55 protein-coding genes (1 of these 55 cut by a window edge) are annotated in these 57,332 nt (G+C 55.1%); 24 read left to right on the top strand and 31 right to left on the bottom strand.

What is annotated here, in order from left to right; genetic code table 11:
• Positions 1–115 precede the first annotated feature (115 nt).
• The 3 genes from RBB62_RS06185 (at position 116) to RBB62_RS06175 (ending at position 3,875) form a co-directional block, all read left to right on the top strand.
• Entirely contained in the window at positions 116–1,087 is a 972-nt protein-coding gene (locus tag RBB62_RS06185; RefSeq protein ID WP_309397865.1) for an acetyl-CoA carboxylase carboxyltransferase subunit alpha, read from the top strand.
• A 181-nt stretch (positions 1,088–1,268) separates the two neighbouring features.
• On the top strand, positions 1,269–2,621 hold the full coding sequence (locus RBB62_RS06180) for an AAA family ATPase (protein ID WP_309397864.1): 1,353 nt from the start codon (positions 1,269–1,271) through the stop codon (positions 2,619–2,621).
• Positions 2,622–3,875 carry a tetratricopeptide repeat protein gene (locus RBB62_RS06175; RefSeq protein ID WP_309397863.1) on the top strand — a complete coding sequence of 418 codons (1,254 nt, stop codon included), beginning with the start codon at positions 2,622–2,624 and terminating at the stop codon, positions 3,873–3,875.
• A gap of 2 nt (positions 3,876–3,877) precedes the next feature.
• On the opposite strand, the gene RBB62_RS06170 is transcribed toward RBB62_RS06175, so the two are convergent.
• The 12 genes from RBB62_RS06170 to RBB62_RS06110 all read right to left on the bottom strand — a co-directional run bounded on the left by RBB62_RS06170 (position 3,878) and on the right by RBB62_RS06110 (position 14,832).
• A complete protein-coding gene (locus RBB62_RS06170) occupies positions 3,878–4,522 on the bottom strand; it encodes a hypothetical protein (RefSeq protein ID WP_309397862.1) in 645 nt (214 codons plus the stop codon).
• A 48-nt stretch (positions 4,523–4,570) separates the two neighbouring features.
• On the bottom strand, positions 4,571–5,725 hold the full coding sequence (locus RBB62_RS06165; RefSeq protein WP_309397861.1) for a class I SAM-dependent rRNA methyltransferase: 1,155 nt from the start codon (positions 5,723–5,725) through the stop codon (positions 4,571–4,573).
• 24 nt (positions 5,726–5,749) lie between these two features.
• On the bottom strand, positions 5,750–7,210 hold the full coding sequence (gatA, locus tag RBB62_RS06160; RefSeq protein ID WP_309397860.1) for an Asp-tRNA(Asn)/Glu-tRNA(Gln) amidotransferase subunit GatA: 1,461 nt from the start codon (positions 7,208–7,210) through the stop codon (positions 5,750–5,752).
• A gap of 117 nt (positions 7,211–7,327) precedes the next feature.
• The gene (gatC, locus tag RBB62_RS06155; protein ID WP_309397859.1) at positions 7,328–7,615 is read right to left on the bottom strand and encodes an Asp-tRNA(Asn)/Glu-tRNA(Gln) amidotransferase subunit GatC; all 288 of its coding nucleotides are present in this window, start codon (positions 7,613–7,615) and stop codon (positions 7,328–7,330) included.
• Between the two features lie 47 nt (positions 7,616–7,662).
• A complete protein-coding gene (locus RBB62_RS06150) occupies positions 7,663–8,229 on the bottom strand; it encodes a YcxB family protein (protein ID WP_309397858.1) in 567 nt (188 codons plus the stop codon).
• 21 nt (positions 8,230–8,250) lie between these two features.
• Entirely contained in the window at positions 8,251–10,662 is a 2,412-nt protein-coding gene (gene pheT / locus RBB62_RS06145) for a phenylalanine--tRNA ligase subunit beta (RefSeq protein ID WP_309397857.1), read from the bottom strand.
• Positions 10,663–10,730: 68 nt separating this feature from the next.
• Positions 10,731–11,132: a GxxExxY protein gene (locus tag RBB62_RS06140; RefSeq protein WP_309397856.1), complete on the bottom strand. Its 402-nt coding sequence runs from the start codon at positions 11,130–11,132 to the stop codon at positions 10,731–10,733.
• 35 nt (positions 11,133–11,167) lie between these two features.
• On the bottom strand, positions 11,168–11,767 hold the full coding sequence (locus RBB62_RS06135; RefSeq protein WP_309397855.1) for an SGNH/GDSL hydrolase family protein: 600 nt from the start codon (positions 11,765–11,767) through the stop codon (positions 11,168–11,170).
• A 160-nt stretch (positions 11,768–11,927) separates the two neighbouring features.
• Positions 11,928–12,968 carry a phenylalanine--tRNA ligase subunit alpha gene (gene pheS / locus RBB62_RS06130; protein ID WP_309397854.1) on the bottom strand — a complete coding sequence of 347 codons (1,041 nt, stop codon included), beginning with the start codon at positions 12,966–12,968 and terminating at the stop codon, positions 11,928–11,930.
• Between the two features lie 108 nt (positions 12,969–13,076).
• Positions 13,077–13,454 (bottom strand): 50S ribosomal protein L20, encoded by a 378-nt coding sequence (gene rplT, locus RBB62_RS06125; protein WP_309397853.1) that lies wholly within the window; start codon positions 13,452–13,454, stop codon positions 13,077–13,079.
• Positions 13,455–13,536: 82 nt separating this feature from the next.
• Positions 13,537–13,731 carry a 50S ribosomal protein L35 gene (gene rpmI / locus RBB62_RS20205; protein ID WP_343219073.1) on the bottom strand — a complete coding sequence of 65 codons (195 nt, stop codon included), beginning with the start codon at positions 13,729–13,731 and terminating at the stop codon, positions 13,537–13,539.
• A gap of 87 nt (positions 13,732–13,818) precedes the next feature.
• Positions 13,819–14,832 carry a methyltransferase gene (locus tag RBB62_RS06110; RefSeq protein ID WP_309397852.1) on the bottom strand — a complete coding sequence of 338 codons (1,014 nt, stop codon included), beginning with the start codon at positions 14,830–14,832 and terminating at the stop codon, positions 13,819–13,821.
• Positions 14,833–15,054: 222 nt separating this feature from the next.
• Here RBB62_RS06110 and RBB62_RS06105 point away from each other — a divergent pair, with 222 nt between their 5' ends.
• On the top strand, positions 15,055–15,276 hold the full coding sequence (locus tag RBB62_RS06105; protein ID WP_309397851.1) for a Nif11-like leader peptide family natural product precursor: 222 nt from the start codon (positions 15,055–15,057) through the stop codon (positions 15,274–15,276).
• Here RBB62_RS06105 and prmC read toward each other — a convergent pair.
• Entirely contained in the window at positions 15,268–16,113 is an 846-nt protein-coding gene (prmC, locus tag RBB62_RS06100) for a peptide chain release factor N(5)-glutamine methyltransferase (RefSeq protein WP_309397850.1), read from the bottom strand. The two genes, RBB62_RS06105 and prmC, sit on opposite strands and share 9 nt — an antisense overlap.
• A 15-nt stretch (positions 16,114–16,128) precedes the next feature.
• Here prmC and RBB62_RS06095 point away from each other — a divergent pair, with 15 nt between their 5' ends.
• The 9 genes from RBB62_RS06095 to RBB62_RS06055 all read left to right on the top strand — a co-directional run bounded on the left by RBB62_RS06095 (position 16,129) and on the right by RBB62_RS06055 (position 25,698).
• Positions 16,129–16,494, top strand: coding sequence for a DciA family protein (locus tag RBB62_RS06095; RefSeq protein ID WP_309397849.1), 366 nt, complete (start codon positions 16,129–16,131; stop codon positions 16,492–16,494).
• A 615-nt stretch (positions 16,495–17,109) separates the two neighbouring features.
• Entirely contained in the window at positions 17,110–17,811 is a 702-nt protein-coding gene (locus tag RBB62_RS06090) for an HU family DNA-binding protein (RefSeq protein WP_309397848.1), read from the top strand.
• 584 nt (positions 17,812–18,395) lie between these two features.
• Complete coding sequence (locus RBB62_RS06085) at positions 18,396–19,868, top strand: hypothetical protein (RefSeq protein WP_309397847.1); 1,473 nt, start codon at positions 18,396–18,398, stop codon at positions 19,866–19,868.
• A 498-nt stretch (positions 19,869–20,366) separates the two neighbouring features.
• Positions 20,367–20,918 carry a Pycsar system effector family protein gene (locus RBB62_RS06080; protein ID WP_309397846.1) on the top strand — a complete coding sequence of 184 codons (552 nt, stop codon included), beginning with the start codon at positions 20,367–20,369 and terminating at the stop codon, positions 20,916–20,918.
• A 37-nt stretch (positions 20,919–20,955) separates the two neighbouring features.
• Entirely contained in the window at positions 20,956–21,444 is a 489-nt protein-coding gene (locus RBB62_RS06075; protein ID WP_309397845.1) for a YybH family protein, read from the top strand.
• A 280-nt stretch (positions 21,445–21,724) separates the two neighbouring features.
• Positions 21,725–21,904 carry a hypothetical protein gene (locus tag RBB62_RS06070; RefSeq protein WP_309397844.1) on the top strand — a complete coding sequence of 60 codons (180 nt, stop codon included), beginning with the start codon at positions 21,725–21,727 and terminating at the stop codon, positions 21,902–21,904.
• Between the two features lie 65 nt (positions 21,905–21,969).
• Positions 21,970–23,004, top strand: a complete 1,035-nt coding sequence (locus tag RBB62_RS06065; RefSeq protein ID WP_309397843.1) for a LacI family DNA-binding transcriptional regulator — start codon at positions 21,970–21,972, stop codon at positions 23,002–23,004.
• 105 nt (positions 23,005–23,109) lie between these two features.
• Positions 23,110–23,757 (top strand): prepilin-type N-terminal cleavage/methylation domain-containing protein, encoded by a 648-nt coding sequence (locus RBB62_RS06060; RefSeq protein ID WP_309397842.1) that lies wholly within the window; start codon positions 23,110–23,112, stop codon positions 23,755–23,757.
• Between the two features lie 30 nt (positions 23,758–23,787).
• Positions 23,788–25,698: a sodium:solute symporter family protein gene (locus RBB62_RS06055; RefSeq protein WP_309397841.1), complete on the top strand. Its 1,911-nt coding sequence runs from the start codon at positions 23,788–23,790 to the stop codon at positions 25,696–25,698.
• A gap of 179 nt (positions 25,699–25,877) precedes the next feature.
• On the opposite strand, the gene RBB62_RS06050 is transcribed toward RBB62_RS06055, so the two are convergent.
• From RBB62_RS06050 to RBB62_RS06035, 4 genes are all read right to left on the bottom strand, one after another.
• The gene (locus tag RBB62_RS06050) at positions 25,878–26,642 is read right to left on the bottom strand and encodes a hypothetical protein (protein WP_309397840.1); all 765 of its coding nucleotides are present in this window, start codon (positions 26,640–26,642) and stop codon (positions 25,878–25,880) included.
• A 171-nt stretch (positions 26,643–26,813) separates the two neighbouring features.
• Positions 26,814–28,553, bottom strand: coding sequence for an ABC transporter ATP-binding protein (locus RBB62_RS06045; protein WP_309397839.1), 1,740 nt, complete (start codon positions 28,551–28,553; stop codon positions 26,814–26,816).
• Between the two features lie 39 nt (positions 28,554–28,592).
• Entirely contained in the window at positions 28,593–29,249 is a 657-nt protein-coding gene (locus tag RBB62_RS06040; RefSeq protein WP_309397838.1) for an HAD family hydrolase, read from the bottom strand.
• The gene (locus RBB62_RS06035) at positions 29,246–30,205 is read right to left on the bottom strand and encodes a sugar phosphate isomerase/epimerase family protein (RefSeq protein ID WP_309397837.1); all 960 of its coding nucleotides are present in this window, start codon (positions 30,203–30,205) and stop codon (positions 29,246–29,248) included. The genes RBB62_RS06040 and RBB62_RS06035 overlap by 4 nt, the downstream gene beginning before the upstream one ends.
• Positions 30,206–30,282: 77 nt before the next feature.
• Between RBB62_RS06035 and RBB62_RS06030 the strand changes: the two genes are divergently transcribed.
• The gene (locus RBB62_RS06030) at positions 30,283–33,555 is read left to right on the top strand and encodes a DUF4838 domain-containing protein (protein ID WP_309397836.1); all 3,273 of its coding nucleotides are present in this window, start codon (positions 30,283–30,285) and stop codon (positions 33,553–33,555) included.
• A gap of 166 nt (positions 33,556–33,721) precedes the next feature.
• Here RBB62_RS06030 and RBB62_RS06025 read toward each other — a convergent pair whose 3' ends face one another.
• On the bottom strand, positions 33,722–34,003 hold the full coding sequence (locus tag RBB62_RS06025) for an HU family DNA-binding protein (RefSeq protein WP_309397835.1): 282 nt from the start codon (positions 34,001–34,003) through the stop codon (positions 33,722–33,724).
• Positions 34,004–34,360: 357 nt separating this feature from the next.
• Positions 34,361–35,242 carry a CAF17-like 4Fe-4S cluster assembly/insertion protein YgfZ gene (gene ygfZ, locus RBB62_RS06020; protein ID WP_309397834.1) on the bottom strand — a complete coding sequence of 294 codons (882 nt, stop codon included), beginning with the start codon at positions 35,240–35,242 and terminating at the stop codon, positions 34,361–34,363.
• 408 nt (positions 35,243–35,650) lie between these two features.
• Here ygfZ and RBB62_RS06015 point away from each other — a divergent pair, with 408 nt between their 5' ends.
• Positions 35,651–36,289: a hypothetical protein gene (locus tag RBB62_RS06015; RefSeq protein WP_309397833.1), complete on the top strand. Its 639-nt coding sequence runs from the start codon at positions 35,651–35,653 to the stop codon at positions 36,287–36,289.
• Between the two features lie 163 nt (positions 36,290–36,452).
• Here RBB62_RS06015 and RBB62_RS06010 read toward each other — a convergent pair whose 3' ends face one another.
• Positions 36,453–37,121 (bottom strand): 3'-5' exonuclease, encoded by a 669-nt coding sequence (locus tag RBB62_RS06010; RefSeq protein ID WP_309397832.1) that lies wholly within the window; start codon positions 37,119–37,121, stop codon positions 36,453–36,455.
• Positions 37,122–37,257: 136 nt separating this feature from the next.
• Here RBB62_RS06010 and hisN point away from each other — a divergent pair, with 136 nt between their 5' ends.
• From hisN to RBB62_RS05990, 4 genes are all read left to right on the top strand, one after another.
• Positions 37,258–38,034, top strand: coding sequence for a histidinol-phosphatase (gene hisN, locus RBB62_RS06005; RefSeq protein ID WP_309397831.1), 777 nt, complete (start codon positions 37,258–37,260; stop codon positions 38,032–38,034).
• 38 nt (positions 38,035–38,072) lie between these two features.
• The gene (locus RBB62_RS06000; RefSeq protein ID WP_309397830.1) at positions 38,073–38,663 is read left to right on the top strand and encodes a hypothetical protein; all 591 of its coding nucleotides are present in this window, start codon (positions 38,073–38,075) and stop codon (positions 38,661–38,663) included.
• 60 nt (positions 38,664–38,723) lie between these two features.
• The gene (locus tag RBB62_RS05995) at positions 38,724–39,518 is read left to right on the top strand and encodes an AsmA family protein (protein ID WP_309397829.1); all 795 of its coding nucleotides are present in this window, start codon (positions 38,724–38,726) and stop codon (positions 39,516–39,518) included.
• Positions 39,519–39,766: 248 nt separating this feature from the next.
• Positions 39,767–40,954: a hypothetical protein gene (locus RBB62_RS05990; RefSeq protein ID WP_309397828.1), complete on the top strand. Its 1,188-nt coding sequence runs from the start codon at positions 39,767–39,769 to the stop codon at positions 40,952–40,954.
• 15 nt (positions 40,955–40,969) lie between these two features.
• On the opposite strand, the gene RBB62_RS05985 is transcribed toward RBB62_RS05990, so the two are convergent.
• From RBB62_RS05985 to RBB62_RS05935, 11 genes are all read right to left on the bottom strand, one after another.
• Positions 40,970–41,434, bottom strand: coding sequence for a hypothetical protein (locus tag RBB62_RS05985; protein WP_309397827.1), 465 nt, complete (start codon positions 41,432–41,434; stop codon positions 40,970–40,972).
• A 137-nt stretch (positions 41,435–41,571) separates the two neighbouring features.
• Positions 41,572–42,804 carry a pyrophosphate--fructose-6-phosphate 1-phosphotransferase gene (locus RBB62_RS05980; protein ID WP_309397826.1) on the bottom strand — a complete coding sequence of 411 codons (1,233 nt, stop codon included), beginning with the start codon at positions 42,802–42,804 and terminating at the stop codon, positions 41,572–41,574.
• A gap of 288 nt (positions 42,805–43,092) precedes the next feature.
• Positions 43,093–43,935, bottom strand: coding sequence for a carotenoid biosynthesis protein (locus RBB62_RS05975; protein WP_309397825.1), 843 nt, complete (start codon positions 43,933–43,935; stop codon positions 43,093–43,095).
• Between the two features lie 68 nt (positions 43,936–44,003).
• Positions 44,004–45,104, bottom strand: a complete 1,101-nt coding sequence (gene modC / locus RBB62_RS05970) for a molybdenum ABC transporter ATP-binding protein (RefSeq protein WP_309397824.1) — start codon at positions 45,102–45,104, stop codon at positions 44,004–44,006.
• Positions 45,082–45,786, bottom strand: coding sequence for a molybdate ABC transporter permease subunit (modB, locus tag RBB62_RS05965; RefSeq protein ID WP_309397823.1), 705 nt, complete (start codon positions 45,784–45,786; stop codon positions 45,082–45,084). The genes modC and modB overlap by 23 nt, the downstream gene beginning before the upstream one ends.
• Before the next feature lies 1 nt (position 45,787).
• Positions 45,788–46,588: a molybdate ABC transporter substrate-binding protein gene (gene modA, locus RBB62_RS05960; protein ID WP_309397822.1), complete on the bottom strand. Its 801-nt coding sequence runs from the start codon at positions 46,586–46,588 to the stop codon at positions 45,788–45,790.
• A gap of 55 nt (positions 46,589–46,643) precedes the next feature.
• Entirely contained in the window at positions 46,644–47,264 is a 621-nt protein-coding gene (locus RBB62_RS05955) for a DUF4202 domain-containing protein (RefSeq protein ID WP_309397821.1), read from the bottom strand.
• A gap of 77 nt (positions 47,265–47,341) precedes the next feature.
• Positions 47,342–50,323, bottom strand: a complete 2,982-nt coding sequence (gene nirB / locus RBB62_RS05950) for a nitrite reductase large subunit NirB (RefSeq protein ID WP_309397820.1) — start codon at positions 50,321–50,323, stop codon at positions 47,342–47,344.
• A gap of 603 nt (positions 50,324–50,926) precedes the next feature.
• Positions 50,927–52,069, bottom strand: coding sequence for a polysaccharide deacetylase family protein (locus tag RBB62_RS05945; RefSeq protein WP_309397819.1), 1,143 nt, complete (start codon positions 52,067–52,069; stop codon positions 50,927–50,929).
• 82 nt (positions 52,070–52,151) lie between these two features.
• Positions 52,152–52,700: a pyridoxamine 5'-phosphate oxidase family protein gene (locus tag RBB62_RS05940; protein WP_309397818.1), complete on the bottom strand. Its 549-nt coding sequence runs from the start codon at positions 52,698–52,700 to the stop codon at positions 52,152–52,154.
• A 57-nt stretch (positions 52,701–52,757) separates the two neighbouring features.
• Positions 52,758–53,243 carry an LURP-one-related family protein gene (locus RBB62_RS05935; protein WP_309397817.1) on the bottom strand — a complete coding sequence of 162 codons (486 nt, stop codon included), beginning with the start codon at positions 53,241–53,243 and terminating at the stop codon, positions 52,758–52,760.
• 130 nt (positions 53,244–53,373) lie between these two features.
• Between RBB62_RS05935 and thrC the strand changes: the two genes are divergently transcribed.
• The 5 genes from thrC to RBB62_RS05910 form a co-directional block, all read left to right on the top strand.
• A complete protein-coding gene (thrC, locus tag RBB62_RS05930; RefSeq protein ID WP_309397816.1) occupies positions 53,374–54,741 on the top strand; it encodes a threonine synthase in 1,368 nt (455 codons plus the stop codon).
• 52 nt (positions 54,742–54,793) lie between these two features.
• Positions 54,794–55,507 (top strand): class I SAM-dependent methyltransferase, encoded by a 714-nt coding sequence (locus RBB62_RS05925; protein WP_309397815.1) that lies wholly within the window; start codon positions 54,794–54,796, stop codon positions 55,505–55,507.
• A gap of 133 nt (positions 55,508–55,640) precedes the next feature.
• Entirely contained in the window at positions 55,641–56,228 is a 588-nt protein-coding gene (locus RBB62_RS05920) for a hypothetical protein (RefSeq protein ID WP_309397814.1), read from the top strand.
• A gap of 31 nt (positions 56,229–56,259) precedes the next feature.
• Entirely contained in the window at positions 56,260–56,604 is a 345-nt protein-coding gene (locus RBB62_RS05915; RefSeq protein WP_343219075.1) for a histidine triad nucleotide-binding protein, read from the top strand.
• Between the two features lie 299 nt (positions 56,605–56,903).
• On the top strand, positions 56,904–57,332 hold the 5' portion of the coding sequence (locus tag RBB62_RS05910) for a bifunctional nuclease family protein (protein ID WP_309397812.1). The gene runs 18 nt beyond the window's last position; only the first 429 of its 447 coding nucleotides appear in the window; the start codon lies at positions 56,904–56,906; its stop codon lies beyond the right edge, outside the window.

Raw genomic sequence — 57,332 nt, 5'->3', positions numbered from 1 at the left:
CAACGCTTGTGAAAACATCATTCTCATAAGAAAAATCGTTTCCAAGACGTTTCAAACAGTTGCCTTTGGATTTGACCTGAAGCTCCTCCCTCGAAATAGTCCCCCGCTTAACGCTATGGAAAAACCGAAGCACACCCTCGATTTTGAAAAGCCCATCCACGAGCTCCAGCTACAGCTCGAGAACCTCCAGCGCATGTCCGAGGAGTCTCAGCTCGACGTGTCCGCAGAGATCAAAGCGATCAACGCAAAGATCGAGGAAACCCGCAAGCGCATCCACGCCAACCTCACGCCCTGGCAAAAGATCCAGCTGGCGCGCCACCCGCAGCGCCCCTACTCGCTCGACTACATCGACGCGATTTTTGACGACTTTCAGGAGCTCCACGGCGACCGCCGCTTCATGGACGACCAGGCCATCATTGGCGGCCCGGCCTTCCTCAATGGCGAGCCCGTGATGATCATCGCCCAGCAAAAAGGCCGCTCCACCAAGGAAAACCTGGCCCGCAACTTCGGCTGCCCCAACCCGGAAGGCTACCGCAAGGCCCTGCGCCTGATGGAAATGGCGGAAAAGTTCAAGATGCCGATCATCGCCCTGATCGACACCCCCGGGGCCTACCCCGGCATTGGCGCGGAAGAGCGCCACGTGGCCGAGGCCATCGCGGTCAACATCCGCGAAATGAGCGCCCTGACCGTGCCGATCATCGCCACCGTTATCGGTGAAGGAGGCTCCGGTGGCGCGCTCGGCATTGCCGTGGCGGATCGCATTTTGATCATGGACAACGCCTACTACTCGGTCATTTCGCCGGAAGGCTGCGCCGCGATCCTCTGGAAGGACCGCGTCCACGCCCCCCGCGCCGCCGAGGCGTTGAAGATCACCGCCGACAAGCTCATCGAGCTCGGCGTGGTCGATGAAGTCGTCGATGAACCCTTGGGCGGTGCGCACGTGGATCCCAAGCTCGCCGCAGCCAACCTCAAGCTCGCGCTCGAAGCCAACCTGGCCAAGCTCAAAAAAAAGAGCACCAAGGCACTCCTCGACGGCCGCTACGCGAAGTTCCGCGCCATGGGCCAGTTCACCGAAGCCGGCGCCTAACTCGCAACTTCAAAGATTTTTCAGAAACGAGTCGGTCCGCCGGCTCGTTTTTTTTTTCGCGGTCAAAAATGCGGGGCATTCAAACTGTTCAGGTCTATTGCTGGCTTAGGCGCGAGCAGTTTCACTAATAGAAACTACAGAATTGACCCTAAGTCATAATTTAGGAGGATAGAATTTTACTATGGCTACTGATGAACCTGAGGAAATTCAGGCGCTACGACAGGCGCTCTCATTCTCACCGGAGAACGTCGCGCTGCGGCAGCATTTAGGCTCACGCCTGATGAAACTCGGTCGATTCACTGCAGCGGAAGAAGAATTCCGCGAAGCCCTCAAGCTTGAGGCCAACAATAACGAGCTCAACGTGCAACTCGCCGAAGCCTACTTCCAACAGCGCAAGCAGTCCGAAGCGCTCGTCGTCCTCGAGTCCATGGAGCGCGCCAAGCGCCTGACGCCCGCGGGCCAACTCCTCTACGCCCGCGTGCTTTCCCAAACGACCGAGCTCATGAAAGCGGCCAAAATTTACCGCGGCCTCCTTGACGACTACCCGGATTACCAGGACGAGTCACTCGACGAAGAGCTCGCCCCCTTCCTCATGGAAGACACCGATGACGACAGCGACGGCCCAATGCGCCTGCCCGCTGGAGATATCCCCGGCGCCGGGTTCTTGGAGACCGAGGAGCCGGATATGACCTTCGACCACGTCGGCGGTATGGACTACGTCAAGGATCAGATTCGCATGAAGGTCATCCACCCGCTGGCCAATGCCGAACTGTTCAAGGCCTATGGCAAATCGGTAGGCGGCGGCATTCTGCTCTACGGCCCTCCCGGCTGCGGCAAAACCCTTCTGGCCCGCGCGACCGCTGGCGAGGTCAAGGCTAGTTTCATGGCTGTCGGCCTGCACGACGTGCTCGACATGTGGATCGGCCAGAGCGAAAAGAACCTCCACGAGATTTTCAACCAAGCCCGTAGCCACACGCCCAGCGTGCTCTTTTTCGACGAAGTGGACGCCCTCGGTGCCAGCCGTTCGGACCTCAAGCAAAGCGCCGGCCGCAACACCATTAACCAGTTTCTATCCGAGCTCGATGGGGTCGACTCCGACAACGAAGGCCTGCTGGTGCTCGCCGCTACCAATGCCCCGTGGCACCTGGACTCCGCGTTCCGCCGCCCCGGCCGCTTCGACCGCATCATCTTCGTGCCGCCGCCCGACATGCCGGCCCGCGCCGCAATTTTGGAAGTCATGCTGCTCAACAAGCCGGTGGACCGCATCGACTACCAAGCCGTGGCCAAGAAAACCGACGGCTTCTCCGGCGCAGACATCAAGGGCCTCGTCGATGAAGCCATCGAAGCCAAGCTGGAAGAGGCGATGAAAAAGGGCGACCTCGTTCCCCTCACCACCAAGGACTTGATCAAGGCCGCCAAACGCATCAAGCCCAGCACCCGCGAGTGGTTTGCCACGGCAAAAAATTATGCGCTCTACGCCAACCAGAGCGGGCTATACGACGACATTCTGGACCATCTAAAAGTGAAACGCTAGATGACGGAGACTCTCAACCGCGCGTGGGAACTGCTCAACATCCGGCGGTTCAAGGACGCTCGAGCCGCCGCGCAAGAAGCTTTGTCGACGGACCCGCATTCCGTCGGCGCACACATCATCATCGCTCAGGCTGCAATCCAGCAGGACCAGCCCATGGAAGCCCTGGAGTCCATCAACCGCGCCATCGGCATGGCCCCTGACGAGCCTGAGTGCTTCATCACCCGCGCCCGGATTTATATAGACCTCAAGCGCATCAAACAAGCGCGCTCCGACGGCGAACTCGCCCTCCGCATGAGCCCCGATAACGCCGCCGTTTACGGCGTGCTTGCGTGGACCTACGGTGCCGACGGCGACTGGCTGAAAGCCCTCCAATTTGCCAACGACGGCCTCAAGGTCGACCCCGAAGACAGCAACTGCATCAACGCGCGGGCCCGCGCCCTGCTCTTCCTCAACAAAAACAGCGAGGCCTTCGAGACCATCGAGCACGCCCTCGCCAACGACCCGGAAGACGTCTATACCCACACCAACGCCGGTTGGGCAAAACTACAGGCCGGCGACCGCGAATCCGCGCTGAACCACTTTACCGAAGCACTCCGCCGCGAGCCCAACTACTCGTATGCGCGCGATGGCCTGATCGCCGCTATGAAGGCGAAAAGCAGCATCTACGGCGCCCTGCTCGCGTATTCATTTTTCATGACCGGTCTCAGGCCGATTAGCCGGGTTGGCGTCCTCATCGGGGCCTACCTCGTCTATCAGGTTTCTTGGCGCACCCTCGTGGCGCGTGGCCACTTAATGGAGGCAGGCATAATCATCAGTCTGTGGATGTGCCTCGTGCTCCTGACTTGGGCTGGCGACGCGATTTTCAACCTGCTGCTCATGCTCTCGCGCCGGGGACGCCGCATCCTGACGACTTCCCAAAAATGGATCTCGGCCGCCGTCGCCTTCACCTGCTACCTGGGCTTCAGCATCACGCTGCTGTACTTTGCGCTGTATGAACCGAACCCACTCTTTCTCACCGGCATCGGCTTCCTACTGACAAGTTTACCACTTGCCTACGCGGGCCGTTTTAAAGGCAAAAAGCTGGGCATCTGCTTGACCATTTCTTTCGTTTGCATGGCGCTGCTGCTTATCTCGGCCTACATGCATTTTGCCGGTTACGAAATTCCACAAATCCACTTAGTACGCGACACAGCAATCTTCATCCTCGTCGCTTTCAGCTGGATTGGGCCCAGCATTCTTGCCCGGGATTTCTAGCGCTAAATATTGTCCGAAAAATCGAGGCAGAACTCCGCCATCGCTTCCAACTCTAAGCGCGCCTTGTCCTCGTAGGGCAGACCCGACTTCAGGTGAGTGAGGATGCTTTTATCCAGCGATAAAAAGGAGTCCTCGGCCGGCCATTCAGCCATCACTTTGCCGCGCCACTCTTCGTTAAAAATCGCCAGCGCCGCCTCTGGGTCATTGCTCTTGAGCGAGAACACCTCGTCGAACTTTACATCGCCCGTTTTGATCTCCTTGAGCCGGCCAACTTGCCCCAACTTGCCGGACAAGTTGCGCTTGGCCAAGGTCAGGTGAAGCTTGGCACTGGCCCGCGTGGTGATGCGCACCGCGACATCGGTTTGACGCGTATTATCCAGGCCGTAGCCATGCGGATAGATCGACATCTCATGCCCGCGGCAACGTCCGTAAAGCGTGGGGTTGCGGCGATAGAGCCCACCCATCGTCGCCTTGGGGATCTCCAGCTCGATGCCGAACTTTTCCCCCAGCAAACGAAACTGATGCACAATGCGCCCATGCAGCTTGAAGCTATACATGATCGAGACCACCGCGCCGCCCAGCAAAAGCAAAAGCATGATTGCCAGCGCGGTCCACATTTGCGGAGAGACGACGGGTTCAGTTTCCATCAGTGCAAGTTAGGGAGCGAGCGCCGCCCCTCCAAGCGCAAAAAAGCATTAACGAACTTCGAGCACCAGTCCCTTCAGGTAGTGGCTCTCGGGCATGTTCAGCAGCGCAGGGTGATCCGCCGGCTGGCCAGTGATCTCCACCAAACGCACATCGCGCTTGGCGTCGCTGGTAGCCTGTTGGGCAACCTCCATGAACTGCTCCAGTCCGACACTCGCCGAACAGGAATACGTCGCCAAAATGCCACCCGGCGCGAGCAGATTCAGCGCGCGTAAGTTCAGCTCCTTGTAGCCGCGCAACGCGCCGCCCACGGCCTTTTTATTGCGGGCAAAGCTCGGCGGATCGAGCACGATCAGGTCGTATTCGCCTTTGCGGTTCTTGGTGAACCAATCGAACACGTTCGCTTCTTCGGCCTCGACAGCCAGCTGATTTTGAGCCGCGTTCTTCTTGGTCGCCTTGATGCAATCTTCGGAGATATCGAGCGCCAAAACCGACGCCGCGCCCGCCTTCGCACACTGTAAGCCGAACGCGCCCTGGTTGCAGAAAGCGTCCAGCACGCGGCGGCCCTTGGCCATCGACGCGATGCGCAGATGCTCTTGGCGTTGGTCCAAGTAAAAGCCGGTTTTCTGCCCCGACAGGTGATCGAGGAAATACTGCACGCCATCGATCTCAAACCACTGCGCAGGCAGGCGGTTGCCCGTCATCGTGGACGACTCCAGCTTCATGCCTTCCTTCTGGCGGCTCGGCGCGTCGTTGCGGTAAACAATTTCCTTCGGCGAGAGCAGCTCAACGAGCACGGACTCGATGTCTGCGCAGTGGTCGTCCATGCCCAGGGTTTGCAGCTGCACCACGAGCACGTCGCTGAATTGATCCACGATCAGGCCCGGCAAGCCATCGGCCTCCGACCACACGATGCGGCGGTTGGGCTCATCGGCGCGGCGGCCCATCGCAGCGCCAATCGCAGACAGCAGATACGCGCGGTTAAACGGCACAGCCTCGCGCGAATAGCGGCGCCAGACGATCTGCGAATGACCGTTGTAAAGACCCGCGCCAAGGCTCTTGCCCCGCGAGTCTTTAAGCTCCACGGCCTTGCCGTTCATTTTGTCCGGCAGCATTTCGCGGACATCGCTGAGGTAAGCCCACGGGTGTCCTTGCAGCGCGCGAGGTCCCTTACCGGGTTTGAGTTGAAGTGCCGGTAAATTCATTTTCTCCGTTCTTTGAAAGTTAATTTAAAGCGCAGGCGTGCGCTTCGACCAGTCGTGCTGCTTTTCATAAGCATGCGCGATGGCCATCATTTCGGCTTCCTGGAAAGCCTTGCCAATGATCTGCAAGCCGATCGGCAAACCGCCGCTCGTAAAGCCGCAAGGCACACTGATGCCCGGCAGACCGGCGAGATTTACGTTGATCGTAAAGATGTCTGAAAGATACATCGACAGCGGGTCATCGGCCTTTTCGCCGGCCTTAAACGCGGCCGTCGGCGAGGTGGGCGTCAGCAACGCGTCGCATTGTTCAAAGGCGGCGTTGAAGTCGTTGCGGATGATCGTGCGGGCCTTCTGCGCCTTCAGGTAATAGGCGTCGTAGTAGCCACTGGAGAGCACATACGAGCCGAGGATAATGCGACGCTTCACCTCCGGACCAAAGCCTTCGGCGCGGCTCTTGTAGTAAACATCGATCGCGTCCTTGGCCTCGGCGCTACGGTGACCGTAGCGGATGCCGTCGTAGCGCGAGAGGTTCGACGACGCTTCGGCCGGCGCGAGGATGTAGTAAACCGGCACGGCGAGGTCAGTCGTCGGCAGGCTGACTTCCACAATCTCGTGGCCCATCGCCTCGTAGCTTTTGATCGCGGCGTCGATGGCGGCGCGAACTTCCGGGTCGAGGCCTTCGCCAAAGTATTCCTTCGGCACGCCGAGACGCCACTTCTTGTCGGTCGTCAGCGCGGCGCGGTAATCCGGGATCTCCATCTTGATCGAGGTCGAGTCGCGGCGGTCGTGACCCACGATGCCTTGCAGCAGAATCGCGGCGTCTTCGACCGACTTCGCAAACGGGCCGATCTGGTCCAGCGATGAAGCAAAAGCAATCAGGCCATAGCGGGAAACGAGGCCGTAGGTCGGCTTCATGCCCACGCAACCACAGAGCGAGGCAGGCTGGCGAATCGAGCCGCCGGTGTCGCTGCCCAGCGTGAGCGGCGCTTCCAAGGCAGAGATCGCGGCGGCGCTGCCACCGGAGCTACCGCCCGGAATGCGCTCCAGGTCCCACGGATTGCAGGTGCGCTGAAAACCGCTGTTTTCCGTCGAAGAGCCCATGGCGAACTCGTCCAGATTCAGGCGGCCAAACAGCACCGCACCCTGCTCTTTCAGAAGCTCGGTCACGTGCGCGTCGTAGGGCGAAACGAAATCCTTGAGGATCTTACTGGACGCCGTCAGCGGCTGATCCTTTACCGCGATCACATCCTTCAGCGCCACCGGAATGCCATCCAGCGGGCCCTTCACGGCGCCTTGGCTGCGGCGCGCGTCGGCGGCTTCCGCCTGCTTGAGCGCGTCTTCGCGATCGAAGGAATTGAAGGAGCGGACCTTGCTTTCCACGCTATCGATGCGCGACAGAAACGCAGACATGATTTCCTTCGAGCTGACCTCGCCGGCATCCAGCAGGGCGCTCAACTCAGCAGCGGTTTGTTCGTAAAGTTCAGGCATGATGAAAAACTGAATGGTAAGGAAATTGAACAGAAGGCAGCAAAGAAAGCTAAGCCAGCTATCGAATAAAAATCATCTCACTCCTTTGCTCTCTTTCCTTTCTTCTGTTCAAAATAATTATTCGACGACCTTCGGCACGACGACTTGGTTTTCGCGCTGGGCGGGCGCATTGCGCAGTGCCTCTTCCGGCGTGAAGCCCGGCTCGTCCACGTCTTCGTCGAGCACGTTGCTCAACGGGAAGGAGTGCGCGGTCGGCTCGACGTCGTCCAAGTCCAGCGCATTGAGCTTTTCCATGTGCTCAAGCACCTGCCCCAGCTGCGCGGAGTAGGTCTGCTTTTCTTCGTCGGTGAGGTCGAGTCGCGCAAGCTTGGCGACTTTGTCGATGTCAATTTCGGTGTGGGCCATGGGAATCAGGTGAAAACGAAAGGTTTAAAGCGGACCAGGCGCAAGATTTAAGCGCGCACCTGCGCTGCGAAGGTTTGAATGCGGTCCATATCTTCGAGGCTCTGAAACGAACCCGACGGAATGCACGCGATCAAGGCGCCATCCTCGCGGGTCAGGTGAAAGTAATGCGCGGACTTGCGCGCCTCGCCAACATCCGACCACGGCACGCTGAACGTGCTGTCCTGGCGGCTGACCTCGATTTTTTCCGCATCAAAACGAAGCGTAATCTCGCCAAAGAATTCCTCGGGCATCGCCTCGATTTGCTGGCGGATATTCTTGTCCATACGTGAAGACCATATCCGCCCGCCGACGTAGGTGATCAACACGGAGAACCCGAACAGCACCACGAGGCCAATGCTCTGGCCGATGATTCCGTAGCGCTCGCCCTGCGTATTATAAGAGAGGTGTCCCCAGTTATTCTGAAAGCCGGCAAAAATGAAAAAGCCGATGACGCAGCCGTATTTCAGCCACGCAGTCAGCCTGCGGTAGCGCGGATTGCTGCGCACCAGCTCCGAAAAAGCCGGAAACGCGCCCTCGGCATCCATGCGATAGCTCACTTGAACTTCGGGCGGCATTTCCTAGCGGATCGGGTTGGATTAACCGCGGACTTCGTAGCCTGCTTCCTTCATCGCATTTTGCACCGCAGCGAAGGCCGAATTGACCTCCTTGTCCTTGAGCGTGCGCTCGGGACTGCGGTATTTGATGCTGAAGGCGAGGCTCTTCTTGCCCTCGGGCAGCCCAGTGCCGGTGTAAACGTCGAACACCTCCACGGAGTCCACGCCAAACGCGCCGGCCGTGGATTTCTCCGCTGCCTTGGCGAGCTCCTTACGGACACTCTCGGCGGGCAGTTCGGCGTCAACCACGAGCGCGAGGTCCTTCTCACTGCCGGGGAAATCACTGAATGCCTGGAAGCGCGCGGCCTTGTCGTTCTTCGGCTGACGTGCAGCGAGGAACAAAATTTCGCCTGCCAACCAGAGGCCGTCGACTTCCATGTCCTTGAGCATCTTCATGTCCAAAAGACCGGCGCGGACCATCACCTGTGCCTTCACCCAGCAACCGGCGCCGCCGCTTTGGCCATCTTGCCATGCGGGGTGGTCGGTCGTGTCCCACTTCGGGCACTTGAAGCCGCCGAGGCTCAGCAGATTCTCCACGAGGGCCTTGGCCGAGTAGAAATCCGGAGCGCCGCGCTCACGCCACTTGCGGCCTTCCGCATCGGCGCGCCACACGAAGGCGATAGAAGCAATTTCGGAAATGTCCTTGCCGCCATTGCGGAACACGCGACCGGTTTCGAAGAAACGCGTCGGCGCATTGCCACGGCTTTGGTTGAGCGAAGCCGCCTTGACGAGGCCCGGGATCAGCGACGCGCGCAGGTGCCCCATCTCGGACGTGAGCGGGTTCGCCAGCTTGAGCGCCGGGTATTGATCTTCGAATTCGTAAGGCGCCAGCTGATCGCCATCGACCAGCGTGTAGTGCGAGCACTCGGCAAAACCGTTCGACGCCAGCAGGTTGGCGGCGAGGCGATTGTATTTTGCCAGAGGCGCGTCGTCGCGCGGCAGACCGGTCGCCTTGACTGCGCCTTCCGGGATCTTCGCCGTGCCGTAGAGGCGGATGAATTCTTCGACAAGGTCGATCGGGCGGTCAACTTCCGGGCGGAAGCTCGGCACCGTGACCTGCCAGCCTTCAGCGCTGCCTGCGACAATGAAGCCGAGGCGCTGGAAGGAGGATTCGATCTCGGCGTCCTTCACGTCGAAGCCGCAAACCTTGCGCACGTAGTCGCCGGAAATTTCGATGGTGCGGTCGCCACGCGGAGCCTCGCCCACGACGATCGGCGCTCCGACGACTTCGCCGCCTGCGACTTCGATGATCAGGTCAATCGCGCGCTTCGCAGCGTAGTCCACGCCCGCCGGATCGACGTCGCGCGTGAAGCGGTGCGAGCTGTCCGAGAAAAGGTTGAGGCGACGCGTTGCCCAGCGAACGGCGCCCGGCTGGAACCACGCGCTTTCGAGCACGATGTCCACCGAGTTGTCGTCGACTTCGGCATCGAGGCTGCCCATGACGCCGGCCACGACAAGCGGGCGCTCGGCGTCGGCAATGACCATCATTTTGTCAGAAAGCGTGCGCTCTTTTTCGTCGAGCGTGGTGATCGGCTCGCCTTCGGCAGCTTGGCGGACGACGAGTTTGCCGCCCTTGATCTTGCCCGCGTCAAACGCGTGGAGCGGCTGGCCGGTTTCCATCAGCACGTAGTTCGTCACGTCGACCACGTTGTTGATCGAGCGCTGACCAATGGCGGTCAAAGCCTTCTTGAGCCACTCGGGGCTCGGGCCGATCTTCACGCCCTTGATGCTCCACGCGGTGTAAAGCGGGCAAGCGTCGGTCGTGACTTCGACCGTGGAAAGCAGGCCTGTTCCCTGCCCTGCTGCCGCCTTGACCGCGGGCGTCTTCAGCTCTTTGCCAAAGTAAGCCGCGAGCTCGCGCGCCACGCCAATGTGGCTCAGGCAGTCGCCGCGGTTGGCGGTCAGCTCCAGCTCGATAACGGTGTCGCTGTCCTTGAAAATGTCGTTCATCGGCGTGCCGATTTCCGGGCGGTCCGTGAGGATCATCAGGCCGCTGTGGTCATCGCCCAGGCCAAGCTCTTTCGCAGAGCACATCATGCCGTTGGACTCAACGCCGCGCAGCTTGCTCTTCTTGATCTTGAAGTCGCCGGGGAGCTTCGCGCCGATGAGGGCCACCGGCACACGGTCGCCGACCTGGTAGTTGCTGGCGCCACAGACGATCTGCGTCGGCTCCTGATCGAGCGCAAACTTCACTTGGCAAACGCCGAGCTTGTCCGCATCCGGGTGCTGCTCGCGGCTCAGGACTTCGCCCACGACGAGGTTGTCGATCTGGGGCATGCCCGTGGTTTGAACGGACTCTACTTCGAGGCCGATCATCGGCAGGGCCTCGCAGATTTCATCCACTGAGGCGTCGAGATCGACGTAGTTTTTTAGCCAGTTTAAAGATACTTTCATGGGAAATTAATTAGGTGCGTGAGGCAGGCGTGTTATTGAACAGAAGGTAGCAAAGAGAGCAAAGGCCATCAATCTGCTGAGCCAGGCAGCAACATACGATGGATGTCATCGGTGAGCTTAACTGAGTTAAAATTCATGATCAGGCCCAAAGGAACATCCAATAACTTCATGTAGCTCATGAGTTGGGCTTTGTGAATAGGGAGAATTTTTTCGACGGCTTTTAATTCAATCAGGAGGCAGTTTTCGATTAAAACGTCGTAGCGCAAAGGCTCTTCAAAGGTGAGGTCTTTATAGGAAATTTGAACCTGCTGCTGAGAGTCCCAACGAATTCTCCGCAACGTAAGTTCATGGCCATAGCATTTTTCATAAATGGACTCGATCAAACCTGGCCCCTTGTCGCGATGCACTTCAATGCCCGCGCCAATGGCTTCCTTGCTTAATTGATTCGCCCTTTGATACTTCGGATGCATGGCCTTTGCTCTCTTTGCTGCCTTCTGCTCAAAAATTAGCGGGCTGGAACGTCGTGAAGCGCGTTCTTAATGTGGTGAATGACGGCGCGGCTGAGGTATTCGTAGCCCTCGCCCGTGTAGTGGACATCGGCCACCTTGCCGCCCTTGGCGCGGCGGTCGTCCTCGATGTGGGCGCACAGGTCATTGACGCGCACACCGCCGCCCATCATAACGGCTAGCGCGGCTTCGTTGTAGCGCACGTGGTCGCCGGGCACGCGGCCATTGACGCCAATCGGCACCGGTGTGGTCGTGGCGAAAATCAGCTGTGCGCCGGTCTTCTTCAAGCGCGTCACGAGCTTGAAGAGATTGTCGGCATAGCGTTCGACCTTAACCCACTGGCGACCATCGGACACGCCTACCATTTCGCGATCGGCGTTGATGTATTTCATGTCGTGGAGGCCCCAGTTAAAGTGGATGACGTCCCATTGGGTGTCCCCGAGCCATTGGTCCAGCTTCTCCAAGCCAACCTCCGTCGAACTGGCGTTGCCCTCGTTGCGCTCAATGATGGCGCGACCTTCGAAGGCTTGCTCAACGAAAGGCGTGTAGCCTATCGAAATGGAATCACCGATAATCAGAACTTTAGGCAAGTCAGACATTTTTCTTAAAGGCAAAAAGAGTTTGAACAGAAGGCAGCAAAGGAAGCAAAGAGGTCCAAAAGTTTGAAACCGACCAAGTCACTCCATCGAAAAGCTTTCATGAATGACGGATGCATGGCTTTGCTCTCTTTGCTACCTTCTGTTCAATAAAGCGTTTGGGTTACGCGAACTGACGCAGGAAGCGGAGGTCGTTGTTGTAGAAATGGCGGATGTCGTCGATGCCGTGGATGATCATCGCGATGCGCTCCACGCCCATGCCGAAGGCAAAGCCGGTCCACTTGTTCGGGTTGATGCCGACGTTTTCGAAAACCTTCGGGTCGACCATGCCACAGCCGCCAAGCTCGATCCACTGGTTCGAAAGCTTGCCGAGGTTCGGCGTCATCATATCGAGCTCAAAGCTCGGCTCGGTGAACGGGAAAAAGCTCGGACGCAGGCGGACCTTGGAGCCCTTGCCGAAGATCTCGGCAACGAAGTAATCGAGCACGGCCTTGAGGTCCTTGATCGTCACCTCGCGGTCGATGTAGAGGCCTTCGCACTGGTGAAAATTGGCGCTGTGAGTTGCGTCGGTGGTATCGCGGCGGAATACGCGGCCGGGCGAGATAATGCGCAGCGGCGGCTTCTCGGCGAGCATCGTGCGGATCTGCACCGTGGAAGTGTGCGATCGCAGGATGTAGCGCTCGTCGCCCTTCTTGGAGACGTTGCTGAGCTTGGCGTCTTCGGGCATGAAGAGTGTGTCCTGCTCGTCGCGGGCCGGGTGATCTTCGGGCGTATTGAGCGCATCGAAGCAGAACCACTCGGTCTCGACTTCCGGGCCTTCGGCGACGGTGAAGCCGATCTTGCGGAACACGTCGTCCATCAGGCGGCGGGTCTGCGTGAGCGGATGCAAGAGGCCGGCTTCCGGATCCGGGCTGGGCAGCGTGGGATCGATGGCTGGGCCGATGCGGGCGGCGAGCTCGAGCTCTTCCAGCTTTTCGAGGGCCTGCGTGTAGAGGGCCTCGATCTGCACCTTGTACTCGTTGATGACCTTGCCCATCGCGGGACGTTCTTCCTTGGGCACGTCTTTCATGCCTTTAAGAATGTCCGTCAGCTTGCCTTTGGGACCTGAAATAGTGGCCTTAAACGCCTCGAAATCCGGTCGTTTGACGATGCCCGGAATAGCGCTTTCGACTTCAGAGAGAATTGCCTGGAGTTGTTCCTTCATGAGGGGGTTTGCGGTTGTCGCAAGTTTCGCTGCAATAAAAAAGGCGGCCATCGTTGGCCGCCTCCGTAAATTCGTCAAGCAGGGACAGGCCTGCCTTGGTGTGTTTCTTTACTCAGCCTTGGAAGCCTTGTCCGCAAGAGCGGCCTTAGCCTTTTCGACGAGAGAAGCAAACGCGGCTTCGTCGTGGATCGCCATTTCGCTGATCGCCTTGCGGTCGAGACCGATCTCAGCAGCCTTGAGGCCTTCCATGAGGCGGCTGTAGGAGATGTCCATCGGACGGCAGGCAGCGTTGATGCGAACGATCCAGAGTTGACGGAACTCGGACTTCTTTTTGCGACGGTCGCGGTAAGCGAACTTACCGGAGCGCGATACAGCGTCCTTCGCGTAACGGTAGAGACGCGACTTATTGCCGAAGTATCCCTTGGCCTGCTTCAGCTTACGCTTACGGCGGGCGCGGGTGGCGGGTGCATTGGTTGCTCGTGGCATGTTGTGTAATTTCCTTAGTTTCGTGGGCGGCGAGGTCGCCTAGTGTTGTCACCTCGAACGCGCCCGGATTATTTATTTTGGGTTACGCGTGCGGGACACCATTGAGCATCTGGCGGGCTTGACCCTCACCGAGACCATGGTCCTGACGCATAGCGCGCTTTGTCTTTTGCGTCTTGTTACGCAGCAGGTGGCGGTGGTTTGCCTTCCAACGGCGAACCTTGCCTGTGCCGGTAACCTTGATGCGCTTGGCAATTGCTTTGCGTGTTTTCTGTGACATAAGAATTGTGGAAAAGCCGAAGAAAACACCGAGTTTTCCGCTGTTTGGCAAGGTTTTTTTCGTCCCGAATGTGAAGATGTGACGTCTTTAGAAAACCGCCTCAGCCTCGACCAGAGCAAACGGGCTTTCCGTGGGTATGGTCCGCGTGTGCTTCAGGCCGGCCTGAGCAAACAACTCCGCCAATTGGCCGCTCGTGCGCTCCTTGCCATCGAGCACGACCATCATCAGCAAATCCAGCCGCAGCACCGGGCCGGTCGCGCCCTCCTCCGGCACATTGAATTCCACGACGAGCAGCTTCGCGCCCGGCTTCATTGAGCGCCGAACAGTTTGAAGAATCTTCAGGCATTGCGCGTCGTTCCAGTCATGGAGGATGTGCTTGAGGATGTAGAGATCCCCCGCCGGAATCTCGTCCGTGAAGAAGCTTCCCGGCGCTTTCGTTACCCGCGGACTGACATCGCCCAGGATCTGATCCGCCCCTTCCAGCACGTGCGGTTGGTCAAACAAGACGCCGCTCGCCGCCGGATTTTGCCGGAGCACCGCTGCCAACATTGCCCCGTAGGCGCCGCCGACATCCACTATCGTGCGCTTGCCGGAAAAGTCGTAATTCGCCAACACGTGATCAATGGCCATCGCCGAAACATTCGCCATCGCCTTGCTAAAGCTGTCGGCGTCTTCGGGATGTTTTTGGTAGAATTCCCAGACCGACGAACCAAGCGCCGCCACGTCCTGCGGTTCGCCCGAGCGCACGCACTGGGTCATCCGGCCAACAGTTTTCCAATGCGCATCATCCGTTTGCAGAATCGCCATGTGGCGCATCGAGCCGGGGACATCGCTTTTGAGCAAGGCGCCAGTCGCGGTCAGCGTCCAGGCGTCACCCGGCTCTGCGGCCAGCAAACCATGCTCCGCCAACAAGCGCAGGATGCGCCGCAAATGCCCTTCGTTGGCGCCGACCGACTCCGCGATGAAGCCCGTGCTCAACGGCTGATTCGCATAAAGGTCCGCAATCCCCAAGCGCGCCATCGCGCCAATGGCCTGGCAAACCAGAGGCGCCAGCAGCATATCGAACATTTTATCGGGAGATGGCTGATCAGCGTTTAGCATAAGTCTAATCAGTCAGAGAAATAGCATGGAGCAAGCGCGAACCGCCCTCGCCGCCCAAATCTAAGCAAGATTTCAAACTGCGGCTAATGGCGCGCATTACGCCCTGCCATACTCGCAGCAAAAATCAGCCAATCACCTGCCCGGGCACCGCGTATGCTGCACACGGCACACGGAATTCGGCGGTTCGAATTCCTACCTATCAACGTCATAAATTAGATCATCATGTCCAAGGAGAACGTCGAAAAACTGCTGTTTGCAGGTGGCTCAGATAAAAACCTCCGCCACAAATACAACGTCATCGAAACGAAGGCTGAATTCGTGACCGAAGCCAACAAAGACGGCTACGATTTCACCGCTACCGAGCTCGATGATGTGCTCGCCGAAGAAGAGCTGGATTTTGCCTCTTCCGGCAACCCGCGCACGCGCCAGATCTGGCTACGCTAGTGTAGACCACACAAAGCGCGGACGCCCATCGAGGTCCTTAATTGATTCAACCCGGGCAAAACCTACCTGATTCGCCAAATCCGCCAAAATTTCATGCTGCGCAATACCTGTCTCAACCGCCAGCATGCCACCCGGGTTCAAAAACTTCGGGGCCTCCGCAAAGATCTTCCGCAAATCATCCAGCCCGTCAGCGCCTGAAACCAAGGCGCCCGTCGGCTCAAATTTGACGACCTCCGGCTCCGCCGTAGTCATCTCCTCTTCCGTCAGGTATGGCGGATTGCTAACGATTAGATCGAACCGTCCGTTCACGCCAGTAAACCAACTGCCCTGCACGAATTGCACGCGCGCCGAGAGCCCATTGGCCTCGGCGTTTTCTTGGGCCAACGCCAACGCATCGGCGCTCAAGTCCACCGCTATCACGGCTGCATCCGGCCAGGCTTGAGCCAGGGACAACGCCAGCGCTCCTGTCCCCGTGCCGAGATCAAGCACGCTCGCCGGCGGCGTTTTGCCAAAATTCTGCACAAGCAAATCCGCCAGTTCCTCCGTTTCTTGGCGGGGGATCAATGCGCGGGCGTCGCACTTGAGCTTCACGTCGAGAAATTCCGTTTCGCCCAAGATGTATTGCAGTGGTTCGCGACGGGCGCGGCGGCCCACCAGCGGGCGCAGCTTGTCGAGCACTTCGTCCGTCAGCGGGCGCTCAAACTGCAAATACAGGTCGAGGCGCGAGCACTCCAGAACGTGCGCCATGAGCCGCTCAGCCTGCAATCTGGCCTCCGGCACGTCTTTTTGTTCGAAAAAGGCGGTCGTTTTTTGCAGGATTTCCAGAACGCTTTGCATAGATAAGCCACGACGATGCACTTTAACCGAGAAGTCAATAACCTGATCGCCAATCTGCGGGGAGTTCCCGAAGATCGCGGTCGCTCGGTGTCCCGTCAAGCCAAGCCGATCGACAGCCTCGTCGAGGTCATCATCGAGCGCTACAAGATCGGCAAACCGACCGCGGAAGAAATCATCGTCAAGAATTGGAAAGACATCGTTGGCGAAAAAACCGCCCACCGCGCCCGCCCGATGAAGATCGTCAACGGCAAGCAGCTCGTGATCCTCGCCTCCAATTCCGTAATCAAGCAGGAGCTGCTTTTTACGGAGCGCCAGATCCTCAAGCGCATCCGCGCCCTCCCCGAGTGCGGCGCCATCCGCGACGTAAAAATCACCGGCTGACCCCTACCTCAACAAGTAGCGCTAACCAGAGCCGCCCAACTTCATGGGGAGCAAATAAGTCTGCAATAGTATTGGCATTGCCACCCCCCAACCTCCCCACACCTCGTCGGCTTGCCTTCTGTTTAAACCCCTCCCTACTCTCCGCGTCCTCCACGCTCTCTGCGCCTAAACCCCGCGTCTCACCGGCTTTCCGCTCTTCCCGATCTTCCTGTTAAAAACACGCCCAGCGGGCTTCCCTCTCTTTCCTACCTTCTGTTCAACTCCCTACGCCTCGCTGGCCTTCTCCCCGCTCTCTGCGTCCTCCGCGTTCTCTGCGGTTAAACCCCACGCCTCGCTGGCATCCGTGTTCAATCCGCGTTCATCCGCGGCTAATTCCCCTCGCCTCCTTCTTCGCCCCCTTCTACACTCTATATATTTACTATTACTGCTTATTTTTCGCAATTTGCGCTTGCCAAATACGCCATTTAAGTGAATTATTTAACACATATTCGCGGCAAAAACGCCCCGAATACCACCAAAAGATAAACAACAACCCATAATCAATGAACTAAAGAACAACCAATCCTCAGGCGACCAACACCACTCGGCCGCCTGAACCTTACCACTACGCCATCCATGAAATACGCACTATTCCCAAATCCCCTGACCAACGGGGGCAACCAATACCGGGCCATCACCCAGATCAGCGGCAGCAAGGACCTCGAAGCCGTCATTGACCGCATGATCCTGCTCGGCTCCACCATCACCGAGGCGGACATCCGTGCGGTCCTCACCGAAGCCATCCGCGCCGTCGAAAGTCTCCTCATCGACGGCAACCGGGTCAACATGGGCGGGCTCGTCCAGCTCTGGCCCGGCATCACCGGCAGCTTCGACGGCAAAAACGACGCCTTCGACTCCGCGCGCCACCGCGTCTCCCTCCACGCCTCCGCCGGTCGCCGGCTGCTCAAAACCATGCGGGAGAAGTCCGACCCCGCGCGCATCGACGGCATGCCGCCGGCCCCACTCGTCTTCGACTTCATCGACGACGGCAGCGGCACGCTCAACCAACAGATCACGCCGGGCGACATCGGCTCGATCGTCGGCAGCAAGCTGAAGTTCAACCCCGACTCCCCCGACGAGGGCCTGTTCTTCATCAATACCGCCGACAACTCCGAAACGCGCCTGGCCCAGATCAAGCGGAACCTGCCCAAAGAGCTGATCTTCCGCATCCCGCCCGACCTGCCCCTCGGCCAAACCTACCGCATCGAGGTCCGCGCCCGCATGCGCGGCTCTGACCAGCTCCGCACCGGCGAGCTGGAAGCCGTCCTCACCACGTAACCCAACCGCAGCAACCGCCTCCCATCCAGCCACCACCACCGCTACCAACGGTCACGAACTCCCGCAGTTCGTGGCCGTTTTTTTTTGTGCCCCGCCCCCACGACCGCGCCAGCGCAGCGCCGCTGCTAAGCCTTAGCACAGCCTGTGTCATTACTTAGCACAGGCGCTGTCATTACTTAGCACTGCCTGTGCTAAACCTTAGCAGCGGCGGTGATACTGGATAGCACCGATAGGCAGACAGATTACATAGACTGCTAAAGCTTGATTAAGCCCCGCACTCCCATGCGTCTAGGAGCCAGAACTAACGATAAAACAATATCAGATAAATTAACTCAATACCGGTGACACACTGTGCCAAATGATAGACAATTTGACACAGTCGCGAGACATCTTGGCCCTAAACCACAATACATCCTTTTATCAAGATATTTAGATATAAAACACTAGTAGAGTTTTAACCCACCCCAACCCTATATATAGCATCAATTTACGACTTTGACACTATATATAGCACCTCGTTTAAGAGAGTTGGCATATAAAATGAAAACAAGGCTAGAAAATTAACCCGTCGCGGCAGCCTCGATATGCGCTTAGCCAAGACCACAAACAAGGAGAAAAAAATGAAGGTATCAGTCCGCGACTTAATCAATCAAAAGCGCAATCTTAGAAAACAAGCCGAACAATTCTACACGCTCTCGGCGAAAGAATACGCAACATTTACTGACGAAACAGGCCATCATGTATACATTCAAATACGGCCAACCCTAAAACTCTATGCGCCCGATAACGGTGGCGACGCGGCAAAATACTACCAAGTGATATCTTCATTCACTAAAATAACTTCAGCAATTACTACTAGATTTGGTGGAGACCTTTTAGAGGCCCAAGGAAATCTGATTCATTGCTTCTTTAGTGGCGATTCAAACGATCAAGAATCACAAAACCGACTCATAGAGTTTGGACAAGTTTTGAGTACTGCAATAAACGCCCACGTACGCCCAATTTGTCAAGATGCATGGAACGGCTATGCAATGGCATCGGATCACGGACGCGCCATTCTAGTCGCAGGAGAAAATGATTCGTTAGTTTCGCTGGGACCATGCGCCAATAATCCTGCTAAACGTATCCATAGCAAGGACAGTAAGAATGGTGTTCCGTCAGGTGAATTCCATCTACGACAAAGCCACGGAGAATGGCGCAAAGTACGGCTTATCAGCATGTTCAAAGAAGTGAATGAACATGAGGGAATATACAAGCTTGCACATTTGATTGCAGAGCAAGTCAGCACACAAAGTCCAGATGTCATCCATCTGTCCCAAGAAAGTATCCCAGGCTACCTAGAAACTGGCTTTCAACAACCAGCTACGCTACAGGCACACATTGCGCGTGCCGACATGCACAACTTCACCCGGAGAGTAAAAGAAGCGTTTGAACAAGGGACTGAACAAGAAATAAGAAAACTTGCAATCGAGTTTAAGGGCTTGATGCAAAAAGCATCCGAAACTAATTCAAATTTCCAGTCCAAGGTTATTCAGTTTCCTTGGGCTGGTGACTGCATGAACGCCATTCTCTTAGCTTCTGACGAAGGCTATGAATACGATAGATCATCGATATCAGCGGACTATGGAGCCTATTGGCATGAAAACATGACAACCCGTAAATCACATCATGACGAAGTGTCATGGACAATCGGCTGTGCAGGAGGTGGTGCTATCAATGAAGCAAACGGCTACATTCTAATTGGGAATGTAGATGCTGACGGAAGAAGCTTTACTGTGGTCGCTGGCTGGGGCATAGCACACTCTCTCAAAGCCCAAGAAAATAATGATGCCAATGAGTACGACACTGTGATACCTGATTGCGATTACTCTACGCTAAACTCTTCACTGCAGAAATTGTTTACCCCATGCAAAAAAGACACATTTGACAAGCACCGCCATTACAAATCATCTGAACTAACCGCAGATAAAGTTAGTAAAGCATTAATATTGGGAGCCTCCGTACAAACTGTAACCCAAGACCGCCCTGCCATATCACCATATTGCAGCCACTATTGAGATGGTTGGGCAATCGAAAATCGATCTGACATTCCTATCATCGATAATAGATCGATTGGACGGAATAAGTGAGTCATGGGCTAGAGGCCAAGTGACCATTAATGGACAATTGCCAATCGACCACCGAGAATTAAAAGGCTCAGGGCTCATACGCCCAATTACCCTTTCGTTCAACATAACCCGGTGGAATGATTTACTTCCTCGGGTAGAGATTCCACAAAAATACATACACTTAGCGACAAACGACTGGCATTGTTTCGAAGATAAATCTTTATGCTACGCTCTACTGCATGAGTGGATTTACCACTACGAATCGTGGAGTGTAAGTCATCCACAATTAGTTGTTTCAGAACTGATGGCAAATTGGGCGATGGATTCAATTTCGAGATTAATCTACTATCATCACTTGGGGAAAATTCGCAATCTAGTAGCATGGCCAAGCGAGTGGCTTTGTTATAACCATGATCAAGAGGGTATTAAAGAATTCTACGAACGCAAATGGAAGATTACATAACACACTTAAAAGCTTCGCATAGCAACATCCAGGAAACGATTAGATTTATAGATCAAAAAGCTAGTATTATATTTGGTTTAGTTGTTTTCGTACTGGGTGCATCTCTCCTGATGTATAAAAACCAATACCTGCTCCCCGTATCACCAGGGTCCACCTCAATAAAGCTCTCCGTTACTCCATGGTCGGTCGTATCAGGGACATTTTTGATTATTGCATTCGGATTTACCACTCTATGCACGACCTCGCTTTACTCATGCTTAAAAGCAAGAGGGCCATCATCAAATAAGGAACTAATACTGTTCCCTATTAACATAAAAAGTGCAGTTTCAATAAAATCACTCTATAACGAAACAAAAGACCCCACTAAAACAGAAGATAAGGTGGTGGAAGAATATGAAGACCAAGTTTATGCCGTAGGTGTAATCATGAGTAAAAAGTTTCAGTATCTAAACCGCTTAATGACCTTCTTCGCATTTCAGGCTTCATTCACTGGTCTACTCTTTGTAGTAGTTTGCCTGCATAGCGTATATTGCTAGCACCTCAAGAGGGCTCGCACGCAAACTTCAAACATCCATGAAAGCCGCGCTCCCCTTGCTGATCTTCCTCCTGGCCCCTCATGCGTGGAGCGCGAGTGAGACCGATGACAGCGCGCGGGCATTCGTGTTGGATTGGGTTGCGGCCTACAACCGGAACGATCCGGCGTTGATGGCGGGGTTTTACGCGGAGGATCCGAGGGTCACGGTGATGGTGTCCGTTGGCCAAACCTTCCGCGGCTACCAGGCCATTGCCGAGCTGTATCGCAGCGACATGCAAGTCGTCGAATTTTATGATTCCTACGCGAAGGAGCTTCAGGTCTGGACTGAGGGCGACACCGCGCTCGTCTCGTTCGAGCATTTCTTTAAGTATTACGTGCGCCCGGATAAGTCCCGCTGGAATATCCACATCCGCACCACAATGACGCTCCGCCGCGACGGCGACGGCTGGAAAATCATCCAGGAGCACTCCTCGCCCATCCAAGGCATTCCGCGCGCAACCCGCATCCAGTCGTCCACCGGCAGCTAGCGACGCGTGATAAGGTTGATTTTGCGACTGGAGGGCGATCCCGCTGAGCGGGATCATCGCCGGTTTAATTCATCTCGAAAGGTAGGGACGGTTGCCCACAACCGTCCGCCACGCATGAGTCGCCCATCGGGTGAAACCGGACGGTTGAGGACAACCGTCCCTACCAATTAGTCGCCCCTGAAAAAGGTGACATCTATCTGATTATCAGTGACCTACCTCTCTGATGTGGGCATTATTATGACCAGTAAAACGAGTTAAACCCATAAAAACTGGTCATTTGATGAAGCCGAAAAAGCGCCTTAAAGAGGAGCCTCAATTATTTCAGCAGGATTTGGAGCATATGCTGGATCAGCGTCAGGCCCTTTATCAGGCCGCCAATCGGATCGACTGGGCTACGCTGGAAAGGGCTTCGAGCATCTGTATTCGGACATCGGCAGCCGGCCAGGCTGAATGCAGATGAAGTTCTGATTGACCGGAGTATGCCTTGGTGGCTACTACTCGTTGCTTTCTGAATCTTTCTCTGCAATGCGAATCACATTAAAAGCAATAGCCGAAAAAGTCGGCCTTTCCCCTGCTACGGTCAGTCACGTTCTCAACGGGAACGGAGCCAATTATAGCGAAGCCACACGCAAGCGCATCATCGAAACCGCTGAAGAATTGGGCTATACACCGAATACCTCTGCCCAAGCAATGCGAACAGGTCGATCTGGAGCGATCGCATTGATCATGTCAAATGACCCGCAAAAGAGCATGCTTCAACAAGCAATAGCTACCAGCATCTGTGAGCGCTTGGAGAAATCGCGATACCACTTAATTCTTAGCATGCTTCCAGATGAAAAACTGACTGATCCCAGTTTCTTCCCAAGCATCATGAGGAACTGGATGGTGGATGGCGTTCTGATTGCCTACTTCAACCAGATTCCCAAACAGTTGGAGGAGTTATTAACCAAACAGAATATCCCATCCGTCTGGCTCAATAAGGACTCAAGGTACAACTGCGTCAGCTCGGATGACGCCAATGCAGTGAAATTAGTCGTTGCTCATCTACACGATTTAGGCCATCAGCACATCGCAATTGTCGACTACACCGGATCGAGCTTACAAACGAACAACTTGATGAGAACGCGGTACGACGCTTTCGTGGAAAAATGTCGCGACCTGGGCATTCAACAATCGGTCTGGCGCCAGGAAGGCTATGTTTCAAGGGCTGAACGCATTAACCTGTGCCGCGCAGAGCTATCGAAGGAGAATCGAGCAACCGCCGTTATCGCGGTTTCCTACTCCAATGCGCTTCCGGTTCAAATCGCCGCCCAGACAACTGGCTTGGAACTTCCAAAAGACCTGTCATTAATTACATTTACCGATGATCGAACTAACCTCGGCGGCATTGACATAAGCTCTATTCTGGTCCCTCTGAAGAGTATGGGCGATAGGGCAGCTGATATGCTTTTGAGGCAGATAGCCACCCCGCAGAAGCAGTCCAGGTCTGAGAAGCTGGATTTCATTGTTAACTACGAAGGAACTGTAGGCCCTTGCCCGATTAACTGCCCCCAACGCTAACTGAGAATTGAACTTGGAGCACACTTTTGTTACGCCAAGGTCAATTTTCACAACGTTATGATAGCGTCATTGACTCCTTTCCCTGTTCATTTGATAAGGAGCTTCATGACAAGAAAAGTAGACTTCTACCATCGACCTGGTTTCACTCTCGTAGAATTAATAGTCGTCATTGGGATTATTGCCCTTTTGTCGGCTATATTCTACTCCGTTGCTGGAATCGCAAAACAGAAGGCAAATACAGCGCGGTCTACAAGCAACTTACGTCAGTTAGGCAATGCAACGAACCTTTACGCAATAGACCATCAATACGATCTACCGATGGTCAGCAATTCCGGTAATAACTACGCGGACCCACCCTGGTATATGGGACTGGCTGAATATATCGGAGCCATTCCGAAACCAGGCAGTAAAATCGCCTTTCAGGAAGGTGTGGAAAACATTTTATACAACCCAGCTTCTGAGGAGGAAAACAAGATTATCAACTTCGCGCCAAGCATTAGCTGCGCGCCCAACCCCTCGGCCCGTCCCGCCATCAATGTCCTCAAGACGACACAGGTTATCGATCCAGCAAAAAAGGCATGGCTGATTACTGCCACAAACAGCTACTACTACAACCCCTACAACGCTTTAGGCCTCGAATATCCACATAACGGACAAGCCAACGTTCTATACTTCGATGGCAGCGTTGGGCTGGTTTCCAAAGCGGAAGTCATTGAACGCGGCCGCAACCTTCTAGATCCGCGGGCTCAATGATATCAGGCCAACATTGTATAGCACAACGCCGTGGGAACTCTCGACTGGACGCTTTTTACCCTAATCGCTGCCTGCCTGATGGCGGTGGTCATCATTCTCAAATCTTACACCCGAAGCGTCGCCGACTTTCTAGCCGCAAACCGGTGCGCCGGGCGTTATTTACTAACGGTTGCTGATGGAGTTTCCGGTGTCGGTGCCATCACCGTCATTGCAACATTTGAGCTTCATTACTCATCAGGATTCGTGCCCGAGTACTGGCAACTGATGCTTCTGCCCATAGGCCTGATCATATCGCTATCGGGCTGGGTCATCTACCGTTTCCGTCAGACAAGAGCCCTAACGCTCGCGCAGTTTCTGGAGGTGCGCTACAGTCGGAAGTTTCGCATCTTCGCCGCCAGCATATGCTTCCTTTCCGGCATCATCAACTACGGGATTTTTCCTGCCGTCACCGCACGTTTTTTTATACACGTGTTGGAATTCCCCAGTGCATTTTCCCTTCTTGGAATTGCCCTTCCCACTTACCCTGTAGTCATGGCGACCATGCTGGGCATTGCCCTCTTCTTCACGCTCAGCGGTGGACAGATAACGATCATGATCACCGACTTTATCCAGGGGCAGCTCATCAATATCGTCATGCTCTTGCTGTTGGGATTTCTCCTCTACTACTTTGCTTGGGGCGATATCGTTGAGGCCCTTGAAACTGCGCCCGAGGAAGCGTCACTGCTCCATCCATTTCAAACTCAAAAGGTGACGGACTTCAATTTCTGGTATTACGCCATTTCTGTGTTTAGCGCTTTCTATGGCGTCATGGCGTGGCAAGGAAGCCAAGCCTATTACGCCTCGGCAAAGACTCCTCACGAAGCTCGTATGGCCAAGGTACTCGGCAACTGGCGAACAGCAGTAATTAACGTATTGCCAATGTTTCTGCCAATTTGTGCTTTCGTTGCACTTACCCACCCCAATTTTAAAGATTTAGCGAGCACCGTCACCAACCACCTCGACAGTATGCCCGATGGGCAAAGTCAGCAACAGTTGCTAACACCCACCGTCCTGATTTATTTGCTACCGCCTGGCCTGCTGGGGTTGTTTGTGGCGTCAATGTGGGCTGCCGCCATCTCCACCGACAACACCTATCTGCATTCCTGGGGCAGTATTCTTGTGCAGGACGTAATCATCCCCATGTACGGGAAACCGCTTTCGCCTAAAACACATTTGCTGGCGCTGCGGCTATCAATTGCCGGGGTCGCTGTATTTGGGTTCTGCTTCAGCCTGCTTTACCAACAAAATGATTTCATCTTCATGTTTATGTCGATGACGGCGGCAATCTTTATGGGAGGTGCTGGCTCGGTTATCATTGGAGGACTGTACTGGAAACGCGGAACGACTCAAGCCGCTTGGGCAGCAATGATTGTTGGCGCCCTCGTCCCAACAACTGGCATGATAAGCCGAATGCTTGACCCTGACTTCTTCCTCAACGGACAGCAAATCTGGTTTGCTGCAACTTCCTCCGCTGTTTGTTCCTATATAATCGTTTCCCTTTGTGGCAAAGAGCGCTTCAACCTTGATAAGATGTTGCATCGCGGCGACTACGCAGACGGCGAATCCAAACCTGCCGCGGTCGAAACCCGGATCGAACGCTTCAAGCAATTCGGCGTGGATTCAGAGTTCTCCAATGGGGATAAAATGATTTATCTGATAACAGCTGTGGTTGGCGTCAGCTTTTTTTCACTATTTATTTTCGCCTTGGTAGTTCACTTAACCGTCGGCACTGATGAGGGCTGGTGGGCGAGCTTCTGGAAGTGGTTCTTGCTGTTTGCCTCCGTTAAAGCGCTGATCGTAACCATTTGGTTTTTATTTGGCGGCGTGAGAGACATTCGGGCTTTATTGCTCGATCTGCGCAGGGCCAAACAAGATGCGCGTGACGACGGTTTTGTAGAATAGAGATAACATGAAGTTGCCGGGTCCAGCACTTGCTCAACCCGGCAACTTCATGTTATCTCTAGCCGTTTGCTCATCGCACCTCTATTTAAGTGACGTGTCTGAGAATACATCGCTGGATCGAATCGGTACAAAAAAAACTCCCTGAGCTCAGGGAGTTTTTCGAATCTAGCGCCGTGAATTTACTTACGGTTACGGCGACGGTAGTAAACGGTGGAAAGCAAGGCTAGGACTCCGACCATCCCGGCATAGGCGGAAGGCTCAGGAATGGCGCTCGTAGTAACAATCACATCATCGATGCTGAACTGGTTTGTATCGACATCCACATCGATTCGACGAATCACAGTATCGCCAGCATAACCAAAAAACGAATAGCCGGAGCCGGATATGTTTTCCGAAAAAGTCACCGAACTGCCAATCTGATTTGTGCCATCTGTATCACTATACAGCGTGATGGTGGCGTCGGTCTGTAAACGAGCCAGCGTAAAGCCGATACCATAAATTTCCTCGCTCTCCACCGAGCCAAAAACAAACTCCGGCAGGATAATGCTCATGCCAGAACCATTACCGAAGGTAAGGCCAAGCGAAGGGCTGCTGACAAAGGTTGATCCGTTGGTTAGAATCGCTCCAAAGCCACCGTTTTTCTGGAAATTCATGCGGAAATTGACTCCGGAGTTCGCACTGTTGTAGAGGACACCAGCAAGCGTGTTGCCGCTTGTGAAGCCCGTACCTGATCCCCCCAGAACAGTGTCAGGTGAATCAAAATTCGTCAGAATAGTATTCGAGTCACTATTGAACTGCGCTGCGGTGTAGTTACCGTTCTCCTCTACGAATGACTGCAAGACGACATCACCGGAAATGACGTCTGGCGATGGGTCGTCGATATTTTGTGCAAGTGCAAGGCTTGCGGTTGTAAACAAGGTGGCGATTGTTGGTAGTGCCTTCATATTTAGATGTTATGGTTAAAAGATTATCATAACGTTGTGAAAACTAACCAAACACGCAACGTATTTAAAGTAACGATCTCTTGACCAATTGTTTCAAGAAAGCCTTATTCGAGGCGATAGCTGACTCTTTCAAAGGCTAAAAACAAGGCGGCTTACACTTTAAAATGGATGTCAGCACTCGCTTCGCGAAGCCGCAAGCAGCTTTGAAAAACTTCCAGGGGCAGCCGCAAGGTCGTCATAACTTCCGGCTTCTACAATCTGCCCGCCTTCCATCACCAAGATCATATCAGCGTCGCGGATCGTGCTCAATCGGTGTGCGATGGTGATCGTGGTTCGATTGCGTGAAAGCTCCTTCACCGCTTCCTGGACAAGTGCTTCGCTCTCATTATCCAAAGCGCTGGTCGCTTCATCCAGTACGAGTAATATCGGGTCACGTAGTATCGCACGGCTGATAGCAATGCGCTGTCTTTGCCCTCCTGAAAGCGATGATCCGCGTTCCCCTACCTGATACTGGAGACCTTCGGGCAACTCTTTGATGAACTCCCAAGCATTCGCGGCTTTTGCAGCTAAAACAAGTTCTTCATCAGTCGCCTCAGGTTTGCCAAAACGCATATTCTCCGCAATCGATCCACTGATGAGTAAATTGTCCTGCATGACGACTGAACAACGTCTTCGGAAAGCTCGCAGATCTAAATCTTCGATGGAAACACCATCAATGGCAATCTCTCCCTCGGTAGTGGAATACAAACCGAGCACCAGGTTAACGAGCGTGCTTTTTCCTGATCCACTGGCACCAACCAGTGCAATATGCTGCCCGGGCTCAATCGCTAAACTCACATGATTAATTACGCATGGCGTAGTTTCCTCATAGCGGAAGGAGACATTCCGCAGTTCAATCTTCCCCTCGAAAATCAAAGGCTTTGTTTCCCCATTCCATTGCTCTGTGTAGTCAGAATCGACCAGCTCTTTGATCGAGCGAAAGCTTTCCTTGGCTTGCAGATACTGAACGCCAAATTGACTGAGTATATTCACCGGTGCCACAATGATAGGCAACGTCCCGACCAACGCAACCAGCGCACCAAGCGTTAATAAATCTTTAAGCACCAGTAGCGAGCCAAAGCCTATTGCGAGTACTTCGATGGCAACAAGGATGACGAACATCGTCCAACCAAAGGTCTGATCAAGATGGATTTGCGCGCACCGGGAATCACCATAAACCTGGCTGACAGTTTCCATATCCCGTACAACGCGGTGTTCCTGCCCATAGCTTCTTGTCAGCTTAATTGCACCGATAAATTCACTGGCGAATCCCGTCAATTGCTCACGGTCGCGTCGCACGCGCTCATTGATGCGCTGTAAGCGATTCCAAAAGAGTACGCGCACCAATACCACAAGTGGCAGAGCGATCACCACAAAGATTAACAACCATGGATTGAGAACCCCCAGGACCGTGATCAGCAAAGTCGTGCGCACGAGTTCTGGGGCTACCATGCTCATCAGCGGCATCACTGCCATTTCAATATTTTGTGAGTCAATCGCATATTTGGAAAGCAATCGCCCCGCCTGCATTTTATCAATGTAGCCAAAGTGCATCATCTGCAGCTTGGTAAAAATTTCTCGGCGCATGCTTACCACCATCACCTGCGTAGCGTTGGCCATTTCCTTAGCACATTTGATCATGGTCAGCGCGTGCACCGCCAGAAGCAACAACGACACGGCTGTCAATTGAACACAGAGAAATGCGTCCTTGTATTTCAAACCGTGCTCGATAATCGCGTTGGTGATTGCCGGATACGGCGCTACGCAAAGTACGCTGCATATGCGCCAATTCAGGTAATTCCTAAACGACCGACGACAGGCCCATAGAAATGAACGAAACGATGGCGCCTCTGATAGCGAACCAGTCTTCATGACTACTCTATACAACTGAGACCAGGCAAGTCCAGCGGTCTAAACGGGCTGCCCGACTTCGGTCAGACATCCATCTGCCTTGACCAGAAAGCACTGCCCTACACCAACAGACATGGGCACTTCTGCATCCTCCAATGGATTGTCGCCTACCATCGCAAGTCGATGCGGAGCGCAAGGAATATCATCCAAAACCCGGGTCCAGAAAGATCGTTGCATTTTCTGCCCAAGGCCAAAGTTTGAACCAAATACTCCCTCTACAATTCCTTTTCCTGTCTCGCCAGCCAAGCCCGCGCGCTCCATTTTAAGAAGGCACCCCAAGTGAGGATTATTGCTGATCACATAAATGCCGTAGCCTGCCTGATGCAACTCATACGCCAAATCAACATTGCGCTGCATGACGATTAAATTCTTCTTATGCCAAAGCCGTAGCCAGAGCAGCGCCAGCTTTTCGTCTAACTTAAAGTGCTTGATAATGTCGCTGTAATCCCAATAGATATTGATATCAAGATACTCCAACAGCAGTTCTTCCGCGCGCTCATAACCATTCGCTTGAATCATGTTGGATAACAGATTCAGAATGAAGTTACCGGCCAGATACCGTCTGTCGATTTGCGCGTTTGGATAGCACTCCTCAACAAGCGTGCCATCCAAATCAAAGCATACCGCCTTAATTTCAGAATTCAGATTGATAATCATTGGGCGCTGATGAGGTGTTTCCAGTAGCGTTGATTACTTTCGTGATTACTTTGCTCGAATGTGATTTCACCCGAGTAACCGATGTCGATCATGGCGTCCAAGAGACCCGGCCAATCAATCTTGCCAGCGCCCAAGGGCAGATGAGCGTCGCGATCACCAAAGTTGTCATGAAAATGCGTTTCTACGATCAGGCTGCCAAGCTCGCGGGTTAGCGAAACGGGATCAACGCCCTGACAGAAGCAATGCCCGGGATCCAGACAAACGCCTAGATTATCACGGTCGATTTTTTTAATAAATCGCCTTATTTCATCACTCCTGGCATTAATTTCCAATGCCTCGATACAACTGGTTTCAATGGTCACCATGATGCCGTGCTTGGCAGCTTCGTCGCAAAGACTCTGGTAAATCGGGACTGAGTCTTCAACCATTGCGCCAATGCCACCATAGGCTTCACGCCCCAATCGATGTAATTCAACAAGCGAAAGTTCACCCGCATTGAATCTACTGGCAACATCGCCCATATATTGAATGGACGTCAGCCCATACATCCAACCCATATGTGTGGTAAAACGCTTTAAGCCAGCGATAGCTGCCGTTTCGACCAAGGCCTTGTGTCGGGGTAGGATCCACTCCACCTCTTCATTAGGCGGAGGCAATGTCTGCCCAAAATGTGCGGAATCCATAGTCAAACTGTGCGCTCTCACGGCAGTGTGGAACTCTTCAACCTCTCGACGCTTTACTGCAAACAGTTGCTCTTCCGGACTATCGAAAATGATGTCTCCCGAAGCGTCATTCGCTTCGATTGTGCAAAATAGGTCCTGCGGGTAGACGCCATAAAACCCCAAATCAAGCAGTAGCTTCAGCTCAGTGTCACCCTCCTGTCGCCAAGCTGAAAAGGTAGTATTACCCGTCAGACGGTAAAAATTTTCAGGGATCTTTTTTGTATGGGCTTGCATATATTCATAACGTTGTGAATGGTTCCTTCACCATGTCAACCCTACAGATAAAGATAGCATCATTTTATGCCTGCGCATTGCTGATTTTACTACCGATTACTTCTCTAGCTGACGGTGAGAGCTTCATACTGGGGCTAGACAGGAACATTGAAATAATCCTACCCGATACCCCCAGTCAGACGGAAACCTTTGCCGCTAATGAGTTGGCCCGCTATTTGGAGGCGATACGCGGCACGCCCGTGCAATTCGGCTATCACTCCGATTACGCTTATCAGCTTTACGTAGGTAATACATTCATGGCGGATGAATGGATGCCAAAGTTGACGGATAAAATTCCGGAGACAGCACAAGAGGTATTCGTGATTGCCACGGATTCCTCGCAAACAGTCCTGGCCGGTGGCGGTGATCGCGGCACACTATACTCGGTCTATGCTTTTTTGGAGGACTTAGGATGCCGATGGCTGGAGCCCGGCCCGCAAGGAGAATTCATTCCCCAGCGAACCACCATCGGTCTGCAAAACTCAGAGCGCATCGAACGTCCGGCCATGACAATTCGCCACTTGGGCACATCCGGTCAATTTGCCGAACCTGCCAATAAGCAACCCAAAGCAATCCGCGAAACCGTAGACTGGATGGTGAAGAATCGCCTGAACTTCAGCTTCGCGCTTCGCCCCCAAGTGCTCTACCGGCAAATGCCTCCCGGTGAACGCAACCTGTGGGATATCCGTGGCGGCATGGTTGAATGGCAGCACATCGTGCACAACTTCCCTATGATCATTCCGAATGAAGTTTACTTTGAAGAACATCCAGAATACTTCGCTTCTTACAAAGGACGCCGCATTCCTGTGGGGCCCGAGATGGGCAACCTTGCACTGACGCATCCAGAAGTGCGTCGCGTGGCAGCCGAGTTTGCCGCGAACTGGTTTGACCAGCACCCCCAAGGCACCGTCGTGCCCATGGTTCCGCCAGATGGCGCGATTAAATGGGATGAATCTCCGGAAGCCATGAAGCTGGGCGGCAAGAACTTCGTTCAGGGCTCCGAGGGCAGCATGAGCCGACGTATGGCGGAATTCTCAGCAGCAGTGGCTGAACAACTCATCGAAGATTATCCCAATCGCTACATTTTGAATCTAGCCTACTCAAACTATGTTGAGCCCTACCCCGGCCTGACTTTGCCCAGCAATGTGATTGCGCAGGTAGCCCATGGCTACGCCGGGCAAGGCTCCTTCGTTCACTCAATCTACCATGACCGCAATGCAGAGGCGCGAAAAATATTCGAGGGCTGGGCCAACTCTGGCGCTGGAGGCATTGGCATCTGGGATTACTTCATCCTGCACGTTCCAGATCGCGCGGGCTCACCGAAAACCCCCTTAGGATTCGCTAATATAACTCGCGATATGATCGGCTACCTCAAGGCCCTCAAGCCCGCATACAAAGTTTACTTCACCCAGGCTGGCAATGAACATTGGCAGTACAATGCATTCCTATATTGGGCTGTAGCGCGCCTTACGTGGAACCCCGACCAGAGTGTCGAATCACTGGCCCGCGAATGGGCGCAGGCCGCGTTTGGCAAAGCATGGGAGCCTGGCTATCGCTACCTGAACTTACTCGAAACGGCTTACGACAACGATGAATGGGGCGTTAAGATTTGGCGCGAAATCAACGTGCCCTCTCCACTTATTTTTGACGAGGCCTTCCTCTCTTCAGCCCAGGAAAACCTGAGCGAGCTCAAGCAAAATCTCTCTCCTCACAATCATCTCGGCCAAGACTTGGCCGAGCGAATGCAGACTTCCATTACTTTCGCTGAAAATGCCGTGGCGCCAGCCAAAATCTTTGGCAAACATGGGGTGTGGAAAATCACTCGTGGCGAAAACAGCTACACTTTAAATGCTGACGGAGCGGACCATCTCGACCAACAGCTGTTGATGGATTCCATGAGCAGCGACCATTCCACTGAACGCACGCTTAGCCACCTAATGTTCCGCGCGAAAAAGCGTGAAGAACCGATTCTTTGGCTGGAAAACCGTGACATCAAGGTCGGTGTCATACCCGGCATCGGCGGCCGTATGATTCGCATTATCGACCGATCTACGGGACAAAATCTTTTACACGAACCGAAACAGGATTCACTAGAGAATCCCGGCGCACCCTATTTCCGCTACGGAGGCTATGAGGAATATACAGGCAACGCATTCGCATCCCCCGGTTGGGAAACACCCATGCGTATAGTCAGCCACAACAACTACAGCCTAACGCTCACCGGCTACGTCGATGGCCTCACAATCAAGCGTAACTATAGTCTAAGCAAGAGCATACCAACAAAGCTGACCATCAATACCCAACTGAGGAACGAAACTACAGAAGCCCGCCCAACCCGCATCCGTGTGCACCCGGAATTCAAACTCGACGAGCATCTGGATGAAACACGCTTGCTCATCAAGCGCAACGGCAAGCCGTTCGAGGACTTCTCATTGTATCATTCCGACGCCTTGGATACACCGGATGAAATCGAACAGTGGGGAGTTTATTCGCCAATGAAAGAGATAGCCGTCCTAAATAGCTTTCAATATGACCAGATCGAAAAAGCGCATCTGCACCTCGACCCCAACAGCGAGAGCTTTAACCTCGAGCTTTTCGGCGCTTACAAGAACTTGCTTCCCGGCGAGTCGCTTACGTTAGAACATCGCTACGAAATCATTCGTGGACGGGAAAGTGACAAGTTACTCGGCGCGAACAAAAACCGCGCCAAAACAGCGGTAAAGCAGAACGAGGCCAATCCTAGCCAGACCCCTATCAGTGAAATTCAAACCAAGGACATATCATACCAAAACGGCGACATTCCCATATCTCTTGATGGCGTGCCTGTGCAAATAGGTAAATCCGGCGCGCTGCAATGTGAATTCTATCTCAACGAAGACCCGGCAACAATTAAAGATTCCGTCCTATTCAGCTTCGGCAGCAAAAGTCCCGATTGGATGATCGCCCGCTTCAGTCAAGGCAAGTTCTACCTGTATCGGACGCGCGGCAACCCACCGTTCGACGCCCCGGATGAAGGCTGGTCAAAACTGATGGTCGAAACCACAGGACTCATTGAGCCCAATACCTGGCACCGGCTTATCCTCGGTTGGAATGACACAGGTCCTGGCGCCCAGGACCAGCTATACATCATTCTGGACGACCAACTGATCGATGAGCGCAACGATCTGGTCATCCGCCCAGTCACCAACGCGCCAAGCCTGATGATCGGTGGCAATTCACGCGCCATCAATAATGGCCGCTTCAACGGAAATATCAGAAATATCCAAATTTATGATCACGCTTTCCGTGACAATCTGGGCGACTTCGAATAGCCTTCCCACTAAACACGTTTGTAAACGATCAGATATACAAATTACGAAAATTCTGCGAAGCGGTTAGTAAATCTATCCCCGTAGGCCGACCAGGCACACACAGAGTATAAGAAAACCCGCGCCGAAACCGGAACGGGTTTTCTGGGTATTGAATCGGATGTGGGGCTTAGCCGACCAAAGCCTTGAGGCCTGCGCCCGGCTTGAACTTTACCGTCTTCGAAGCCTTGATCTTGATCTTTTCCTTGGTCTTCGGGTTGACGCCCATGCGAGCTGCACGCTTAGCAACCGAGAAGGTGCCGAAACCGATCAGCTGAACACCGGCCTTGTCCTTCTTGAGGCCCTTCTTCACGGCGTCGAGGACAGCTTCTACTGCGCGCTCTGCGGATGCCTTGGTGGCGTCCTTGCCGAGATTCTTTTGCACTTCAACTACGAGTTCTGCTTTATTCATATGATATAGATTAGGATTTGCGTTAGTTAGTTGGTGTTAACCGATGCCCTTATGACGCTTTCAGCCTCATCTCGTCAATGAAATTAGCACCGTAAATTACTTTTTTTCGAAATAAGGGACAGGCTCTAGCCTTTTTCTGGTGGGAGGTCTAGAGGATTAATCCCTTGACTCCCGCTTATCAAAAGGCGTAAGAGATGGTCCATCGCCTCAACCCGCATGATACCGCGTTCTTGGGCGATTTGTTCGGATCGCTTTAGGAGTTGACGAGCCATCGTCCGCGCCTGTACTTCGGGCGCGCCTAAACGCTGGCATAGCTGCGTTAAACTTTCTTCGTTCTGGACTTCGTTTTCGTCCATTTCAAGCCGTGATTTCAGAAATTATTTCTAGCGTCGGCCCGCCTGGTTTTGCGATGCAAAGTGCGGCATCCCCCGTGGTATAACGACGTTTGAGCAGGGCCAGGCCATTGCCGCCGACATGCGAGGTGACGGAGCCGATTTCCTTCTCGCCCGCAAAGACTGGTATCGGCGTGCTGTGATTACTTTGCGATGCAAAGTGAATGCGGTAAATTGCGCGCTGTGCGTGGCCCATCGCGTGCAATCGCGCCATGACTTCCTGGCCGAGGTAACAGCCCTTGGTGTAGCTCACGGCTGCCTTCGATAAATCAGCCCCTTCGTGAGGCAAATCTTTCTCGCCGATGTCTTGTGGAATGCTGGGGGTCCCACAAGAAATGCGTGCCGCAAGGGCGGACTCGGCGTCTACAAACGTAGCATTCAAGTGGGCTGGAGGCCATTCAGCACTTTGCGGGACGAGGCAGTCCAGGCTGTCGGTGCCCGCGAGGCGTCCACGAAAAATCAATACACCATCTTGCTCTATGAAGCATTTATCCGGCGGCAAAAGTTCGCTGGACAGGTCATCGCCAAAGAGGGTGACTAGTCGGAATTGCGCGGAGACGTCTTCGATCTCCACTTCGTCGGCAATGATATTTTCCTCTACTTTGCATTGCAAAGTTTCCGCGTCACTGTGGTAGCTAATAAGGAGGAAATCTTCGGGCCCGCGCTGAAGGATGAATGCGTCGTGGAGCACCTTGCCCTTACGGTCGAGGAAGAGGCCATAAGTGGCAGGGCAGGACTCACTGCGGCGCAAGTCGTTGGAGAACTGACTTTGCAGATAGGCAGCCGCATCTTCATCGCTGACGGCGAGAATGGCGGGCTGTGATGTGTAGGCCTGTAGGGCGGACATGGGGCTTAACAACGCGAAAGCGGGCTGCTTGTCAATCGAGGACGCGGGATTCAGGTGAGTCTGAGAAGAGGCGTCAGAAATTCATTAGGGGACTAAGCCCACGAAGATGGCTTGGGGGCTCTGATCAGAAGGTAGCAGCCAGAACAAAGCGGATTCACTGAAAAACATGATCAAAATCGCATCAATAAAAAGAGAATAGCTAATCAATTCGGTGTCGACAACTAATAATCCATTATAATCAGTTTAGCTCCACTAACTCTCCAACAACATGAGATTCACGAATTTAACACACCAAAATGCCATGACGACCTGACTGAAATATCAATTCATAAGAAATTACCGCTTGCCTACGGATTTTTAACTTTAATGATATCATGCGTGGAAATTCCAACAAATCCTTCTGACCAAATGACGACCTGCCCCAATTGCGGAGCAGTCGTTGCCACCAATGTGCTCATTCCAATGGGCGATACGCAAGTCTGTCCGAGCTGTCGCGACGACTACATTCAGCGCCTCAAGGAAACCGGCACTCCGACCACAACTGGCATGGATGAGGAAATTCGCCAAACCCACATCAAGCACGAAGCTTCGCTAAAATCAATCGGTATCCTTTACCTGCTCGGCGGAGTGCTCATGATTCTTGGCAGCCTAGGCATGCTGGTAGGCGGCTTCGCCAGCTCTGGCGGTGAAATGGGACCCGAAGGCGTTGGTTTCATGCTTGGCATTGCAATCTTTTATTTGGTCATGGGCACTCTGATGATCTTCTTGGCCGTTGGCTTCCGAAAACTCAAGCGCTGGGTGCGCATCCCATCAACAATTATTGCTGCCTTGGGCCTACTGAGCTTTCCAATCGGCACGCTGATCAACGGCTACATTCTGTATCTCATCTGGTCCGCCAAGGGGAAGATGGTCTTCTCCGACGAATACAAGCTGATCATCGAAGCCACTCCCGACATCAAATATAAGACTTCGCCCGTCGTGTGGGTGCTGCTGATCATCCTCTTGCTCCTACTTGGTGGCGCTTTGGCTGCCGCATTCCTTGGGTAATTGACAGTCCAGCGCTGAACCCACGTGGTTCCGATTATCCCACCAACGGCCATCAACTTTCGCGGTTCATGGCCGTTTTTCGTGCCCGACAGCCACGCAGCCAGTCAAACAACTAAGCCCAACATCTCTGTTCTTAACTTTCCCATCCAGAATAAAGACCGCATCACTCAAACAGCTCTCTTTGCCTGACTTCCTCCCGCTTTTCCTGCGAGGGCAGACTATGCTCTAAAAGCCATGCGATGCTCATCGCGTCAAAGCCTGGCTCCTTTGCCATACGCAACAAAAGTAGAGCCGAAGCGATGGCGTCATACAGCGCACAGTGTGCCCGGCGGCGTTTGTCCGGGCAAAGTTCTTCGCCGAGTTCGACCAATTTGCTTTCCAGCGCAAAGCTCTCAATCAACGCGCCCAACTTGTAGCTCTCAAGATCCGGGTAAATGACCTCGTATAGTCGCCGGGTATCGATCCACGGTCCCCAGTCCGCAACCTTGCCGCCCTGGAGGTAATCCACCGACGCCGGAGGGTAACTCCACTGCTGCTTGAGTAACCGCTGCTCCACCGATGCATGATGCGCAGCAAAGACCCCCTGCCCTCGCCAGTCACGAAACTCCTCCCACTCATCCGCAAAAGGCGCGCAGTCGCTGACATCCTTTTGCGCAATGCCGTGCAGTCGCGTATCTTGCAATGTCAGCTCCTCCAAAGGCGCACAAAGCCGTGTATGCACGGATTGGATTACCCCATGCAGTAACTTGACCACACCGTATTCGACGACGCCGCTTTTGGCCGCGCCTTCGAAGTCGATCACGTAGATCGGGATGTCCGCCCAGTGCGGCATCAGTGGATATTCGAGGTGATCATGCCAACCATAGAGCCTATCGCAGGTTGGTGAGTCAAGACGCGGCCGCGCGTGAATTTTGACTGATTGAAGAATTTTGCTGAAATCTTTCCACCAGCGCCCAAACTCCCTCCCCATGGACCTCGCGCCTTTCAAAGATTTCGCTCAACAACTCGCCGACGCCAGCGCCCAACGCATTCGTGAAGTGTGGGACGAGGATGATCTCGGCTTGGAATACAAGGAGGACGACACCCCCGTGACCCGCGCCGACCGCGATGCCGAGGAAATCATGCGCGCCATGATCAAGAAGCAGTTCCCGCATCACGGCATCATAGCCGAAGAATTCGGCAGCGAAAACGAAGACGCCGAATGGGTCTGGATTCTCGATCCGATCGACGGCACGAAGTCCTTCGTCGCGCACGTCCCACTGTTTGGCACGTTGATTGGCCTGCTCCACCGAGGCGAGCCAACCGTGGGCGTGATCAACCAGCCCATCCTGCGCCAATGCCTGATCGGCGACAACGAGACGACCACGCTGAACGGTAAAGTCGTCCAAGCCCGCCCGCAAACTCAGCTCGAGCGCTCCCTCCTGCTGACCACGGACCCGAATTTGATGGAGATGACCGACGAAATCCCCGGTCTCAAAGATCTCTTGCAAACCGTTTACCTACGCCGCACCTGGGGCGATTGCTACGGTTACCTGCTGCTGGCGACCGGCCGCGCGGACATCATGATCGACCCGATTCTGGCGCCGTGGGACCTCTTGCCACTCGTGCCCGTAGTTCGTGGGGCCGGCGCCGTGATCACGGACTGGCAAGGGCGCGCGCCGAACATCGAGCACTCTGGGTCGGCCATCGCCGCGCATCCGAATATCCATCCGGCAGTCATCCGCGCGTTAAGTGAGCCCGAGTAGCGACTTGCTCTTCGGCAGCGAAGTTCTACACTGGTGCCATGACTCTCCGCTACCTCGTCACTGTGTTGGTCCTCGGCTCGACTGCGCCACTGCTAGCTAACACCGAAAATATCGTCCCCGCATCACCCCAACCCACTGAGGAAGTCATTATCCTCAACGAAGCGCCCCCCGCCGAAGACGCGACGGAAGCCGAAAAAGACAGTTACTGGGAGCGAGTTCGCGCCAAATACGAATCCGCCAAAGACGCTACCGGCGACTATTACGACAAGGCCAAAGGCAAGACCGGCGAATACTACGGCAAAGCCAAAGACACCACCAGTGGCTGGTACGAAGACGCCCGAGACTGGACGCAGGATGACATTAAGAAAGCAGGCTCCTGGAACTACCGGGTAGTCGTCATCGAGCAAGAAACACTACGCCAGAATCCGGCGGCCATTGAAGAGTTGCTCAACGATCTGGGCGCGCAGCGCTATGAATGCTTTTGGGTAGAGCCGCTGGACACCCAAAACTCCCGCATCGCCTTCTTTTTTAAGAAATCCGGCTTTAGCTATTTGAAGTCGATTCCAACGAAGGAATTCTGGCGTTTCTTGCCCAAATCAGACGACAGCAGTGACAGCGAGCAACCCTAAATTACGCCTCTTTTTTAATCTCGCCCCCAGCCTAAAAATGCTAAGAGTTTACAAGACATTATGATCAAAAAAATCCTTATTGCTTTCCTTGTTCTGATCGTCGTCGGCTTAATTGCGCTGTATTTCAGCATCAATTCGATTGTTGGTGGCAGCGTCACAAAGGCTTTCAATAAGTTTGGTCCGGAAATCACCGGAACCCAAACTTACATCAAAAGCACCGGCGTCAATGTATTCGATGGCACGATTAGCATCAATGGATTATTCATCGGCAATCCCGAAGGTTTCGAGAAGCCCAGTGCAATGGAGTGTGGCGAAATTTACATCGACATCGAGCCTAGCTCCCTGCTTTCTGACCGCATTGAGGTAAATGAAATTAAAATCGTCGCTCCTAAATTTACCTACGACCAAAACCTCGCAACCAATAACCTTTCCAAGTTGAAGTCTCAGGTCGACTCCAACATGAAGAAATACAAGACCGCTGACGAAACACCGGCTGAAACGCCTCAGGAACCGGCGGACGCTGAGCAACCCAGCAAAACGCTCATCTTACACAAGCTCATCGTTTCCGATGGAGAAGTCGACCTCTCGGTCAATCTGGCTCTGGTCAAGGCCAATCAGGTACTAGCGCTACCGGAGATCAATGAGGACTTCGGCGGTAAGGGCGTTACCCCAGCAGAGGCCACAGACTACATTTTGAGCATTGTGCTCGAAAAGGTCGTCGTCGTTGCTGCAGAAATGGTCCAGGAAATCGCCAATGATCCAAATGCTGTCCTCGACACTGCAACCAAATCACTGGACAATGCCGGAGACGCAGTCGACAAAGCAGGCCAGGCCATCAAAGGGCTATTTGATTAACCAGTTCACGTGATGGGTCCGTTTCGCCTCACTCCGCAGGAAGCGCGGACCCTTACAGTGCTGTTACTCATTTTGCTTGCCGGCTTAATGGGCCTGATGATTTGGGGTAATGAACTCGATCCCGAAGCTAAAATGGCAGTGCATGAGCCAGAGTAGCAGAAGTGTTACGAGTATGAAACTGCTCCAACGAAGATTGACCTGCGCCTGGTAAGTAGGCTTTGTCAACTGAGCAAGGTCTTCCATCAGTTATGTCTGAACTATTCATGATAATCGGGTTCGCTATGGCGGCCTATGCAATTGTCGCCAACGATTCGATTCAAACGCTGGGCACCTTCCTCAGTTCCAATTCAAAGCGCCCTTGGTGGATACTCTGGGCTTGGATCTCCGGCATCATGATCCTCACAGTCACCTGGGGCTGGATTCGCAACGGTGGCGACCCCGCTTTCGGACGCTTGGCAGCAAAGGAAATCCCTTTCCCATCCGACTATGGCGGCGTTTTCACTTGGGTGTTCATTCTACCACCGTTAGCCTTGGTTATTCTGACGCGTTGGGGCATCCCGGTCAGCACATCGCTGTTGGTCCTCACCGGCTTCAAGGGCATCGTCGCCGCGCAGGAAGGCGGCAGCTACACGGAAGCTGTGGACCTCTTTAAATCCATGATGGAGAAGTCGCTAGTCGGCTACGCTATCGCTTTCATCCTAGGTCTCGTGATTGTCGTCCTCGTAACTGGCAAACTGGAAAAACACTTTGTGGCGACCTATGGTGAAGATAAACCGCACCCATTTTGGACCGTTTTTCAATGGCTCTCCACCGGCTTCCTCTGGTCAATGTGGCTGGTGCAGGATTTGGCGAATATTTTTGTCTACCTACCACGACAACTGCATGTAGGCGGGTTGGTAATATCACTGCTTGGCATGGCGCTGCTCCAGGGCTATCTGATTCGCCAGCGAGGCGGCAAAATTCAAAACATCGTCACCAAGAAAACGAACACCATCGACGTCCGCTCGGCGACCTTTATCGACCTGCTTTACGGACTGGTTCTGCTCTTCTTCAAGGTCGACTACATTCCCAAATTGTTTGCCGCAATGGACCTAGCCGTGCCGTGGCCGCCCAAGATGCCGATGAGCACAACCTGGGTTTTCCTTGGCTTGTTGGCAGGTCGCGAAATCGGTCTCGCACTCGTCATGCGTCACCGCAGCAAGAAGAAATTGCGCAACATGGTGTTTGGCGACGCCGGTAAGGCTGTCATGGGTTCCGTGGTCGCCATTTGCTTGGCCATGATCGTGCCGATTTTGATTACTCCCGTTCCTGAGGATGTAAAACTGAAGGCTGAGGCTGAACACGCCGCTGCCTCCGCCGAGGAATCGGTTGATGCCGCCGCTACCACGCTGGAGGAATCCGCTCCATCCACCGAGAGCGAGACTGCCGAACAGTAGCTGCTGCGACCCCACTTAGTGGTCCAAATGCACGTCGCCGACGTGGTCACCATCTGGCCCCTGCCCCGGACGATACTTCAGCGACACGCATTCGTGGTATTGAATCACGGGTATCCCACGCCGTGGACAAGTGACCATCACCCAGCGATGCTCTAGATCCGCACATAATTCTTGGCTGCGCGGCGCAAAGTCCTCACGCGTGCGGCAAGCCCACATCATCTTGGAACGAACCTTGGTTTCGGTCTCGCCGACCTCGATGTCCCAGCCGCTCTCGTCATAGACATGCGCCTCGTCGAAAAACTTCGTCTTAAGCTTCAGGTGATCTTCGAACCCCGCCAGTCCACGCCACGCGTTTTCGCCGAATTTCATCAGCAATCCGTCCTCGGCCAGGATGTCGAGAAAACCCGACAGCCCCAAATGCTCGTCGAACCGGCGGCCCCACTCACGGACCAACTGCTTGGCTTTCTCTTCGGGTATCATGCCAATTATGACAATAAAAAGGCCCGAAGTTCCCAAGACTAATCTCAGAAACTTCGGACTATGAAAAAGAATTCAGAATCTTCGTCTGCCTCCTAGCCCCGGCCTACGGCCGACTCTCCGGTGCAGCGGGACGCTGCCTAGTGGGCGACTTCGACCTTCTTGCCCTTGGGCTGACCAATCGCGGCGAGCAACTCGTCGAACCAAGGCTCGTCGATATTGAACGGCTTGCCACCCTTGATGCGCTCGAACTCGATGGCACGCAGGATGTTGCTCTGGTCTTCGTCGTGGCCGATAACGCCGGTCTTGCCTTCGTGCGCACACTGAACCGCGAGGTCCGTGCAGCTTTTGATCAGGCGAAGGTCGTCAACGTTGGCCGGAGCGGCGCGGCTGAAGTAGCCACTCTTTTGCACCATGTTCTTCTCGGCGCCAAGAGCTTCCGCGAACTTGCTACCAAAGTATTTTCCGGGGTTCACGGCGTCCAGCTTCACGTGGCCAAAGGCGTCACGCGGCACTTCCTGGCCGGCGGCTTCCATCTGCTTCACGATGGATTCCACGCCTGCGCCTTCGGAAACGAAGATGTTCACGCAGTCGACTTCGTCCATGATCTTCTTCAGGCGAGCGGCTTCGGCTTCGAGGTCGATTTCCATCTCGGGGATGTAGATCGCGTGCACGTCAACGCGCTTTTCGTTGAGGCCCAGACCAGGCACGAAACCACGGTCGCCGAGGATTTCGTCGCGGTAGTATTTGGCGGTCGCAGCCGTCAACCAACCGCAGGAGCGGCCCATGACTTCGTGGACGATCAACATGCGCGGGTTGGCGTTGTGCTCAGCCACGATGTTGCGGAAATACTTCGCGCCTTCTTCGGCAGCCGTCCAGGCGCCGAGGCTCTGGGCGATTGGGAAGACGTCGTTGTCGATCGTCTTCGGCAAGCCGATAACCTGCAGATCGTAGTCGTTGCGCTTCAGGAACGCAGCGAGATCGGCAGCAGCGGTGTTGGTGTCGTCGCCACCGATGGTGTGGAGCACGTCCACGCCGTCCTTGACGAGTTGGTCCGCGGCGACCTTCTGCGGGTCTTCGCCTTCCTGCACGAGGCCGCGCTTCACGCAGTCCTTCACGTTGGTCAGCTTCACGCGGCTGTTGCCGATCGGGCTGCCGCCGTGGCGGTGGAGGATGTGCGCGTCCTTGCGCATCTCCGGCGTCACGACAATGCTCTCGCCGAGCAAGAGGCCCTTATAACCGCCCACGTAGCAGATGATCTCGATGTCCGGCGCGATCTCCGTGTAGCGTTCAATCAGGCCGCCAATGGCGGAGGATAAGCAGGGGGCGAGGCCGCCTGCAGTAAGGATTCCGACTTTTTTAGGTGCTCCCATAGCGCGTCCATCCAATCAATCTGCGCCCCGGAGGGAAGCAAAAACCGGCGCCGAGACGCTTTTATTCATCAGAAAATTGAAATTTGCGCCAATCTAACATTTAGACAGCTAATACAGGTCACCCTTCTCCCCACCCCGCGCATGCCGCAGAAAAGCCGGATTCCGCAGCACCTGCGTCATTCCATAGCACAGACTGTGCTAAACCTTAACACCGCCTGTGCTAAGCCTTAGCATCGCCTGTGTCATTACTTAGCATCGACGCTGCTAAGGTTTAACATCGTCGCGGAGCTAATAACGCCGCGGACGATAGCCCGGCTGGTAGCGCCCCTGGTGATTCATCATGAACACCTCGCGGCGCGGCCAGGCAAAGCGCACCACGATCACGGTGACCAGCAATGTCAGGAATGCGGTCCACGCGCTGGCCAGCCAAAGCCCGTGCACCATGCCCGCGATCAGGAAGCTCGCCAACACACTACCCAGCGCGGCAAACGGCAAAAACATAGCCCCCGGTGCGATGTAGCCCTCGATCAAAATACGGCCCATGAAATACTGAATCGGGAACACAATGATCCACGCCGTGATGAACCAGCCAAAGAAATTCAGCAGCGGCACCCCGTAGTAGGCGCCCGTGCTTTCCCAGATCCAATACTCGCGCACGATGGTCGCCACCGGCTCCAAGGCGAGGTCCACCCCGGTCGCGCAAATCGCCACCCCCAGCGCGATCAGCCCGGGTCGCGGTTCCCGCTTGTTGCGGACCATGCTGTTCATCAGGAGCAGCAGCGGGTAAAGCACCACCCACCACGCCAGCGGAATCGCCCAAGGCAAAATCCCCGCGATGCGCGGCCCGAAATTGTCCGTGTAGACGTAGTTGCCGAACGGCAGCCCCGTCATCGCGCCCAGCATTTCCATGCCGCCCGACACCGCCGCGATCCAGACAAAGTAGGCAATCGTCGCCCCCCAGCCGATGCGCCGACCGGCGTCAAAAAAGATCACCGCCGAAGCCAGAATCATGAACAGCAAATCCTCCCAGTGGCCCACCGGCGACTCATAGGGAATCGCCACCGCGACCAGCCCCACCAGGAACCAAATCGCGTACCAAATCAGGATTACTTGAAACAGCCGTCGAAACATTGTCCGAAAAGTTGAGCGCCTTTCATGCCTGCTGCAACCCCTCGTTGACGAAGATTATTCACACCCGCTTAACGACAGACCTGGAAGCTGTTTGACTTGATGACGAGGAATACGCCATCGCCCACTTTCAGGTCCAAACTGTCCACTGCATCTGGCGTCACTTCCGCCGCAATGATCGCCTCCGCGCAGTCGCCGACCTGCGTCACCACGATCACTTTGTTCGGCAACATGCGCAGCTCGACAATGCGCGACGGCAGGCGGTTGCGCGCCGAGATCTTTGCCACCGGCTGCTTCGCGAGCATGATCTCGTGCGCGTTGAGTCGCAGCAACGCCCGCGAACCAGCAGGTAAATCAATGCGCGACACCTGCACTTCTGGGCCAAGCTTTGCATCGCAAAGCTTCAGCGTGGTCAGCGTTTCAGTGTAGCTCACCACGTGGCCGTAGAGTATGTTTTCAAAGCCGTCTTCCAGCGCCGAATAAATCTCGGACTTCAGGAACACATCGCGCGGCGAGCCTTTGTCGGCCAGCCTCCCCTGCTCCATCACCACCACTTCATCACACAGCGCCTGCAGCTCCGCCGGCTGGTGGGAAACGATCAACATCGGGACCTGAAACGTCTCCCGAATCTGCTGCAAAAACGGGATGATGCGGTAGCGCAATTTGTGGTCAAGCGACGCCAGCGGCTCGTCGAGCAGGAGCAGCTTCGCGCCCGAGATCAACGCCCGCCCCAGCGCCACGCGTTGACGCTGCCCGCCGGACAATTGATGCGGATACCGCTCCAGCAAATCGCCCAGCTCCAGCGCATCGACCGCCTGCTGCATCAGCGACTTCACATCGCTCCCCTGCGCCAAGGCGCGCTTCTGACCGGCGAGCAGATTTTGCCGCACCAGCCAATGCGGGAACAGCAAATGCTGCTGCGGCACATAGCCCACGTTGCGTGCTTCCGGCGGCAGACAAATGCCCTGCGCCTGGTCGAGCCACACCGTGTCGTTGAAGACAATGCGCCCGGTTGTCATCGACGGACGCCGCATGCCGCATATCGTTTCGAGCAAAGTCGTTTTGCCGCAACCCGACGGCCCGAACACGCCCGCGACCGGCGCCGCGAACTCATGCTGAAACGAGGCCAGCCCCACGCCCGCGTCGCTCTCAATGTGGATGGACAGTGGCATAGTTCGATGCGTGTGAGTTGGTGAAGCGCTTCGGCTGCGCGAGCCACTCCGTCAGGTAAACCAAAATGAAGCCCAGCGCGATGGCGACCATCAGCAGGATATTCGCCCGCGTGTCGTCGCCCGATTGCTGCGCGCTGTAGATCGCTGAGGCCAGCGTCTGCGTCTTGCCGGGGATGTTGGCCGCAACCATGATTGTCGCGCCAAACTCGCCCATCGCACGCGTAAACGACAGAATAATCCCCGCCGCCAAACCGCGCTTGGCCAGCGGCAAAGTGACCGCAAAAAACGTCGCTAAACGGCTATTGCCTAGTGTGCGGTTGATCGACTCCAAGCCAGGGTCGACCGCCTCAAAGCTCACGCGCGCGGTCCGCAAATACAGCGGGAACGACATCACGCAATAGGCCAACACCACGCCCTTCCAAGTCAGCAAAATATCGAGGCTGAAGCCCAGCGTTTCGCGCCCCAGCAAACCGCGGTCGGCCAGCAGCAGGAGCAACAGGTAGCCCACCGCCGTCGGCGGCAACACCAGCGGCAAGCTGGAGATCGCGATCAGCGCGCGCTTGCCTATGAAGTCATACCGCGCCATCCAATACGCCAGCGGCGTGCCGAGCAAAAATACAATCAACGACGCCAAGCTCGCCCAAGCCAGCGTGGAAAGGATGACGTTGATGATCGGCTCCATATCAGTCGTTGTTTACCGGTAAAAACCCATAGCGCTCAAACACGCTTTTCGCGGCCGGTGTGCTCAGGAACTTCAGGAAGTCTGCGCCGCTGGTTTCGTCGGCACCCGCGATCTCGGCCACGCAGTAGCGGATCGGCGCAGCATCGCCCAGCGGCACGGAGTAGAGCTCGCGCAGCTGGTCTTTCTCAGTCAAATAGTCGGTGCGGTAAACAATGCCCACGAGCTTGCCATTGTTACTCACCTGCTTCAAGGCTGCACGCACATCCGGCATCGGCGAGAGGCGGCCATCCAACTGCGACCAAACCGACGCGCCGTCGGGCGCGGAAAGTTTCTCTAGCCAACCCTTCGCGTATTGGCCGGCGGGCACGTAAGCCGGATCGCCGATGACCAGGTATTGAAAATCAAGCGACGCCAATTCCGCCGGGCTACTCAACTGAAACGGCGCACTCTGCATGCAGACCACTACAAGTTGATTCGACAGCAAGTCCGCGCGTGATCCGTCGATGATCAAGCCCGCTTCTTCCACCTCGTCCATCCAGCGCGCGTTTGCGCTCAGGTAGACATCGGCTTGGGGCGAGGCCATGATTTGCTTGGCCAGCGAGCCCGAGCCCGCGAAGTTCAAGACGACCTCCGTGCCCGTCTCAGCCGTGTAAGCCTGCGCGATTTCCGTGACGGCGTCGTTCAAGCTCGCCGCGGCAAACACGGTGATGGAATTCGTTGTCGCTGTGTCTTTCCCGCAAGCGCTCAAGAGCAACGCCGCGCCGAAAAGCGCACCCCATTTAACTGTGGCTGATAGCTTCATACCCGGGCTCATTTGCAGCAAAGCGCTGGCCAATGACCGCGCCGCCATTAGGTAATCAGCCCGCTAATGCCTTCAGCAAGAGTTCCTTGCCGCGCGGAGAATAGTCCAGCTTCGTCGCGGCTTCCAGGCCCACAGGGCTCATTTTTTTCGCCGTCTTCTGCAGGATGCTGATGACCTTTGCCTCGTCGTATTTCTCAACGATGCCGTCGTATTGAAATTGAAGGAAAACCAGGCACAGACCGTCTTCCAGCGTCTGGCAATCAGCGTTGCCCTTGATGTTCTTCTTCAGGTTCAGCTCGCGGACGGCGTCAATCGTCTCCTGCTCGTAGCCGAGCTCCCCCAACACCTTGGCCGACTCGTCGGCGTGGAACACCTTCAGATCGGCGCGCCACTTCAAGTAAGCCGCACGGCCTTCCGGATATTCGCTGCGAGGACGCTCCCAACGCCGCAAATGCTGCGAACGGCTCGCGAGCAACAACGGCTCCGACGCCTCGGGTGCCAACTGCACGACCCGATAGCAGAGCGCCTGCGCCAGCAAATACTCGGCCGCATAGATCGTCCCTTCAAAGGTGATTTCGGCCGGATCCTCCTGGTTAATCGCATCGAAGCGCGCGACGGCTTGGTCAAAGCGTTCGCGGTTGGCGATGTCGCTGTCGGGAATAGAAATATCAAACATGAGCGGCATTAAAAAAGAAGCTCCGACGCCTGTCGACGCCGGAGCTTAGCTCATTTTGACTTTTTACTCTCTTCTAGCTATGCGGTTGCGCAGGTGCTACTGCAACCGGTCTTACAGAAGTTTTCCGTGGAAAGCGCCGCGTCCAGAATGTCCTGCGACGGCAACTCCAGCATCACATCGTCTTCCAGAATGTGCACCGGGAACGTCTCGATCCGATAATCTTCGCCGCTAATGCACTCACCCGTTTGCAGGCTGAAGTTATTCTTGTGCAGCGGGCAGGAAACCTTGGGCGTGTTTTGCTTGTCGCCAATGATCCCGCGCGACAACACGAAGGCCTTCTTGTGCGGGCACATGTTTTGCGTGGCATACCATTCGCCGCGGCTGTCGAAGTGGAAAACTGCCAGCTGGACCTTGCCAACCTTGACTGCGGCGCCGCCGTTTTGCGGGAAGTCCCACACCTTGCCAACCGTCACCAAGCGTGTGTTCGCGGACTTGCGGGCCTCGGCAAAATCGACCTCGCCAACCTTGAGGCCAAGCACGTCGCCGCCCACCTTGCTCCAGTATTCGGGGCGCTGTTGGCCACGCTCATCGACCATCTCGATGATCGGCTCGCTCTCGTCGGTGTTGACGAACTGCTGGAAGAATTTGCGCTTTTTGGGGTCGTCCACGACAGCCTTCCACTCGCACTGGTAGGTGTCGACGAGGAACTGCATCTGGCGCTCCAGCTCATCGCAGATGCCGAGCTTGTCATCGATCACAACGGACTTCAAATAGTCGAGCCCGCCTTCCATTTTTTCGAGCCACACGCTGGTGCGCGTCAAGCGGTCGGCGGTCTGGATGTAGAACATCATCACGCGGTCCATCAGCTTGATCGTTTCTTCCTCGCTGAGGTCGGTCGCAATCAAGTCAGCGTGACGCGGCTTCTGCCCGCCGTTGCCGCAGACGTAAAGATTGTAGCCGGTCTCGGTCGCGATCAGGCCGAAGTCCTTGCTTTGCGCTTCGGCGCATTCGCGGGTGCAGCCGGAGACGGCCATCTTCATTTTGTGCGGTGCGCGGATACCGCGGTAGCGCTCCTCGACTTGGATCGCGAACTTCACCGAGTCCTGCACCCCGTAGCGGCACCAGCTCGAGCCGACACAGCTCTTGACTGTGCGCAGCGCCTTGCCGTAGGCGTGGCCGGACTCAAAGCCCGCCGCGATCAGCTCTTCCCAGATGTTTGGCAGGTCCTGCATTTTAGCGCCAAAGAGGTCCACGCGCTGGCCACCGGTGATCTTGGAATACAGACCGTATTTCTTCGCCACCTGGCCAAGCACGATCAATTGGTCGGGCAAAATTTCGCCGCCCGGCACGCGCGGAACAACCGAATAGAGGCCACCTCGCTGCATGTTGGCGAGGAAGCGGTCGTTGGTGTCCTGCAGGGTAGCGTGCTTCGGGTCGACGATTACATCATTGAACAAACTGGCGAAAATCGACGCGGCGGTCGGCTTGCAAATTTCGCAACCCTCACCGTGGCCGGCTTCCTTCAGCAGATCCTCAAAATTGTTGATCTTTTTGACGCGGCAGATGTCGAACAGCTCCTGACGCGTGTAGGCAAAGTGCTCGCAGAGGTCCTTGTTGACCGTGCGACCGAGACGCTTCATCTCGGCGTTGAAAAGATCGGTCACCAGCGGCATGCAACCACCGCAGCCGGAGCCCGCGCTCGTGCAGGCCTTGACCGCTGCCGGGGAGTCGCATTCCTGATCTTCGATCGCCGAGCAGATCTGCGCCTTGCTCACATTGTTGCAGGAGCAGATCTGCGCGGAATCGGGCATGGCTTCGACGCCGCCTAACGCTGCGCCGCCTCCGCCATTGAGGCCCATAATGTCCGTTGGCGCGGCAGGGAGGTCTTCGCCGGCCTTGGCAAACGCGGACAGCGTGCCATACTCGGAAGCGTCGCCCACGAGGATGCCGCCCACGAGCTTTTTGCCGTCCTTGGAGAAAAACAAGCGCTTGTATTTGCCGCTGAAGGGGTCTTCCGCCACGAGTGATGTCGCCGCCTCCGGGCCCGCCTCGTAGTCGCCAAAGCTGGCTACATCGACGCCCATCAGCTTGAGCTTGGTGGACATATCAGCGCCGTTGAAAGTCTGCGTGTCGCCGCAAAGATTAGCTGCGAGCTTTTCAGCCATTTCGTAGCCGGGCGCGACGAGGCCGTAGATCATGTTTTGGTGCAGCGCGACTTCGCCAATGGCGAAAATGGACGGATCACTCGTGCGCAGCTCGTCGTCGATCAGGATGCCGCCGCGGGGCCCGAGCTCGATGCCACATTCCTTGGCGAGCTCGTCGCGCGGGCGAATGCCAGCCGAGACAATGATCATGCCCACGTCCAGCTCGCCGCCGTCCTTGAACTTCATGCCTTCGACGGAGCCGTTGCCGAGAATTTCATCCGTGGCCGTGCCGAGGTGAACCTGCACGCCGAGCTCCTCGATCTTGTCCTTCAAGATGCGCGAACCGGCCTCGTCGACCTGACGCGGCATCAGGCGCGGCGCAAATTCGATGACGTGCGTTTCCAAGCCGAGGTCGAACGCCGCCTTCGCCGCTTCCAGCCCGAGCAGACCACCGCCAATCACGGCCGCCTTTTTAACTTTGCCGCCGTATTCGATGATTTTTTCGAGGTCTTCGATGGTGCGGTAAACAAACACCCCGCTCTTCTCGACGCCGGGGATCGGCGGCACGAAGGGGTAAGAGCCAGTCGCCAGCACCACGGCGTCGTAAGCAATCGCCAGGCCCTTCTCGGACTTCACCACCTTGCGCTCCCGGTCGATCTCCGTCGCGCGGTCGCCGATGTGGAGCTCAAAGCCTTGCTCGTGGTACCAATCCAATCGGGCGAGCATCAGTTGCTCGGCGTCGCGGTGGGCGAAAAACGAGGTCAGCCCGACACGGTCATAGGCCGCTCGCGGCTCCTCGCAAAAGGTGACGATGCGGTAAGTCTGCGATTCATCAAACTGCGCCATACGCTCGCAGAAGCGGTGCCCGACCATCCCGTGGCCGATAACGACGATTGTTTTCTGGTGCTGAGTCATAGTCGAGTCTTAGTCAAATGAGCCTTTGTACAAACTTATTATCATGGAATCACGACCATCCCGCGACCATAAATCAGCGTAATAATTTTCAACACTTCCATGAATCTAATTCATCAATTGAAGTGGCGAAACATACCATTCACTCCATATGATGCAATATAGGCAGTCTTATGCGCCTCAACCGCTTCATTGGATACCGCCAAACGCCTATTCAACGCAGTGCGAATTCCAATAGCTAAGGAATAATCGGACCCATTTCTTGCGACGCTAATATGTAAATTTCAATTGACGAATCAGAATCATTTCCACCACCAGCATTCAATGATTCAAACCATGCATAAATTACTATGTTACAACCGGCTTCCATGTAGGCATCTAATGAGCTTGGCGAAATCAAGCATTCTGGATTATATTTTTGGCGAGGCGCGATTTCATCTCTGAAAACGTAATAGCTCGCTAAGGGTGGCTAGCCAGACCTATGTTTGGAAGGGGATGGTGATCTTTTGGCCAGAATGCAGTGACACTATCGTGCTAATACCAAGCAATCTAACGACGGCATGAGCTTACAACGCCAGAAACGATAGCCCGAGTTAACCACCATTCCTACTGCTTCCGCAGCACGACTTCGCCGGCGTCCGGGATGGCGTAAACCATAGCGTACTGTGCGCCTTCGTGCTCGATGACCCAAGCCTTAGCGGGTTCGCCGTTTTGCTGGGCAACTGCCCCGGACCAACCGTCGACGCGGAACTTCACCGTGAGCGGAATGTTGTAAATGCTGTCGTCCATATCGTCGGACACATTGAAGCGGATCTCGTTGACGGAGGCGGAGGCAATGTCGAGCTTGGCGGTTTCACGTTCCTGTGCGTAGCGGGCAACGACAGTGAATGGCGCGATCCAAAGGTGGTCCTCACGATCTTTGATAAACTGTAGGCCGGCTTCGGCAGTGGCTTTTTTTTCGTCCTTAAGCAAGCCGTGGTATAGCACGATACCCCATCCGCGATAGTAGCTGTATTTCCATGGGCGCTTAGGGTCGAGCATCTGGTCAAAGCGCTTTTGAGTCACTTCGGGCTTGTGGAAGCCAACGGCACCCAGGCTGCGCGTATTGAGGTAGTCGATCAAGTGTGGTGGCGTGGAGCCACCTTGCGTGCCGCGCGCGGCGATCATCGTTTCACCGATGACCTCTTGGTAAATGCCAGGCTCGTCCTTCGTGCCGGAGGCACCGCAGGGATAGGCATAGCTCAGGATGCGATTACCGATGTTGTCCTCGAGATACTTTTGGGAGAGCGCGATGTGCTCGCGGTAATCCTCTTGGCTCAGGTGGTTCATCTGCTTGCAGGAGCCGTGGAGCTCTATTTCGTGCCCCTGGTCGTAAAGGACTTTCCATTTTTCAGGCGTGCCGTTGTAGCCAAGGTTGTTGCCGGGCTGCTGGTTGTAGATGTCATACATCCCAGGGTAGACGATGAGGAACCAGGTAAACTTCCAGCCAAACTTCTCGCTCATCCGCTGCCAGAACTCAACGTCCGGGTAATTGTTGTCGTCGATAGTGATGGAAATTGCACCCATCTTGCCGTCGCCCCACAGGCAGACCGTGCCTTCACCCGGCTCAGCTGGCCACTGCGGCTTTGTTTCCTCGGCCGAGGTGTAGCGCACGCCACTTTCGGGCAGTGGCAGATTCAGTTTTTGCTCGGCAATAAGGGGGGCCGCAGCGGCGAGTAAAAGGCCAAATACAACGCTTGATAATCGCATTGGACGACTAAAAATCATCCCTCTCCGGAAATCAATAGCGAATGCATACACTCAACCGTTGCCGAAATGCACTAACACTGGGTCAGTCCGACTGAAAGCCGATCAGGCCGTCCAGCGACTGACGATTATTCTTCTCGCGGTAAGCGATCATGCCGTCGGGGCCTTCTTTTTCGCTGGCGATGCGCAGGGTCTGGCGGTCTTCCTTGTAGTCGTAGAGCGGGACGCCCCAGCCGCAGGAATCGCTGATTCGCGACACCTCGACGACGATGATCGAGCGGGCACCGGCAATTTCCTCAAACTGCGGGAGCAGCGCTGCATAGCCTTCGCTGCCCAGCTCGTGAACCACGCCTTTGCCGTGGAAACGCATGATCTTGGGCCCGCCGTCGAACGCGCAAAACATCACCACGATGCGGCCGTTTTCCTTGAGATGAGCAATGGTCTCCACGCCGCTGCCGGTCAGGTCGAGGTAGGCAACTGTCGTTGGCCCGAGGATGCGAAAGCTGTCCATCCCCTTCGGCGAACAGTTGACCAAGCCGTCGCCCGAAAGCGGCGCCGTGGCCACAAAGAATAGTTTCTGGTGCTCCACCCACTGGCGGATTTTGTCATCGATGGCGTCGTAAACTTTGCCCATAAGTAAAACTATGACTGCAACGTCGCAGAAAGCAATGCCTCGCGTGCAAAGTGTCCGTTACGAACCCGCACCCAAAATCGTGCACAAATAGCCGAACGACAAGAGCAGCAGATACGGAATCACGTCGCGCTCGGTAGCAATCCTTACCCGCCAGTGATGATGACTATACCATTTTTCCCGCGCCATAGTGATCTCCACCTGAGCGTCTGGAAAATCGATGGTCTGTTCTTTCATACGAGGCGAAAGCTCGTGTTTAAAGGGCTCATCTTCGCCGAGCATCAATTTATAGCGGATGCGAGTTAAACGCATAGCGTGATCGTTTTGCACCAGTTTGCCAATCTGCTGTTCGCCGCGCTGCAGCTCATACCGGTAGGCAGTCAAGCCGCCCGTTTGCTGTAAGCGCATGACTTCCTGGCCCTCGGCGTCCTCAAAATAGTAGAGCATTCTTGAGATCACGAATCGCTTATTACGCATCTGATACCGCAGCCTCCCTGCTCCATCCAGCACCTGCACACCGGTCGGGATGAAGTTGGAACTAGGCATGATGACGAACGTTTCGCTCACTGCCGGATACTTTTTACGACAGCTCTGGCCGACGCAAACCAAACCAAGCTAAAATTCCACCGAAATTTTACCCTTTAAAAGTCCGCCAATACAGATTCAACTTCGGGCCATGAAATTCCTCAGCACGCGCGGACAAAGCGACGAGACGACTTTTACTGAAGCCGTGGCGACCGGACTGGCGCCCGATGGCGGCCTTTACCTGCCCAAGACACTGCCCGACATCTCCACTAAGCTCAAGGGCTGGGCCGGCCTCAGCTACCCGGACCTCTGCTTCGAGTTCCTCAAGCTCTTCGCCACCGACATGCTTGAGGACAAGCTGCGCGCCATCGTCAAGGAATCCTACAAGACCTTCTCGCGCAAGGAGATCGCCCCGCTCGTCAAGCTCGACGACCACCTGCAGGTGCTGGAGCTTTTCCACGGCCCCACCCTCGCCTTTAAGGACTTCGCGCTCCAGCTCCTCGGCAATCTTTACGAAGAGCAAATCCAGCGCACCGGCGACCCGATCAACGTCCTCGGCGCCACATCCGGCGACACCGGTTCGGCGGCCATCCACGGCCTGCTCGGCAAGAAGGGCGTCCGCATTTTCATCCTGTATCCGCAAGGCCGCGTCTCCATGCTGCAAGAGCGGCAGATGACCACCACCACCGCGCGCAACGTTTACCCGATTGCCATCGAAGGCACCTTCGACGACGCGCAGGCTATGGTGAAAGACGCCTTTGGCGACGCCGATCTCAAGGCCAAGTATAACCTGTCCGCGATCAATTCGATCAACCTCGCGCGCATCCTCGCGCAGTGCGTTTACTACATTTGGGCGTGGCTGCAACTGAGCGAAGCCGACCGCGAGCGCGGCGTGCAGTTCGTCGTGCCCACGGGCAACTTTGGCAACGTGCTCGCCGGCTGGCTGTCCAGCAAGATGGGCTTGCCCGTGGAAGGATTCCGCGTGGCCACGAACCAGAACGACATCCTCTGCAAGCTGTTCAACACCGGCCTGTATGAAGTCAGTGATGTGTCACCCAGCTGCGCGCCGTCGATGGACATCCAGGTCGCCTCGAACTTCGAGCGCTTCCTCTACTACAACGTCGGCCAGGACCCGGCCAAGGTGCGCGAAGTCATGCAGGCCTTCAAGGCCACCGGCAAATTCCAGTTCGACAATTTCGACCGCGATGTCTTCTCGGCTTCCCGCATGGACGACGCCGAAATCACCCAGACCATCGAGCGCATTTTCAACCAATACAAATACGTTTCCGATCCCCACACCGCTTGCGCGTTCAAGGATCTCGACGAGTCGAAGACCAACGTGGTGCTCTCCACCGCGCACCCGGCGAAGTTCCCGGAAGTGATCGAGCAGGCCCTCGGCCGCACACCCACTGCCCCGGCGCTGGAGGCCATCAAGACCGAGCCCATAGTCAACTATCTGCTCCCCGCCGACGGAGCCGCTGTCGCCGAGTTCCTCAAAGAGCACGCCAAGGGCAGTTGATGATTTTTCATTAATCAATTTTCAATTGTCAGTTGTCATTGGAGGTTGATAAATGAGCGATGATCTGCAGTCCGAGTATGCGAAGAAGTTTGCGCTGCGTGGCATGCAGACCACGGACGTGATTGCATTTCGGTGTGCGGCGGAAATTCTCTCGCCGTGGATTAAGGACAAGCGCGCGCTGGATGTTGGTTGCGGCGCCGGAAGGTCGACTGAGTTCCTAGGGCGCTTGGGCGCGATTGACTACGGCGTCGATCACAACCCGGCCATGATCGAGCAGGCCCGCGCCTTGGCCCGTTATGAGCCGAAGTATGACGTGATCGCGGGCGGCGGACGCCTCCCCGGCAATGATAGCAGCTACGACCTGATTTTCTCCAGCTGGATGCTCCTCGAAATGGGCAACCCACGCGACATCATCCAACTGCTCAAGGAGTGTCGCCGCGTATTGAAAGACGACGGGCGCGCGGTGTTCATTGTCAACACGGCGGAGTTCTACACGGGCGGCTGGGTGTCGATCGATGTCGACTTTCCCGAGAACCAAACACGACTGAAGGACGGTCAAGTCGTGAAGGCGCGTTTGCTGCCCGAAGACTACGTGGTGACGGATTACTACTGGGACGAAAAAAGCTACGTTAACTTTCTCACGCAAAGTAACTTTGCCGTGCAAAGTATCCACAAGCCACTTGGTTTGGAGAGCGATGGCATCACCTGGAAAGACGAACGCCACACCGCGCCATTTGCGGTGTATGAGCTATACCCCCTCAACTAATCTCGCAGGGCATCTATCTCCCACTCCGATAGCTCAAGATAGCCCAAGCCTGTGCATTTAGAGTAATGCGCGGCCCTCTTTGAGCTTGGCCTCCACAGTGGACAGACAATACCTTACGTTTATGGCTCAAAGCATGCTTAAGCAAAGTCCCAACCGTAAGAATCCGCTCGACGAGATTACCGAAGAAACCGACGTCACTGTCCGCAGTGCCGACGACCGACTGCCAATCGGCTGGCTTGCACTCTTTGGTTCCGCGAACCTCTCGACCTACTCCGATGCCAGCGACGACACCGATATCCCTCTGCTTTGCGACGACCGCGAACAATGCATTGACCGCCTCACCCAGAATCTAGAAGTCATCGAAGTGTATTTTGAAAACTGTGTAGACGCTGTCGATGAGTTCCTAGGCGATTTGGAAGAGATACACGGCAGTTACCTCAAACTTGATCTTTCCGAGTATTGGGAGGCCCAGTTGATCAACGAGCTCAAAGCAGCAGTCGCCTTTTTCGAAGTCCCAAACGACGAAGGCCTCGACGCACTGATCAAGTTTGCCAACGTTGAATATGCACACTCCGAGAAAGCGATACTCGCACCCGCAGGCCACCCTATTGAGGAGTGCGCTATTGGCTCACGCCAGAGTGGACGCTCCAGCCCCGATAGGAGTATGCCAATGAACAGAGAATTGCGGAATTTGATCGATGAAGTTGGCGACGCGACTTAAGCTCTACGCCGAATTCCAATACACAACCGCTATGTCCGAGAAAACCATTTTCCAAAAAATCATCGACCGGGAAATCCCCGCGACTATCGAATACGAGGACGATCAGTGCCTTGCCTTTCGCGATATCGCTCCGCAGGCACCAACGCACCTGCTAGTCATCCCGAAAAAGCTCATTGTGCGCATCGGTGAATCTGCCGACGCAGACGCAGGCCTCCTCGGTCACCTGATGCTCATCGCTCGTCAATTGGGGAACCAGTTCGGAGGTGAGAACGGCTTCCGTCTCGTTATCAATAACGGCCCTGACGGCGGGGAAGCCGTCCCCCACCTGCACATTCACGTCCTCGCTGGTCGCTCCCTTCAATGGCCCCCTGGCTAAGCGTTTATTTTCGCAACCGTCCCCCAAAATCTCAGGTGCATGGCAAAAACCAGCCAAATGTGTCAGGTAGTCTATCCTCAACATTCGACTTCTCTGATGACAGGCAGCGAAATGCGACGCTAGCATAAACATAAAATCATCGATTATCAGGAAAGCTCCTCGCTACCTTTTGCAAGGCGTTTAATAAACCCATAGCCGTCGAAACACCGTAAACAAAAGAACACTTACTCATCCAATTTCTATCCTTTCCCCCACAGGTTGCGCTTGCGGAAGCGGCGGATTTGGTGTTCCCTTAGATAATGCTAAACGACGTGGTTGAAGTCGAAATCAAGGGCGTCATGCCCACCTCCAATGGATGCGCGGTATTCCTCGGCAGCGAGGAAAAGACCTTCGTGATCTATGTCGATCAAGGCATTGGCAACGCCATTTCCATGACGATTAACCACGTTAAAAAAGAGCGTCCGCTCACGCACGACTTGGTCGACAGCATCTTCCAGGGCTTCGGCGTATCCGTCGAGCGCGTGGTGATTAACGATGTCGAAGAAGGCACGTTCTTCGCGCGCCTTATCCTCTCCATGGAGAACGAGCTCGGCAAAAAAATCGTCGAAGTCGATGCCCGCCCGAGCGATTCCATCGTCCTCGCCCTCCAGGCTGAAAAGCCGATCTACACCGCGCAAAACGTCATTGATTCCGTCGAGGACATGACCGAGATCCTCGAGCGTATCCTG

This window comes from Cerasicoccus maritimus (genome assembly GCA_031296935.1).
Taxonomy (GTDB): domain Bacteria; phylum Verrucomicrobiota; class Verrucomicrobiia; order Opitutales; family Cerasicoccaceae; genus Cerasicoccus; species Cerasicoccus maritimus.
Note: the sequence above shows the minus strand (reverse complement) of the source record. Positions and strands in the feature narration are given on the sequence as shown.

Coding starts and splice junctions, on each gene's coding strand:
- RBB62_RS06175 (WP_309397863.1), top strand. CDS start 2,622: ATGACGGAGACTCTCAACCGCGCGTGGGAACTGCTCAACATCCGGCGG.
- RBB62_RS06180 (WP_309397864.1), top strand. CDS start 1,269: ATGGCTACTGATGAACCTGAGGAAATTCAGGCGCTACGACAGGCGCTC.
- pheS (WP_309397854.1), bottom strand. CDS start 12,968: ATGAAGGAACAACTCCAGGCAATTCTCTCTGAAGTCGAAAGCGCTATT.
- nirB (WP_309397820.1), bottom strand. CDS start 50,323: ATGACTCAGCACCAGAAAACAATCGTCGTTATCGGCCACGGGATGGTC.
- RBB62_RS06015 (WP_309397833.1), top strand. CDS start 35,651: ATGACGACCTGCCCCAATTGCGGAGCAGTCGTTGCCACCAATGTGCTC.
- rpmI (WP_343219073.1), bottom strand. CDS start 13,731: ATGTCACAGAAAACACGCAAAGCAATTGCCAAGCGCATCAAGGTTACC.
- RBB62_RS05995 (WP_309397829.1), top strand. CDS start 38,724: ATGATCAAAAAAATCCTTATTGCTTTCCTTGTTCTGATCGTCGTCGGC.
- RBB62_RS06090 (WP_309397848.1), top strand. CDS start 17,110: ATGAAATACGCACTATTCCCAAATCCCCTGACCAACGGGGGCAACCAA.
- pheT (WP_309397857.1), bottom strand. CDS start 10,662: ATGAAAGTATCTTTAAACTGGCTAAAAAACTACGTCGATCTCGACGCC.
- RBB62_RS06140 (WP_309397856.1), bottom strand. CDS start 11,132: ATGCATCCGAAGTATCAAAGGGCGAATCAATTAAGCAAGGAAGCCATT.
- modA (WP_309397822.1), bottom strand. CDS start 46,588: ATGAAGCTATCAGCCACAGTTAAATGGGGTGCGCTTTTCGGCGCGGCG.
- RBB62_RS05920 (WP_309397814.1), top strand. CDS start 55,641: ATGCTTAAGCAAAGTCCCAACCGTAAGAATCCGCTCGACGAGATTACC.
- RBB62_RS05985 (WP_309397827.1), bottom strand. CDS start 41,434: ATGATACCCGAAGAGAAAGCCAAGCAGTTGGTCCGTGAGTGGGGCCGC.
- RBB62_RS06060 (WP_309397842.1), top strand. CDS start 23,110: ATGACAAGAAAAGTAGACTTCTACCATCGACCTGGTTTCACTCTCGTA.
- RBB62_RS05935 (WP_309397817.1), bottom strand. CDS start 53,243: ATGCCTAGTTCCAACTTCATCCCGACCGGTGTGCAGGTGCTGGATGGA.
- rplT (WP_309397853.1), bottom strand. CDS start 13,454: ATGCCACGAGCAACCAATGCACCCGCCACCCGCGCCCGCCGTAAGCGT.
- RBB62_RS06150 (WP_309397858.1), bottom strand. CDS start 8,229: ATGCCGCCCGAAGTTCAAGTGAGCTATCGCATGGATGCCGAGGGCGCG.
- gatA (WP_309397860.1), bottom strand. CDS start 7,210: ATGCCTGAACTTTACGAACAAACCGCTGCTGAGTTGAGCGCCCTGCTG.
- modB (WP_309397823.1), bottom strand. CDS start 45,786: ATGGAGCCGATCATCAACGTCATCCTTTCCACGCTGGCTTGGGCGAGC.
- RBB62_RS06170 (WP_309397862.1), bottom strand. CDS start 4,522: ATGGAAACTGAACCCGTCGTCTCTCCGCAAATGTGGACCGCGCTGGCA.
- RBB62_RS06135 (WP_309397855.1), bottom strand. CDS start 11,767: ATGTCTGACTTGCCTAAAGTTCTGATTATCGGTGATTCCATTTCGATA.
- RBB62_RS05955 (WP_309397821.1), bottom strand. CDS start 47,264: ATGTTTGATATTTCTATTCCCGACAGCGACATCGCCAACCGCGAACGC.
- RBB62_RS06095 (WP_309397849.1), top strand. CDS start 16,129: ATGCACTTTAACCGAGAAGTCAATAACCTGATCGCCAATCTGCGGGGA.
- modC (WP_309397824.1), bottom strand. CDS start 45,104: ATGCCACTGTCCATCCACATTGAGAGCGACGCGGGCGTGGGGCTGGCC.
- RBB62_RS06035 (WP_309397837.1), bottom strand. CDS start 30,205: ATGCAAGCCCATACAAAAAAGATCCCTGAAAATTTTTACCGTCTGACG.
- RBB62_RS06110 (WP_309397852.1), bottom strand. CDS start 14,832: ATGCTAAACGCTGATCAGCCATCTCCCGATAAAATGTTCGATATGCTG.
- RBB62_RS05940 (WP_309397818.1), bottom strand. CDS start 52,700: ATGGGCAAAGTTTACGACGCCATCGATGACAAAATCCGCCAGTGGGTG.
- RBB62_RS06105 (WP_309397851.1), top strand. CDS start 15,055: ATGTCCAAGGAGAACGTCGAAAAACTGCTGTTTGCAGGTGGCTCAGAT.
- RBB62_RS06165 (WP_309397861.1), bottom strand. CDS start 5,725: ATGAATTTACCGGCACTTCAACTCAAACCCGGTAAGGGACCTCGCGCG.
- RBB62_RS06185 (WP_309397865.1), top strand. CDS start 116: ATGGAAAAACCGAAGCACACCCTCGATTTTGAAAAGCCCATCCACGAG.
- RBB62_RS06010 (WP_309397832.1), bottom strand. CDS start 37,121: ATGCCGCACTGGGCGGACATCCCGATCTACGTGATCGACTTCGAAGGC.
- RBB62_RS06000 (WP_309397830.1), top strand. CDS start 38,073: ATGACTCTCCGCTACCTCGTCACTGTGTTGGTCCTCGGCTCGACTGCG.
- RBB62_RS06025 (WP_309397835.1), bottom strand. CDS start 34,003: ATGAATAAAGCAGAACTCGTAGTTGAAGTGCAAAAGAATCTCGGCAAG.
- RBB62_RS05990 (WP_309397828.1), top strand. CDS start 39,767: ATGTCTGAACTATTCATGATAATCGGGTTCGCTATGGCGGCCTATGCA.
- RBB62_RS05945 (WP_309397819.1), bottom strand. CDS start 52,069: ATGCGATTATCAAGCGTTGTATTTGGCCTTTTACTCGCCGCTGCGGCC.
- RBB62_RS06085 (WP_309397847.1), top strand. CDS start 18,396: ATGCGCTTAGCCAAGACCACAAACAAGGAGAAAAAAATGAAGGTATCA.
- RBB62_RS05975 (WP_309397825.1), bottom strand. CDS start 43,935: ATGTTTCGACGGCTGTTTCAAGTAATCCTGATTTGGTACGCGATTTGG.
- prmC (WP_309397850.1), bottom strand. CDS start 16,113: ATGCAAAGCGTTCTGGAAATCCTGCAAAAAACGACCGCCTTTTTCGAA.
- RBB62_RS05915 (WP_343219075.1), top strand. CDS start 56,260: ATGTCCGAGAAAACCATTTTCCAAAAAATCATCGACCGGGAAATCCCC.
- RBB62_RS06045 (WP_309397839.1), bottom strand. CDS start 28,553: ATGAAGACTGGTTCGCTATCAGAGGCGCCATCGTTTCGTTCATTTCTA.
- RBB62_RS05925 (WP_309397815.1), top strand. CDS start 54,794: ATGAGCGATGATCTGCAGTCCGAGTATGCGAAGAAGTTTGCGCTGCGT.
- RBB62_RS06080 (WP_309397846.1), top strand. CDS start 20,367: ATGGAAGATTACATAACACACTTAAAAGCTTCGCATAGCAACATCCAG.
- RBB62_RS06040 (WP_309397838.1), bottom strand. CDS start 29,249: ATGATTATCAATCTGAATTCTGAAATTAAGGCGGTATGCTTTGATTTG.
- thrC (WP_309397816.1), top strand. CDS start 53,374: ATGAAATTCCTCAGCACGCGCGGACAAAGCGACGAGACGACTTTTACT.
- hisN (WP_309397831.1), top strand. CDS start 37,258: ATGGACCTCGCGCCTTTCAAAGATTTCGCTCAACAACTCGCCGACGCC.
- RBB62_RS05980 (WP_309397826.1), bottom strand. CDS start 42,804: ATGGGAGCACCTAAAAAAGTCGGAATCCTTACTGCAGGCGGCCTCGCC.
- RBB62_RS06070 (WP_309397844.1), top strand. CDS start 21,725: ATGAAGCCGAAAAAGCGCCTTAAAGAGGAGCCTCAATTATTTCAGCAG.
- RBB62_RS06050 (WP_309397840.1), bottom strand. CDS start 26,642: ATGAAGGCACTACCAACAATCGCCACCTTGTTTACAACCGCAAGCCTT.
- gatC (WP_309397859.1), bottom strand. CDS start 7,615: ATGGCCCACACCGAAATTGACATCGACAAAGTCGCCAAGCTTGCGCGA.
- RBB62_RS06075 (WP_309397845.1), top strand. CDS start 20,956: ATGAAAGCCGCGCTCCCCTTGCTGATCTTCCTCCTGGCCCCTCATGCG.
- RBB62_RS06065 (WP_309397843.1), top strand. CDS start 21,970: ATGCGAATCACATTAAAAGCAATAGCCGAAAAAGTCGGCCTTTCCCCT.
- ygfZ (WP_309397834.1), bottom strand. CDS start 35,242: ATGTCCGCCCTACAGGCCTACACATCACAGCCCGCCATTCTCGCCGTC.